The 57,671-nt window shown below is 33.9% G+C and carries 48 protein-coding genes (1 of these 48 only partly in view); 20 read left to right on the forward strand and 28 right to left on the reverse strand.

Going from position 1 to position 57,671, the window contains the following annotated elements:
* Nucleotides 1-572 precede the first annotated feature (572 nt).
* The 4 genes from thrS to rplT all read left to right on the forward strand — a co-directional run bounded on the left by thrS (nucleotide 573) and on the right by rplT (nucleotide 3,828).
* Nucleotides 573-2,513, forward strand: coding sequence for a threonine--tRNA ligase (thrS, locus tag JOOMADRAFT_RS10075; RefSeq protein ID WP_008613017.1), 1,941 nt, complete (start codon nucleotides 573-575; stop codon nucleotides 2,511-2,513).
* A gap of 70 nt (nucleotides 2,514-2,583) precedes the next feature.
* On the forward strand, nucleotides 2,584-3,096 hold the full coding sequence (gene infC / locus JOOMADRAFT_RS10080) for a translation initiation factor IF-3 (RefSeq protein ID WP_245547707.1): 513 nt from the start codon (nucleotides 2,584-2,586) through the stop codon (nucleotides 3,094-3,096).
* Between the two features lie 71 nt (nucleotides 3,097-3,167).
* Complete coding sequence (gene rpmI, locus JOOMADRAFT_RS10085) at nucleotides 3,168-3,365, forward strand: 50S ribosomal protein L35 (protein WP_008613022.1); 198 nt, start codon at nucleotides 3,168-3,170, stop codon at nucleotides 3,363-3,365.
* Between the two features lie 118 nt (nucleotides 3,366-3,483).
* A complete protein-coding gene (gene rplT, locus JOOMADRAFT_RS10090; protein WP_008613024.1) occupies nucleotides 3,484-3,828 on the forward strand; it encodes a 50S ribosomal protein L20 in 345 nt (114 codons plus the stop codon).
* Nucleotides 3,829-3,976: 148 nt separating this feature from the next.
* On the opposite strand, the gene JOOMADRAFT_RS10095 is transcribed toward rplT, so the two are convergent.
* Nucleotides 3,977-5,086, reverse strand: a complete 1,110-nt coding sequence (locus JOOMADRAFT_RS10095; RefSeq protein ID WP_008613026.1) for a hypothetical protein — start codon at nucleotides 5,084-5,086, stop codon at nucleotides 3,977-3,979.
* Between the two features lie 164 nt (nucleotides 5,087-5,250).
* On the opposite strand from JOOMADRAFT_RS10095, the gene JOOMADRAFT_RS10100 reads away from it, so the two are divergent.
* A complete protein-coding gene (locus JOOMADRAFT_RS10100; RefSeq protein WP_008613028.1) occupies nucleotides 5,251-6,084 on the forward strand; it encodes a Cof-type HAD-IIB family hydrolase in 834 nt (277 codons plus the stop codon).
* Between the two features lie 73 nt (nucleotides 6,085-6,157).
* On the opposite strand, the gene JOOMADRAFT_RS10105 is transcribed toward JOOMADRAFT_RS10100, so the two are convergent.
* The 4 genes from JOOMADRAFT_RS10105 to JOOMADRAFT_RS10120 all read right to left on the reverse strand — a co-directional run bounded on the left by JOOMADRAFT_RS10105 (nucleotide 6,158) and on the right by JOOMADRAFT_RS10120 (nucleotide 10,589).
* Nucleotides 6,158-6,580 carry a secondary thiamine-phosphate synthase enzyme YjbQ gene (locus tag JOOMADRAFT_RS10105; protein WP_008613029.1) on the reverse strand — a complete coding sequence of 141 codons (423 nt, stop codon included), beginning with the start codon at nucleotides 6,578-6,580 and terminating at the stop codon, nucleotides 6,158-6,160.
* An 11-nt stretch (nucleotides 6,581-6,591) separates the two neighbouring features.
* Nucleotides 6,592-7,902, reverse strand: a complete 1,311-nt coding sequence (locus JOOMADRAFT_RS10110; RefSeq protein WP_008613031.1) for a hypothetical protein — start codon at nucleotides 7,900-7,902, stop codon at nucleotides 6,592-6,594.
* Between the two features lie 284 nt (nucleotides 7,903-8,186).
* The gene (purD, locus tag JOOMADRAFT_RS10115) at nucleotides 8,187-9,458 is read right to left on the reverse strand and encodes a phosphoribosylamine--glycine ligase (RefSeq protein ID WP_008613032.1); all 1,272 of its coding nucleotides are present in this window, start codon (nucleotides 9,456-9,458) and stop codon (nucleotides 8,187-8,189) included.
* Nucleotides 9,459-10,157: 699 nt separating this feature from the next.
* The gene (locus JOOMADRAFT_RS10120) at nucleotides 10,158-10,589 is read right to left on the reverse strand and encodes a helix-turn-helix domain-containing protein (RefSeq protein ID WP_008613033.1); all 432 of its coding nucleotides are present in this window, start codon (nucleotides 10,587-10,589) and stop codon (nucleotides 10,158-10,160) included.
* An 822-nt stretch (nucleotides 10,590-11,411) separates the two neighbouring features.
* Here JOOMADRAFT_RS10120 and JOOMADRAFT_RS10125 point away from each other — a divergent pair.
* The 3 genes from JOOMADRAFT_RS10125 to JOOMADRAFT_RS19690 all read left to right on the forward strand — a co-directional run bounded on the left by JOOMADRAFT_RS10125 (nucleotide 11,412) and on the right by JOOMADRAFT_RS19690 (nucleotide 18,472).
* Nucleotides 11,412-14,444 carry a SusC/RagA family TonB-linked outer membrane protein gene (locus tag JOOMADRAFT_RS10125; protein WP_008613034.1) on the forward strand — a complete coding sequence of 1,011 codons (3,033 nt, stop codon included), beginning with the start codon at nucleotides 11,412-11,414 and terminating at the stop codon, nucleotides 14,442-14,444.
* A 12-nt stretch (nucleotides 14,445-14,456) separates the two neighbouring features.
* Entirely contained in the window at nucleotides 14,457-15,869 is a 1,413-nt protein-coding gene (locus JOOMADRAFT_RS10130) for a RagB/SusD family nutrient uptake outer membrane protein (protein ID WP_008613035.1), read from the forward strand.
* 122 nt (nucleotides 15,870-15,991) lie between these two features.
* Nucleotides 15,992-18,472: an alpha/beta hydrolase family protein gene (locus JOOMADRAFT_RS19690; protein ID WP_157136672.1), complete on the forward strand. Its 2,481-nt coding sequence runs from the start codon at nucleotides 15,992-15,994 to the stop codon at nucleotides 18,470-18,472.
* Nucleotides 18,473-18,531: 59 nt separating this feature from the next.
* Here the strand turns inward: JOOMADRAFT_RS19690 and JOOMADRAFT_RS10140 are convergent, their stop codons facing one another.
* The 5 genes from JOOMADRAFT_RS10140 to JOOMADRAFT_RS10160 form a co-directional block, all read right to left on the reverse strand.
* Entirely contained in the window at nucleotides 18,532-18,816 is a 285-nt protein-coding gene (locus tag JOOMADRAFT_RS10140; protein ID WP_008613048.1) for a DUF6520 family protein, read from the reverse strand.
* 59 nt (nucleotides 18,817-18,875) lie between these two features.
* Complete coding sequence (locus tag JOOMADRAFT_RS20165; protein ID WP_008613049.1) at nucleotides 18,876-20,387, reverse strand: DoxX family protein; 1,512 nt, start codon at nucleotides 20,385-20,387, stop codon at nucleotides 18,876-18,878.
* A gap of 160 nt (nucleotides 20,388-20,547) precedes the next feature.
* The gene (locus JOOMADRAFT_RS10150) at nucleotides 20,548-21,156 is read right to left on the reverse strand and encodes a response regulator (protein WP_040879672.1); all 609 of its coding nucleotides are present in this window, start codon (nucleotides 21,154-21,156) and stop codon (nucleotides 20,548-20,550) included.
* Between the two features lie 804 nt (nucleotides 21,157-21,960).
* A complete protein-coding gene (locus tag JOOMADRAFT_RS10155) occupies nucleotides 21,961-22,953 on the reverse strand; it encodes a UDP-glucuronic acid decarboxylase family protein (RefSeq protein ID WP_008613051.1) in 993 nt (330 codons plus the stop codon).
* A 269-nt stretch (nucleotides 22,954-23,222) separates the two neighbouring features.
* Nucleotides 23,223-26,696, reverse strand: a complete 3,474-nt coding sequence (locus tag JOOMADRAFT_RS10160; protein ID WP_008613052.1) for a methylmalonyl-CoA mutase family protein — start codon at nucleotides 26,694-26,696, stop codon at nucleotides 23,223-23,225.
* 313 nt (nucleotides 26,697-27,009) lie between these two features.
* On the opposite strand from JOOMADRAFT_RS10160, the gene purU reads away from it, so the two are divergent.
* Nucleotides 27,010-27,864: a formyltetrahydrofolate deformylase gene (purU, locus tag JOOMADRAFT_RS10165; protein WP_008613053.1), complete on the forward strand. Its 855-nt coding sequence runs from the start codon at nucleotides 27,010-27,012 to the stop codon at nucleotides 27,862-27,864.
* Nucleotides 27,865-28,197: 333 nt separating this feature from the next.
* Here the strand turns inward: purU and JOOMADRAFT_RS10170 are convergent, their stop codons facing one another.
* The 3 genes from JOOMADRAFT_RS10170 to prfA form a co-directional block, all read right to left on the reverse strand.
* Nucleotides 28,198-28,983, reverse strand: coding sequence for an ABC transporter substrate-binding protein (locus JOOMADRAFT_RS10170; RefSeq protein ID WP_008613054.1), 786 nt, complete (start codon nucleotides 28,981-28,983; stop codon nucleotides 28,198-28,200).
* 9 nt (nucleotides 28,984-28,992) lie between these two features.
* Entirely contained in the window at nucleotides 28,993-29,802 is an 810-nt protein-coding gene (gene pyrF, locus JOOMADRAFT_RS10175) for an orotidine-5'-phosphate decarboxylase (RefSeq protein WP_008613056.1), read from the reverse strand.
* A 99-nt stretch (nucleotides 29,803-29,901) separates the two neighbouring features.
* Entirely contained in the window at nucleotides 29,902-30,978 is a 1,077-nt protein-coding gene (gene prfA, locus JOOMADRAFT_RS10180) for a peptide chain release factor 1 (protein WP_008613058.1), read from the reverse strand.
* A 458-nt stretch (nucleotides 30,979-31,436) separates the two neighbouring features.
* On the opposite strand from prfA, the gene JOOMADRAFT_RS10190 reads away from it, so the two are divergent.
* Entirely contained in the window at nucleotides 31,437-32,087 is a 651-nt protein-coding gene (locus JOOMADRAFT_RS10190) for an ATP-binding cassette domain-containing protein (RefSeq protein ID WP_008613059.1), read from the forward strand.
* Between the two features lie 335 nt (nucleotides 32,088-32,422).
* Here the strand turns inward: JOOMADRAFT_RS10190 and JOOMADRAFT_RS10195 are convergent, their stop codons facing one another.
* The 3 genes from JOOMADRAFT_RS10195 to JOOMADRAFT_RS10205 all read right to left on the reverse strand — a co-directional run bounded on the left by JOOMADRAFT_RS10195 (nucleotide 32,423) and on the right by JOOMADRAFT_RS10205 (nucleotide 39,001).
* Nucleotides 32,423-34,975, reverse strand: a complete 2,553-nt coding sequence (locus JOOMADRAFT_RS10195) for an adenosylcobalamin-dependent ribonucleoside-diphosphate reductase (protein ID WP_008613061.1) — start codon at nucleotides 34,973-34,975, stop codon at nucleotides 32,423-32,425.
* A gap of 489 nt (nucleotides 34,976-35,464) precedes the next feature.
* Nucleotides 35,465-36,643: an AIR synthase related protein gene (locus JOOMADRAFT_RS10200; protein WP_008613063.1), complete on the reverse strand. Its 1,179-nt coding sequence runs from the start codon at nucleotides 36,641-36,643 to the stop codon at nucleotides 35,465-35,467.
* Between the two features lie 171 nt (nucleotides 36,644-36,814).
* Nucleotides 36,815-39,001 carry a glutamine synthetase III family protein gene (locus JOOMADRAFT_RS10205; protein WP_008613065.1) on the reverse strand — a complete coding sequence of 729 codons (2,187 nt, stop codon included), beginning with the start codon at nucleotides 38,999-39,001 and terminating at the stop codon, nucleotides 36,815-36,817.
* Between the two features lie 283 nt (nucleotides 39,002-39,284).
* Here JOOMADRAFT_RS10205 and JOOMADRAFT_RS10210 point away from each other — a divergent pair, with 283 nt between their 5' ends.
* Nucleotides 39,285-40,298, forward strand: a complete 1,014-nt coding sequence (locus JOOMADRAFT_RS10210; protein WP_008613066.1) for a glutamine synthetase beta-grasp domain-containing protein — start codon at nucleotides 39,285-39,287, stop codon at nucleotides 40,296-40,298.
* Between the two features lie 183 nt (nucleotides 40,299-40,481).
* Here JOOMADRAFT_RS10210 and JOOMADRAFT_RS10215 read toward each other — a convergent pair whose 3' ends face one another.
* A complete protein-coding gene (locus tag JOOMADRAFT_RS10215) occupies nucleotides 40,482-41,417 on the reverse strand; it encodes a calcium/sodium antiporter (protein ID WP_008613068.1) in 936 nt (311 codons plus the stop codon).
* Between the two features lie 194 nt (nucleotides 41,418-41,611).
* Between JOOMADRAFT_RS10215 and JOOMADRAFT_RS10220 the strand changes: the two genes are divergently transcribed.
* The 3 genes from JOOMADRAFT_RS10220 to JOOMADRAFT_RS10230 all read left to right on the forward strand — a co-directional run bounded on the left by JOOMADRAFT_RS10220 (nucleotide 41,612) and on the right by JOOMADRAFT_RS10230 (nucleotide 44,189).
* Nucleotides 41,612-41,971, forward strand: a complete 360-nt coding sequence (locus tag JOOMADRAFT_RS10220; RefSeq protein WP_008613075.1) for a BlaI/MecI/CopY family transcriptional regulator — start codon at nucleotides 41,612-41,614, stop codon at nucleotides 41,969-41,971.
* The gene (locus JOOMADRAFT_RS10225) at nucleotides 41,971-43,806 is read left to right on the forward strand and encodes a M56 family metallopeptidase (protein WP_008613076.1); all 1,836 of its coding nucleotides are present in this window, start codon (nucleotides 41,971-41,973) and stop codon (nucleotides 43,804-43,806) included. The genes JOOMADRAFT_RS10220 and JOOMADRAFT_RS10225 overlap by 1 nt, the downstream gene beginning before the upstream one ends.
* A gap of 230 nt (nucleotides 43,807-44,036) precedes the next feature.
* The gene (locus JOOMADRAFT_RS10230) at nucleotides 44,037-44,189 is read left to right on the forward strand and encodes a hypothetical protein (protein WP_040880028.1); all 153 of its coding nucleotides are present in this window, start codon (nucleotides 44,037-44,039) and stop codon (nucleotides 44,187-44,189) included.
* Here the strand turns inward: JOOMADRAFT_RS10230 and JOOMADRAFT_RS10235 are convergent.
* A complete protein-coding gene (locus JOOMADRAFT_RS10235; protein ID WP_008613078.1) occupies nucleotides 44,186-44,698 on the reverse strand; it encodes an adenine phosphoribosyltransferase in 513 nt (170 codons plus the stop codon). The two genes, JOOMADRAFT_RS10230 and JOOMADRAFT_RS10235, sit on opposite strands and share 4 nt — an antisense overlap.
* 151 nt (nucleotides 44,699-44,849) lie before the next feature.
* Here JOOMADRAFT_RS10235 and JOOMADRAFT_RS10240 point away from each other — a divergent pair, with 151 nt between their 5' ends.
* The 6 genes from JOOMADRAFT_RS10240 to JOOMADRAFT_RS10265 all read left to right on the forward strand — a co-directional run bounded on the left by JOOMADRAFT_RS10240 (nucleotide 44,850) and on the right by JOOMADRAFT_RS10265 (nucleotide 51,279).
* Nucleotides 44,850-47,615 carry a T9SS type B sorting domain-containing protein gene (locus tag JOOMADRAFT_RS10240; protein WP_008613079.1) on the forward strand — a complete coding sequence of 922 codons (2,766 nt, stop codon included), beginning with the start codon at nucleotides 44,850-44,852 and terminating at the stop codon, nucleotides 47,613-47,615.
* 185 nt (nucleotides 47,616-47,800) lie between these two features.
* On the forward strand, nucleotides 47,801-48,490 hold the full coding sequence (aqpZ, locus tag JOOMADRAFT_RS10245) for an aquaporin Z (protein WP_008613081.1): 690 nt from the start codon (nucleotides 47,801-47,803) through the stop codon (nucleotides 48,488-48,490).
* Nucleotides 48,491-48,721: 231 nt separating this feature from the next.
* A complete protein-coding gene (locus JOOMADRAFT_RS10250; protein WP_008613082.1) occupies nucleotides 48,722-49,450 on the forward strand; it encodes a DUF2092 domain-containing protein in 729 nt (242 codons plus the stop codon).
* A 33-nt stretch (nucleotides 49,451-49,483) separates the two neighbouring features.
* Nucleotides 49,484-50,464, forward strand: a complete 981-nt coding sequence (locus JOOMADRAFT_RS10255; protein ID WP_008613084.1) for a DUF6515 family protein — start codon at nucleotides 49,484-49,486, stop codon at nucleotides 50,462-50,464.
* Nucleotides 50,465-50,532: 68 nt separating this feature from the next.
* The gene (locus tag JOOMADRAFT_RS10260; RefSeq protein ID WP_008613086.1) at nucleotides 50,533-50,859 is read left to right on the forward strand and encodes a DMT family transporter; all 327 of its coding nucleotides are present in this window, start codon (nucleotides 50,533-50,535) and stop codon (nucleotides 50,857-50,859) included.
* Between the two features lie 42 nt (nucleotides 50,860-50,901).
* Entirely contained in the window at nucleotides 50,902-51,279 is a 378-nt protein-coding gene (locus JOOMADRAFT_RS10265) for a Dabb family protein (RefSeq protein WP_008613087.1), read from the forward strand.
* 70 nt (nucleotides 51,280-51,349) lie between these two features.
* On the opposite strand, the gene rimO is transcribed toward JOOMADRAFT_RS10265, so the two are convergent.
* The 10 genes from rimO to JOOMADRAFT_RS10310 form a co-directional block, all read right to left on the reverse strand.
* Nucleotides 51,350-52,654, reverse strand: coding sequence for a 30S ribosomal protein S12 methylthiotransferase RimO (rimO, locus tag JOOMADRAFT_RS10270; protein ID WP_008613089.1), 1,305 nt, complete (start codon nucleotides 52,652-52,654; stop codon nucleotides 51,350-51,352).
* 154 nt (nucleotides 52,655-52,808) lie between these two features.
* On the reverse strand, nucleotides 52,809-53,084 hold the full coding sequence (locus tag JOOMADRAFT_RS10275; RefSeq protein ID WP_008613091.1) for a hypothetical protein: 276 nt from the start codon (nucleotides 53,082-53,084) through the stop codon (nucleotides 52,809-52,811).
* Between the two features lie 6 nt (nucleotides 53,085-53,090).
* Complete coding sequence (ftsY, locus tag JOOMADRAFT_RS10280; protein WP_008613092.1) at nucleotides 53,091-54,047, reverse strand: signal recognition particle-docking protein FtsY; 957 nt, start codon at nucleotides 54,045-54,047, stop codon at nucleotides 53,091-53,093.
* Between the two features lie 126 nt (nucleotides 54,048-54,173).
* The gene (locus JOOMADRAFT_RS19900; RefSeq protein WP_008613094.1) at nucleotides 54,174-54,326 is read right to left on the reverse strand and encodes a DUF4295 domain-containing protein; all 153 of its coding nucleotides are present in this window, start codon (nucleotides 54,324-54,326) and stop codon (nucleotides 54,174-54,176) included.
* A 6-nt stretch (nucleotides 54,327-54,332) separates the two neighbouring features.
* Nucleotides 54,333-54,515 (reverse strand): 50S ribosomal protein L33, encoded by a 183-nt coding sequence (gene rpmG, locus JOOMADRAFT_RS10285; RefSeq protein WP_008613096.1) that lies wholly within the window; start codon nucleotides 54,513-54,515, stop codon nucleotides 54,333-54,335.
* Nucleotides 54,516-54,542: 27 nt separating this feature from the next.
* A complete protein-coding gene (rpmB, locus tag JOOMADRAFT_RS10290) occupies nucleotides 54,543-54,779 on the reverse strand; it encodes a 50S ribosomal protein L28 (protein WP_008613098.1) in 237 nt (78 codons plus the stop codon).
* Nucleotides 54,780-54,854: 75 nt separating this feature from the next.
* Nucleotides 54,855-56,102: a competence/damage-inducible protein A gene (locus JOOMADRAFT_RS10295; RefSeq protein WP_008613100.1), complete on the reverse strand. Its 1,248-nt coding sequence runs from the start codon at nucleotides 56,100-56,102 to the stop codon at nucleotides 54,855-54,857.
* 2 nt (nucleotides 56,103-56,104) lie between these two features.
* On the reverse strand, nucleotides 56,105-56,440 hold the full coding sequence (locus JOOMADRAFT_RS10300; protein WP_008613102.1) for an Hpt domain-containing protein: 336 nt from the start codon (nucleotides 56,438-56,440) through the stop codon (nucleotides 56,105-56,107).
* Nucleotides 56,441-56,489: 49 nt separating this feature from the next.
* Nucleotides 56,490-57,101 carry a fumarylacetoacetate hydrolase family protein gene (locus tag JOOMADRAFT_RS10305; RefSeq protein ID WP_008613104.1) on the reverse strand — a complete coding sequence of 204 codons (612 nt, stop codon included), beginning with the start codon at nucleotides 57,099-57,101 and terminating at the stop codon, nucleotides 56,490-56,492.
* 11 nt (nucleotides 57,102-57,112) lie between these two features.
* Nucleotides 57,113-57,671, reverse strand: partial view of a 3'-5' exonuclease gene (locus JOOMADRAFT_RS10310; RefSeq protein WP_008613106.1) — the 3' portion only. Its footprint extends 221 nt past the window's final position; the window shows 559 of its 780 coding nt (coding positions 222-780); its start codon lies off the right edge, out of view; its stop codon occupies nucleotides 57,113-57,115.

Below are 57,671 nucleotides of genomic sequence, written 5' to 3' on the forward strand. Positions count from 1 at the left end.
GGTGCAAATATAGAAACTTATTTAACCATTATCCAAACCTTTTTTTAAGTATTTTTAAAACTATTTCTTAACCGCCTTAGAACTCGTAGGTTAAGCAGTAAAAAAAGTACTTTGTATTTAGTATTAAGTACAAAGAGTTGATTGCTATTCAGTAGGCAGTCTTCTGTTTGCAGTAAGTTTATGGTTAATGGTTAATGGTTAATGGTTAATGGCAAACTACAAATTCTATAAAGAATGCAAAATCTATATGCTCTTCTCTTTATTCTTGTCTCCTTTTCTACTTCAAACTTCCGACTCCTGACTTCGGTCTTCGGACTTCTTTCAATAAGCAGTTAGTTTGCAGTTAATGGTTAATGGTTAATGGTTAATGGCAAACTACAAATTCAATAAAGAATACAAAATCTATATGCTCTTGTCTTTATTCTTGCCTCTCCCCTTATACTTCCGGCTTCGGTCTTCGGACTTCTGACTTCTTCAATCTTTCAATTATTAAAAAATAAACATACTTATATATAGTGTTGTATGCGTGAAGACTTCGACTTATCTTTGCAAACTGAAAAACAACATATATAATGATTAAGATTACTTTACCCGATGGATCGGTTAAGGAGTTTGAAAAAAACACAACTCCAATGGATGTTGCCAAAAGCATTAGCGAAGGCCTAGCCCGCAATGTTATTTCGGCTAATTTTAATGGTACAAAAGTTGAAACGGTTACCCCTTTAACCACCGATGGGAGTCTTATATTATATACATGGAATGATGACGAAGGGAAACAGTCTTTTTGGCATTCTACTTCTCATATTATGGCGCAGGCGCTTGAGGAACTTTATCCTGGAGTAAAACTTACTATTGGACCTTCTATAGATAACGGGTTTTATTACGATGTTGATTTAGGGGAGCAAAGTATTTCCGAAAAAGATTTTCCTACTATTGAAGCTAAAATGCTTGAAATAGCTCGTGGAAAACACGATTATAAAATGCGTGCTGTTACTAAAACAGAGGCTTTAGACTTTTATAAAAAGCAAGGAAATGAATTTAAGGTTGAACTAATAGAAAACCTTGAAGACGGAACCATTACTTTTTGCGACCATGATACGTTTACCGATTTATGTCGTGGTGGCCATATCCCAAATACTGGAATAGTAAAGGCTGTAAAATTATTGTCGGTTGCTGGAGCTTATTGGAGAGGTGATGAAAACAAACCACAACTTACACGTATCTATGGGATCTCGTTTCCGAAGCAAAAAGAACTAAAAGAATATTTAGAACTTTTAGAAGAAGCAAAAAAGAGAGATCATAGAAAGCTTGGGAAGGAGCTTGAGCTATTTACTTTTTCGCAAAAAGTAGGGCAAGGATTGCCATTATGGCTTCCTAAAGGTGCTGCACTAAGGGAACGCTTAGAGAACTTTTTGAAAAAAGCACAAAAGAAAGCTGGATACGAACAAGTAGTTTCTCCACATATTGGACAGAAAGAATTATATGTTACTTCTGGCCATTATGCTAAATATGGAGAAGACAGCTTCCAGCCTATTCGAACTCCTAAAATGGATGAAGAGTTTTTGTTGAAACCTATGAACTGTCCGCATCATTGCGAAATATATAATAGTAGACCTTGGAGCTATAAAGAACTACCAAAGCGTTATGCAGAATTTGGTACCGTATATAGATATGAACAAAGTGGAGAACTACATGGTTTAACTCGCGTTCGTGGTTTTACTCAAGATGATGCGCATATATTTTGTACACCAGACCAATTAGACGAAGAGTTCAAGAAGGTAATCGATTTAGTACTTTATGTATTTGGTTCTTTAGGATTTGAAAACTTTACTGCACAAGTATCTTTACGCGATCCAGATAATCCAGAAAAATATATTGGTAGCGATGAGAATTGGGAAAAAGCGGAAACTGCTATTATTAATGCCGCTAATGAAAAAGAGCTTAATTATGTAATAGAAACTGGAGAAGCTGCCTTTTATGGTCCGAAGTTAGATTTTATGGTGAAAGATGCTTTAGGTAGAAGCTGGCAACTAGGAACTATACAAGTAGATTATAATTTACCAGAGCGTTTTGACCTTAATTACAAAGGAAGTGATGACAAATTACACAGACCTGTAATGATACATCGAGCGCCTTTTGGAAGTTTGGAACGTTTTATTGCAATTTTATTAGAGCACACAGCAGGGAACTTCCCTCTGTGGCTAATGCCTGAGCAGGCTATTATATTGTCTATCAGTGAGAAATATGAAAAATATGCCGAAAAAGTTTTAAATTTATTGGAAAATGCCGAAATTCGCGCCCTTGTAGATAATAGAAACGAAACAATTGGCAAGAAAATACGAGATGCAGAAATGCAAAAAACTCCGTATATGCTAATTATAGGCGAGCAAGAAGAGAAAGACGGTACGGTTTCTGTAAGGAAACATGGTGAGGGCGACATAGGTACTATAACAATAAATGAGTTCTCAGATTTGATAAATTCAGAAATCAATCGTACATTAAAGAAGTTTTAAAATAAAGTTTAATTAAAAATTATAAGCCATAGCAATTAAAAGATTTAACAGAAACGCTCAAAGAAGAGAGATTAAAAATCCGCACAGAACCAATAGAGAGATTCGTGTACCAGAAGTAAGATTGGTAGGCGATAATATTGAAATGGGTGTATATCCAACCAAAGATGCTTTAGTAAAAGCTGAGGAATTAGGTTTGGATCTTGTTGAGATTTCACCAAATGCCAAGCCTCCTGTTTGTAAAATAATGGACTATAAAAAGTTCTTATACGAGCAAAAAAAGAGAGAAAAGGTAATGAAGGCGAAAGCCTCTAAAGTGGTTGTAAAAGAAATTCGTTTTGGTCCGAATACAGACGACCATGATTACGATTTCAAAAAGAAACACGCAGAGAAATTCTTAAAAGAAGGAGCCAAATTAAAGGCTTATGTATTCTTTAAAGGACGTTCTATTGTTTATAAGGATAAAGGAGAAATTTTGTTGCTTAAGTTAGCATCAGAATTAGAAGATATTGGAAAAGTAGAACAAATGCCTAAATTGGAAGGGAAACGTATGACTATGTTCATTGCTCCTAAGAAAACCAAATAAGGTAAAAGTTTTATACTTTCCAAAGGAATAAAAAAAATAATAAGCGGAACAATTAAATAAATATTAGGATTATGCCTAAAATGAAAACTAAATCCAGTGCTAAGAAGCGTTTTAAGCTTACAGGTACAGGTAAAATTAAAAGAAAGCACGCTTTTAAAAGTCACATCTTAACAAAGAAGTCTAAAAAGCGTAAGCTTGCATTAACTCATTCTGGTTTAGTAGATAAAGCAGATGAGAATAATATCAAAGAACAATTACGTTTAAAGTAAATTGTTCTTTCGGTTCAATTAAAATTGTTTAACCCTGGAGTTAGGCTTTTAAAAGAATTCTGAATTCTGAATTTATGTTCTGAATTATAGAATCGCCTGCTACAAAAAATTAAAAATTATGCCAAGATCAGTAAATTCAGTAGCTTCAAGAGCACGAAGAAAAAAAGTGTTGAAGCAAGCAAAAGGCTACTACGGTAGACGTAAAAACGTTTGGACGGTTGCCAAGAATGCGGTTGAGAAAGCAATGTCTTACTCATACAGAGACCGTAGAAATAAGAAAAGAACTTTCCGCGCTTTGTGGATTACTCGTATTAATGCGGGTGCTAGATTACACGGAATGTCTTATTCTCAGTTTATGGGGAAAGTAAAAGCTAACGATATCGAACTTAACCGTAAGGTTTTAGCCGATTTAGCTATGAACCACCCAGAGGCTTTCAAAGCAATTGTTGAAAAAGTAAAGTAAACGTTTAACAACATATTTTTCCGCTTATTATAAAAAATCCAGTCTTTGAAAAGACTGGATTTTTTTATGTTTAATTTTCTTCAACAAGGCATTTATAAAATTCCTTTAAACTAATGCTGTTCTGAGTTCATACTTAAGCAAGCATACATTACTCTACAATAGTTGGCAACTCAGCTACAAAAGCATTATGAACTGCTTCTGGGCTTAAAATATGTCCCTTTTTTTGAGCACTCTGCGCAAGTAAGTATCCACGGTGAGCGGCATCCATTCTTTGTAAAGGAGTACCATGATGACCATCTGCTTCAAAACCACAATCTCCGATGTTAAAAAATAAGTCAAAAAACGCTTCTACACGCTTCCAATTGTATGTAGCTCCTCTTTTATGTGTCATAAAATAAGCAGCAAAGAAATCGGCTTCTAATTCTGTTGAACGGGTAGCCTCTGGTATATTTCCTGCTTCTGTTGGATAGCCCCAAGTATTATTAAATTGGATTTGGTGCCCCCACTCGTGTGCTAAAATTCCAGTCCATACTATATCAGCATCTATTCCTGCCTTTTCCATAACAGAAACTATTCCGTCACTAATAACAATAATATCTCCTTGTCCTTTACCAAAGAAGTTATCAATATTGATTGCAAAACCATCAAAAGAAACATAAGGATTTTCTATTAAAAAAGTACTTTCTTCATTAATAGCAGAAATCTCAGCAATTAACGCATCTATATCTGCGGTAGGTCCATATAGAAAAGGAAGTGTTTCTCTCAGCAAACTTTCATTTTCAAAATTACTGTTATGCTGCCCTTTTACTGCTACCTCATTAGGCATATCCCAAAATTTCTCATGTTCTCTTACTCGTTTTTTCATCAAGTTTGTATACCTCCCATTCTCTCCAAAATATTGAGGACTTGTATCTACCAATGACATATAAAAATTAATATCGCTATAAATACTATAGAATTCCGCTCCTAATTGATCTAGATTTTCTGCTATAGTTTCATTAATTGCCGCATCAAAATCTGTTGTACTACACTCAGAGGGCGCAACTGCACGAGATAAATCGTCATAGAATGCAAAATCATTTACGCTCAAATCTAAATTTACACTCCTATCTTGTATTAATTCAGAATACTTATTGGCTGAAGAAGTTGTAGCATACACGGCATTTAATTCGTCTTCAACATAAGTTTCTTCTTTTGAGCATGATACAAGAATTACATTTACTAAAATAATACTTGCTAAAAATTGGATTTTTTTCATAATAGCTGGTTTTAGATTATAATCCTATGAATATAGAGAAAACACCTTTGTAAAGCAATTTTTACCGATGAAATACATGTTTGCAGAGAAAATATAATTCCTAACAAACTATTAACTTACAGTTGGACAAGAAACCCTATTTTTGCATCTTATAATTATAGCATATGGATTTATCTAAAGTAAGATTAGTAGTAACAGACATGGATGGAACTCTTTTAAATAGCAAAGGGGAGGTTAGCAACACCTTTTTTGACTTATTTAAAAAATTTAAAGAAAACGACATCCATTTTGTTGCCGCAAGCGGAAGACAATATAATAGCATTACTAATAAATTAAATTCTATTGTTGACGATATTACTATTATTGCTGAAAATGGAGGAATTGCAAAACAAGGTACCGAAGAATTATTGGTTACCAATTTACCCGAAGAAAGTACCAATGAAATTATTGAGCTTTTAAGAGGAATTGAAGATGTATTTGTTGTTTTATGCGGAAAGAAATCGTCTTATATTGAAACCAAAGATGCTACTTTTACAAAATTATTTAACGAATATTACGCTGCTTATGAAGTAGTAGATGATTTAACAAAAGTTAGCAAAGATGATTTTGTAAAGATTGCAGTATATCATTTTGAAAGTTCTGAAGATCATATTTACCCATCTGTAAAACATTTGGAAAACAATTTACAAGTAAAAGTATCTGGGAAAAACTGGTTAGATTTATCCCATCCAAATGCAAATAAAGGATATGCATTAAAAATGCTTCAAGATAGATTAGGAATTTCAAAGGCAGAAACGATGGTTTTTGGAGATTACAACAACGACCTTGAGATGTTGGCACTTGCTGATTTTAGTTTTTCTATGGAAAACGCACATCCAAATGTAACAAAGGCTGCCAATTATCAAACAAAAAGTAATGATGAGAATGGTGTTGAGTATATTTTAGATAAGTTAATTGTTGCCAAACAAAAAATTCAAAATCAACTACCTAAGGGCTAGCCTCATGAGGTATTCAAAAAAAAACAATTCATTTCAACGCAAAACGTCGGTCAATTGAACCCTCTATGAGGGATTAATTTCCGAAAGCAGTAATGACCACAGATCTTGAGCCGCCAAAATCTCGATGTTCGCATAAATAAATTCCTTGCCAAATACCGAGATTTAAGCGTCCATTAGAAATAGGAATTTGTACAGAAGCTCCCATTAAAGATGCTTTTATATGTGCTGGCATATCATCGGCACCCTCATAAGTATGGATATAATAAGGTGCATTTTCTGGCACCATTTTATTAATATGACTTTCAAAATCTGTCCGTACGGAAGGATCGGCATTTTCATTTATAGTTAAACTAGCAGACGTATGTTTTATAAACACCTGTAATTGTCCGATATTAACTTTTTTTATGTCTGGAATTGCCTGTAAAACCTCATCAGTAATAATATGAAAACCTCTTTTTCTAGCTTTCAATTTTATTTCAGTTTGTAAAAAAATCATGAAGTAGATAATTATGTTTTTTGCTTTTTCTTTTTTGCTGCTGGAAACAAAACATTGTTTAAAATAAGTCGGTAACCAGGAGAGTTGGGATGTAATTCCAATTCCGTCTTAGGGTCTCCTACTCTATGTTGATAATCTTCTGGATCATGACCTCCATAGAAAGTAAAAAAGCCTTTTCCTTTTATTCCATGAATGTATCGAGCCTCTCCATTTACCTTATTTTCTGCTAAAGTTAAAACTGTAGAACGGATTGTATTTGGGTCATAAGCAGTAGTTTGCCCCATAAAACCTTTTACCAGCGCGGTATGATTTTGACAAAGCATGGTAGGAATAGGATCCCATTTTGCTGAAAACTCCATCAATGTAAAATAGTCTGTTTCCTTCTGAACAGTTTTTCTTTTTGCGGTCATATCAATTGATGAAAACTCGTATTCCAAAGGATTTCTTTCCAAGATAAAATCTCGAAAAGCAAAGGTTTTAGAAAAATCGAGATGCGATTGATAATTTGGTGCGGAAGGGTCGCCATCAAACATAGGTTCACAAATATCGGTATCTGAAGCTGCCAAAGCAATATCAAAACTATCGGTAGCAGAACACATTGCAAACATAAAGCCCCCCCCAATAACATAATCGCTTATACTGGTAGCTACCGCCAATTTTTCTTTAGAAACTTTTTCATAACCTAGCTTAGCAGCCAAGGCTTCAGCTTCTTTTTTGTCGTTAATATACCAAGGTGTAGCGCGGTAAGCACCATAAAATTTCCCAAACTGTCCAGTAAAATCTTCATGGTGTAAATGCAACCAATCATACAGCAAAAGCTCCCCTTCAAGTACCTCAGTGTCATAAACAACATCATAAGGAATTTCTGCATAGGTAAGTACCATTGTTACGGCATCATCCCATGGCTGACTCCCTTTTGGGGAATATACTGCAATTTTAGGGGCTTTTTCTAAAATAACCGCCTCTTGGTTTTTAGAGGGACTACTAATTTCATCTAAAATTTGCGCTGTTTTAGCATCAGAAAGAACTTCAAAAGAAACCCCTCGAATTTGACATTCTTTTCTTATTTCTTCTGAATCCTTTAGTAAAAAAGAACCTCCACGATAATTTAGTAGCCAATTTACTTTTTCATTTTTTGCCAATACCCAATAGGTTATTCCGTAGGCTTTTAAATGATTTTCTTGAGTTTCTACATCCATTGGGATTAGAATATAGGACGCAAAGGAAAATTGTATAGTAAATAGCAACAAAAAAAAGAGCACCCATTTCTGAATGGAATACTCTTTTTTGGTTTTATATATTTTAAATTTAGGTAATACCATTAAATCTTTCAGTTTCATATAAACATTCTGTAATGTCTAGACAAAGATACAAGACCACTTCGCTGTAAGAAAAAAAAGGAAAGACTATATTGTAATTACCATAAAATCTTTAGCTCATAGAGAACCACTTTTTAAATTATGCTTTCCGTTTCTATTTTTTATATAACAGAGGGATTCCTAAAAATGTCTTATAATCCTTAAAATTAGTATACTTTTCAGTATTTATACTCATTTTTATCGGACTATAATGATAAACATTACCATATTCTAACTGAAAAATACAATTATAAATCGAAACCTAAGTCTTTTCTGTAGTTCATTTTATCGAAAGCTATTTTCTCCATGCTTTTGTAAGAAGTTTTCAAGGCTTCTTTAAAATCATTTCCGAAAGAAGTTACAGCCAACACACGCCCACCAGACGAAACAACCTCATCATCCTTCAACTGAGTTCCTGCATGAAAAACTATTGAATCTTCAACATTTTCAAAACCTGTAATTACTTTTCCTTTTTCGTATGCTTCAGGATATCCACCAGAAACTGCTACAATTGTAGTTGCAGTTCTATCGTCTAAATCTAACTTAATAGTATTTAAAGTTCCATTTGCTGTAGCTTGTAGAAGCTCCACCATATCATTCTTTACACGAGGTAAAACCACCTCGGTTTCTGGATCCCCCATACGTACATTATACTCAATAACATAGGGTTCCTCCCCTACTTTTATGAGTCCGATAAATACAAAACCTTTGTACGGTATTTCGTCTTTTTGAAAACCTTCAATAGTAGGTTTTACAATACGGTCTTCTATCTTTTGCATAAAGGTAGCATCTGCAAACGGCACTGGTGAGATTGCTCCCATTCCACCCGTGTTTAAACCAGTATCTCCTTCCCCTATACGCTTATAATCTTTTGCTGTAGGAAGTGTTATATAATTCTTACCGTCTGTTAAAACAAAAACACTAAGCTCTATCCCGCTTAAAAATTCTTCAATAACCACTTTAGCACTAGCATTTCCGAATTTAGCATCTACCAACATGCTTTTAAGTTCTGCTTTTGCTTCTTCTATATCGTCTAAAATTAAAACCCCTTTCCCAGCGGCTAATCCATCTGCTTTTAAAACATACGGCGGATTTAAAGTTTCTAAGAAAGCATATCCTGCTTCTAAACTCTCGGAAGTAAAACTTTGATAAGCTGCAGTAGGTACATTATGGCGCGCCATAAATTCTTTAGCAAACTCTTTGCTTCCTTCTAGAATAGCTCCTTTTTTTTCTGGGCCTATTACAGGAATATTTTTTAATTCATCATCTTTCAAGAAAAAGTCATGAACCCCTTGTACTAATGGATCTTCTGGGCCTACTACTACCATTTCAATATTCTCCGCCAGCACTAATTTTTTAATAGCGGGAAAATCGGTTACCGAAATTTCCACATTGGTAGCTATTTTAGCGGTTCCAGCATTACCTGGAGCCACAAAAAGATTAGTTAGTTTTTTGCTTTGCGCAATTTTCCATGCGAATGTATGTTCTCTACCGCCAGAACCGAGTATAAGGATGTTCATTTTTACTGAATTTAATAGTCTTTGTATTAAAGTTCCAAAGGTACATTCAGTAGAGGCAAAAACATAATTTATGAATGAAAAGTTTATTTGTTTTTTACAAAAGCTAAAACGCTACGTTCTTTGTTCTTTAGCTTCTTCTATGGTTGTACTTTTACTTTTTAACAATAACTTCCTAAATAACTCTTGCTATTCATCTTTTTTATCGATAAAAAACGTTCAAACTACAACTTAAGAATGCTAAAAATAGGATAGTCCATGAAATATTGAAACCCAAATTACGGAAACCCATAATAACTTATAACAAAAAAGTCAATTCTAATAATTGACTTGCTTTTAAGATCACTTCTTTTTCAAATTATCTTCGATCCCTTCAAATAGCTCACTGACCTTAATTTCAGGCTGTTCAGTCCATAGCTTGGTAACATATACATTCGGACTAATCTGCCGATAAAAATGGATTCGCCTGCCTTTCCGCTATTTAATCGTTTTATATATTCTCTAATATCTTTTCTGCCATTTTAGAATTTAATAAAAAATATTTAATGAGGCTTTTTCTTCCTTGTAGGAAGAAAACTTTTGTACTGTTACAAATAAGTTTTTTTAAAAGAATTAAACAAAAACTTCCTAAAGGTAATATTTTTTAACTCCTAAACTCCTATCATTATTTTATGCGCGAGTGTATTAAGTCAAATAGACAAACTAATGCTTTGATATTATCCTCAAAAACTTATTTTTTTCATTTGACGCAGTGTATTCGGAAATTTCTTTATCGCTCATAGCCTTTATGGAAATAATCTTCATATTTTTAACAGGCTTTCCGTTTTCGTCCTTTTCTTTCCTTTTATTTATTTTTAATAGTTTCAATCTGATTTTCACAAGGTCATTAGTGACTATTTCTTCAGGTAATAACTCTAAATAAGATTTTATTTCAAGAGCTTTAGCCACTCTTGCAAACATTCTCATATTGAGTTTTTGTGGTTGTTTAGGGTTTTCTATATTCCCAAAAAAACTTTCCGAAACACCAACCTTCGCAGATAGGTCTTCTTGAGTTAAATCCTCTAAAATTCTTTTTTCTCTTAATTTTCGAATTACTTTAAAATCAAATTCGGAAATAATGATTTCAATAACCATACCTTGTTAAATTGGCATGTAAGGAATGAAATATTATAATTTTTATCACATACCTATAAGAGTGTAATAATAATTTACTATATTTGTTTATATAACATATATTTGCAATTCTTCAAATAGAAAAATATTAGAAGCAATTGCTTTGAGTCTCGACTAGAAAACTGGTAATTTTTATGCAACGAGATAATAAGCAGAATGCTCACGGCCGCGGACGTGGGCTCTCTTATTGTTGCGTGGTATACCAGTACCTCTAGTCGATAAGTTGAGCTCTACGTCCTTTTTTATACAGTAGTCTTTTCAACTTTTCTTAGCATTGGTTTCTTCATTTTAATTGGATTGTTGCAATTAGATAAAAAATAGGATGAAGCACCAACCAAAAAACTTGATTATCAAGGCGCAGTATAATGTTGCGTTTACGGTGTATTTTATCCTATTTCCTAAAAAACCAAAATGTCCAATTTAGGACATTATTGTTATGGGAGTGACGATATAATTTAGGCTCAGTAGTCGCTTGCCAAAACTTATTATCAATAATAAGTGGCTAAGCGATGCGGATGCCTCGGTACTTCAATACTTTTTTCTCTCATAATTAACGACTACACATGATCATGGCATCCGGCCATGTAACGAAACGATGGTTTAGACCTTAAGGCTGTTCTTACCATAGAACCTGTCTTACCAATAATTTTATTATGGGTAATGGCTATAGGCATATCTATGCGTAAGGGTAAGCGTGAATTTCAAAAAGACCCCTTAGAAATATAGAGAAGATAAAGGGTCTATTCTAACAAAACCGAAGTTTTATTATAACAACTCAAAATTATGCAAAAAAGATATATTATAAGAGATAAGTGTATCCTATTATTTACCCTGCTTATCTTTTCTATTGGAACGTATTCCTTGTTTGGGAATGTCAGGGGTGTTAATTTTTTTGATTTAGCTGCTTATCAACATCGGATTAAGGGAGTGGTTACTGATTCGGACGGAACTCCGGTTCAGGGAGCTTCGGTTCGTTTAAAAGGCACTTCAACCGGAACTTTCACAAACAATGAGGGTGTCTTTTATCTGGAGGCCACTCCTACCGATGTTTTGATATTAAGCTATATCGGATTTAAGAAACTAGAGGTTATAGTGGGAAGCTCGGAGGAACTTTCCCTTGTATTAGAGGAAGATGTGACTGATCTTGGAGCGGTGACGGTCAATGCAGGATATTATTCTGTAAAGGAGCGAGAGCGCACTGGAAGTATTTCAAGCATCTCTGCTGCTGATATTGAAGAGCAACCCGTTACCAATGTTCTTGCTACTATGCAAGGACGAATGCCGGGAGTGTATATCACACAAGACTCGGGGGTACCTGGTAGTGGTTTTCAAATTCAGATAAGGGGGCAAAATAGCTTGCGATCGGATGGGAATATGCCTTTGTATATTGTGGATGGTGTTCCTTTTACAACCCAGTCTATGGAGAGTTTCTATACCGGAGAGGCAGTACCTGGAATTATTAACCCTTTAAATAATATCGACCCTACGTCCATAGCAAGTATCGAGGTGTTAAAAGATGCCGATGCTACGGCTATTTATGGCTCACGTGGAGCGAATGGGGTGGTATTAATTACAACAAAAAAAGGAGTTGCTGGTAAAACCCGGTTTCAGATAGGATACACCTATGGATTGGGAAGGGTTGCTAATTTCATGGACCTTATGGATACCAATACCTATCTGGAGATGAGACGGGAAGCTTATGCCAATGATGGTATAATAACATATCCTGCCAATGCTTACGATGTAAATGGAACATGGGATCAAAACCGTTATACGGACTGGCAAGAAGTATTAATAGGGGGAACCTCTGATATTATAGATGCGACAGGTTCCGTGTCAGGGGGGAGTGAGCACACTCAATTTTTAGTGAATGGGAATTACCATAAGGAAACCACTGTATATCCAGGAGATTATGCGTATAATAAGTTTGGACTTAACAGTAGTATCAATCACAGTACCCGTGATGAAAAGTTTAAGGTACATTTAACTGCTGGTTATACAATTCAAAATAACAACTTACCGGGGTTGTCATTTATGACAGACATCTACCAATTAGCTCCTAATGCTCCGGCATTGTATCAGGAGGATGGGACTCTGAATTGGGAAAATAGTAGTTGGGAGAATCCATATAGTGTATTTGAAACCTCCTATGAATCAAAAACGAATAGCCTTATATCAAATCTGTTACTTTCTTATGAACCTATTGATGGGTTGGAGTTTAAAACCAGTTTGGGTTATACTAATAATCAGTTTTTTGATCAAATGCTTCGCCCATCTACTGTATATGATCCAGCATATGAAATTACCAGTGAGTTTTCGAATGCCTACAAAAATCAGGTACATTTTAATTCTTGGATTGTCGAACCACAAGTATCTTATAAAAAAGAATTTTCGGCATTTAAAACGCAGTTATTAGTTGGAGGGACATTTCAAAAACAAGTTTCTTCACAATTAGTGCATAGTACTAGTGGGTATGCCAGTAACAGCCTATTAGGAAATATGACTGCTGCTTCGTTTATTAATATTGCCACGGATGATCAGACTAAATATAAATACAATGCCATATTTGGACGATTGAATACTTCCCTTTTTAATCGTTATTTTATAAACATAACAGGGAGACGAGATGGATCTTCTCGTTTTGGTCCTGGTCGCCAATTTGCCAATTTTGGTGCAATAGGTATTGCATGGTTGTTTTCAGAGGAATCCTGGTTAGAAAACTTAAATTTTTTAAGTTATGGAAAATTAAGAGCGAGCTATGGGACAACAGGAAATGATCAGATAGGTGATTATCAGTATTTGGATACGTATACCATTAGCGGAAATAGTTACAATGGAATAGCCGTTATGGAACCCTCAAGGCTTTTTAATCCTTCTTTTAGCTGGGAAGAAAACAAAAAGTTAGAGGTAGCCATGGAAACAGGATTTATAAAAGATCGACTCTTTTTAACGGTTGCTTATTTTAAGAACCGTTCTTCGAATCAGTTGGTAGGAATACCACTTCCGGGAACAACAGGTTTTTCTTCTATTCAGGCTAATTTAAATGCTACTATAGAAAATAAAGGATGGGAGTTTACATTACGTTCCGAACAATTTAAAAACGAAGATTTTTCATGGAGTACTACATTTAATCTAAGTGTTAACCGTAACCGACTGGTCTCTTTTCCAGGATTAGAAACCTCCACCTATAGCAATAGCTATGTTATAGGAGAACCTTTAAATATCAGTAAGGTATATCAGTATGAGGGCTTGGACTCTCAAACGGGACTGTATCAATTTAAAGATTTTAACGACGATGATTTATTAACACGTGAAAATGATCGGGAAGCTATCATACGATTTGATCCTGACTTTTTTGGTGGAATCCAAAATAGTATTCGTTATAAAGGATTATCCGTAGACTTTCTTTTTCAATTTGTTAAACAAGATCGTTATACCGGTGAACATTCAATGGGAATGGCTGGAAGAATGGGGAATCAATTAAACCTATTACAGGATCGTTGGAAGCAACCAGGAGACATCGCAACCTTTCAGCCCTATTCTTCAGGGGCTAATTCTGAACTTAGATCAAGGTATTTGAATTATTCCCAAAGTAATGCTGTATTGGATGATGCCTCCTTTATTAGACTTAAGAACATAGCTATTTCTTATCAATTACCGAGGAATATCTTGCATGGGGTTACTTGCAGTATTGTTTTAAAGGGACAAAATCTATTGACTTTTACAGATTATGAGGGATTAGATCCAGAAGCTAATTTCACAAATAGTTTACCACCATTACAAGCACTCACCACAGGGATACAACTCCATTTTTAAATTAATAAAATCATGAAAAAATATATAACAACAGTTTTAAAAAATAAAAAAACAAATGGGAATCTTTGGTTTCGAAGCCTGCTAATATTTGTATGCTGCAGTACATTTTTGCTGTCTTGTTCAGATTTTGTGGAGGTAGAACTTCCTTCATCGCAACTCAATGCTGATGATATCTTTACCGATATTTCTTCTGCTAATGCAGCCATGGCTTCCATATATGCTGAAATGCGTGATGGTAGTATGGTAAGTGATTTAAGTTATCAGATGGGGAATTATGCAGATGAATTGGATTATTACGGTAGTATGGCTTCTGACACCGAGGATTTTAATAAAAATACGGTAATTTCTTCCAATGGTACCATCAAAAGCTGGTGGAATACTGCCTATAATTTAATTTATAGTGCAAACTCAATTCTAGAACGTGTTGAGAATTCAAAACAACTTTCTACAAGTGATTGCAATCAGTTAAAAGGGGAAGCTTTATTTGTAAGAGCATACCTTCATTTTTACTTGGCGCAACTTTATGGAGCAGTCCCTTATGTAACGACCACTAATTATTCAGAGAATGCTAAGGTGGTTAAAATTCCTGTTGATCAGTTGTATTTAAATGTACTGGAGGATTTAAAAGTAGCTGAAGGCTTATTAGGTTTGGAATATGTAAATCCAAATCGTACCCGTCCAAATAGAGGCGTAGTTAAAGCACTTATGGCAAGAATATATTTATATACAGATCAATGGGAGGCTGCTGCTCAGGCAGCTTCGTATTGCATAAACAATACAGGTACATATACATGGAACACAAATTTAAATACCTTGTTTTTAAAAGATAATACTACAACTATTTGGCAATGGTCTCCTGAATTTGAAGGACAAAACACCAATGAAGGGCAAGCTTTTATATTCTTTTCAGTACCTCCGGGAAACGTAGCCTTGAATCCTGAGCTTGTAGCCAGTTTTGAAGCTAATGATTTGAGATTGGATGGTTGGATTAAGGGATTATCGGATGGGGAAACTACTTGGTATTATGCATATAAATATAAAGAGCAAGGTGGGACGGATGTCTCAAGAGAGTATAGTGTCATTTTTCGATTGGCTGAACAATATTTGATAAGGAGCGAAGCACGTGTACAAAACGGCGACATAGAGGGAGGGGTGTCTGACCTAAATAAAATAAGAAATCGCGCAGGACTTTCCGAAGTTGGTGTTACTGATAAAGCTACCTTATTGAAACTTATCTTAGAGGAACGTAGGCATGAATACTTTACAGAATTAGGACATCGCTTTTTTGATTTAAAGCGTATAGAACAGCTGGATACTGTTTTAGGAGTTAAACCAGGTTGGAATACAACAGACAGAATATTACCATTACCAGAGGATGAACTCTTGATAAATCCAAATTTAGAACCGCAAAATAAAGGATATTGATGAGAAGACTAAATATAAAATCGATCAATTTCTTTCATCATAATTGCAACCTTTTATGGGGTTTAGTATGGATAGGACTTCTTTGTGTTATGCCTTTATGTGCACAAAGTAATCGTAAAACCATGACCCCAAAAGATTATGATAAATGGTATCGTTTTAACTCTTTAGGATTTGCTTCAGAGGGGAAATGGGTATTATTTAAAAAGTCTTATACAGATCAACCAGATTCATTATTTGTAAAAGAAATAATGGGAGATAGGCTTTACGCAATTGAAGATTGCGGTCAGTTAGCTTATGTTGGAAATAAGATAGTTATTGGACATTGTGCGAATGGGAGGTATCAAATACTACATCTGGCATCGGGAAGAATGGAAAAAATGAATGCAGATAAAGTAGAAGTAAGTTTAAATGAGGATTACCTTATGATGTATCATAAACAAAAGAAGGAACTGATTATTAGAAATCTTTCAAATGGTAAAAACGCATTTTTTTTTAATGTTTATGACTATTCCCATAATCCAAAATCCAATGCCATTGCAATTATGAGCCGTGAATCTACAGAGAATCAACTAACCTTGATATTTTTAAACAAAACGCTTAAAGAGGTTGTCTTATTGGAGAATTCTTCTCGCAAAGTTGTCGAACTCACATGGAATGCAGCGGGAGATGGTGTGGCCTTTTCGATGGCTTCTAGTGAATCAGAAGGAGAATATGGAGATGCAGGGGAGCTATGCTTCTATAAGATAACTAAGGAAAAGATGATGCGTATAGATTTGAACAATTGGGGTGGTTTTCCAAGTGATAAGAAGTTGGTAAGCACATGGGTTTTGCCGCTAAGGATTACCCCAGATGACAATAGGATATTATTTGCTTTTAAACGCAAACAACCTGTCGAAATGAAGGAGCTTCCAGAGGTCTGGAAAGCCGGTGATCCATATATCTATAAAGGGATGACTTATAGGATGCATTGGCAAAATACAGCCAAGTTAGGGATATGGGATTTAAAAACCAATCGTTTTATTAAGGTTACTGATACACTTTATCCTCAGTCGCTTATTAATAAAGATGCATCTTTAGCCTTGCTGTACAATCCGGCAACTTATCAACCTCAATCCATGTCGAAGCCACCCATTGACCTTTATATAGCAGATTTGAAAAAGGAGAGGAAAACATTGTTTTTAAAACGTCAGCTGCATGAAACATCAAAAGTTTCCTTTAGCCCCTCTGGACGTTATATTCAATACTTCAGAGAAAAGGGGTGGTGGCTTTACGATTCTAAAACAGATGTTCATGTTAATTTATGTAAGAAATTTGAAAATACTCAATTAATTGATTATGATGAATTAACTCCGTTATTATGGAGCAAAGATGAAGATGCTTTATTTATGCAGGGAAGTTACGATTTGTGGGAAGTTCCTATTGGAAATGGAGAGGTGAAGTCTTTAACGAATGGGAGGAAAAAGGGAGTTCATTATCATGTACTTACCAAGCCTACTGTTTACCAAAAACGACCTCAATCATTATATTTTAATCGACAAACTCAATCGTTGATATTCTCTGTAAAAAAAGGGGATAGTATGGGTTATGCGATATTAAGACCGCAAAAAAAACTACAAGATATAAGTCTTAGTGAAAATTATGTTCGTGATCCATTTCTATCTGAAGATGAACGATACTTTAGTTTTAGAATGGAGCGTAACGACCAGCCCTCTAAATTAATGATTTATGACCTGAGTTCAGATCGTTTACAAACATTGTTTCAGAGCAATCCTCATTATAAGAATTATAAACAAGGGCGCTCCAAAAAGATTTTTTATCGCAATAAGGATGGTGTCTTACTCTCAGGAATTCTTCGTTTTCCGACGGACTATAAGAAGGATTCACTATATCCCATGATTGTACGTGTTTATGAAAAACAGGGATATAAGCGTTTTCAATATGTAAATCCTACCATGTACAATGGCTCAGGATTTAATAGTAAAAATTATGTTAACAATGGTTATTTTGTATTTCTACCAGATATTTCTTATACCATAGGGGAACCTGGCTTTTCAGCAGCAGATTGTATTATATCAGGTACCAAAGCTGCATTGAAGGAAGCTTCTATTGATCCTGATAGAATTGGGTTGATAGGACACTCATATGGAGGGTTTGAAACGTTGTTTACCATAACTCAAACTGATTTTTTTGCTACTGCTATTGCCAGTGCTGGTGTAACCGATATGGTACGGGGGTATTTAGGTCTTCAGGATCGGATTCTACTTAGTTATGATATGTATGAACATTTTCAACACCGCATGGGAGTTTCTTTATTTGAGGATTACCAAGGATATTTGGATAACTCTCCTATATATCATGCCACCAAAATTCATACACCTTTTTTATTGTGGTCGGGTAAAGAGGATTATCATGTGAATTACCATCAGAGTATATCCTTTCATTTGGCCATGAAAAGGCTAGGAAAACCAAACAGTTTACTTTTATACCCTCAAGAAGGGCACGTCCTAGGGCGTCCTGAAAGTCAAAAAGATATTACTATAAAGACCGAGCAATGGTTTGCATATTATTTGAAAGATGGGATAAAATACGATTGGATGCCGTAAGTGATGAATTAAAGTAAATAGGGTGGCTCATTTTAGAGCCACCCTATTTTTTTTAGAATCTATGGTTGTTCAGGTCTATAAAGTTGAACAGTACATTGATTCCCCTCTTCTAAAAATAGTGGGGTACCATCTTCTTCATAATTGACTGTACAAATATAATCTGTTTCTACAGTTGAACAATCATCTGCTTGTTGGCATGATGTTCCTGCGGGATTTAATTTAATATGCCCCTGAACAATTGCTGCGTCTTTAGCCTTTAAACTCATTGCATGTGTTGAAAAGGCTCCGATGGTTGCTATGGCAAAAATAAAAGCCGGCAACCATTTTCTTGAAATTGTTTTCATATTTTTTGTATTTAAAGTTATGATCTACTCTTTTTTACAGGTTTTCGATCTTACCCCTGTCATCGCGATATATTTGTATGTGTATCTCCATGAAGCATATTTTTAAGGTCATATTGGACTAATTTATTCCCGATAAAACCATAAAAAATAGATTCCTTTATGAAAAAATGTCTTAGGGGTTTCCCTTGTTCTTTATAGATGTAAAAACTGGTTTGATAATTTCCATTTAAGATGTTGTATACATCTATTGTTTGAGTTTGCTTCCATGTCTTTTCTGCCTCATATCTTCCTTTGATTTGAGAACGTATATATAAAAAGCCATTATAAGTATAGCTTGCAGGATTAACCATCATGGAGGCAATCAATTTTAGTTGTTGAGGATTCGATGTGGAGTCTATAATTAAGTTGGGCTTAGAAATGGTGTCAATTGTATGAGCTGTTATAATGTTGTTAAGTTTCTCACTCATTACCAAAAATTTATTTTTATAGAAATAAGTATAAGATACGTGATTAGTAAGACCATCGTATGCAATACTACCATCGGCATTAAATATTTCGTCAGACTCATTATTCAAAAGGTGCGGTACAATTTGATAGGGTAGTGAATCCTTTATATAGAGGTAGCCAAGGTCACTTTTCTGGGATTGAGGATTCAAGGTTTTAAATAGTAATGTGTTATCATTAGTTAGTTGGTAATTTGAAAAGTTGATATTACCTTGGTATTGCGAGTCTACTTCCCAATTCGTTGTAGTTCCTTTTAATATCATAGAAATTTGACCATCTATTAAAAAGAAATAAGGAGGCTGGACTCTGACTTGAGCTGCAATGGATGGTAAATTATTATTACTGATTTGAATCTTAATGGTTTTCACAGTAGCTGTTTGTAGGTTTATTCGTTTTACAATGAGTGGACTACTATAATTTCCCAGATAAATATGTTGCTTACTTGAACCAGCAAAATAAAAAGCATCTCCGTTTAAATTTATATTAGCAATCTTTGGAATATTATATGAGTATCGACGAATAAAAGGATTTTCTTCGTATATAATTCGCTCTGAGGTTAGAAATAACATGGTGACCGTACCAACACTTAGAAGTGAGATTACGGAAGCTATTACATAAAAAGCATACTTGTTCTTGCTTTTAGAATCTCTTTTTTTGTGAAAATGAATGGCTAAAAGAGCAAATAAGGTAAATACTATATTAAAAATAAGGTGCGCCTTCCATCCCATTTTTTCCAGCACACCACCACAGGAACAGGGGATATTAGAAGCGTGGTTTAAAATGATATAAATATAGGTGCTAAACATGACCATTAAGGCTAATGATGCCAACAGACCTATATAACGTGTGTTTTTATATAGAAGTAGAAGAGCCGTTAAAATTTCAGATATAGGAACAATCCACACTAGCCAACCGGCATAGGCACTCAGCATCGGTGCTTGTCCAATTTGAATACGGAAATTTTCAAAATCCAACAGTTTAGTGAGTGCTGCATATACAAAAAGGAGTATAAACAGATAACTGATGATCTCCGTAATTAAACCTGTATGTTTTTGATACCATTTCATATCATTTGTATTTATTTGGTATTAAATGCTATAAATCTGCGCACTAATGGCTCTGCCAAATAAAGGTAAATGATTATAAAAGTGGACTTTGGTGGATTTACCTTATTTTTTTACGGTATTTCCGCATTTAACATTTTATTTAAAGGGAAAACTAGTCTTTTTAGATAAAACCTTCTTCTTTAGCCCTTTTAATAAGCTCTGAGCTTTTTTCTACACCAAAGAGATCCTTAAGACGTCGTTTCCTCTTTTCTAAAGCAGATAAGGATAGTGTCATTTTTTTAGTGATCATTTTCATGGTATAAAAGCGTGAGAGCAGGTATAGCAACAGATGATTCTCTTCATCCAGCAGGTAAGTGTTAGCTCCTTGTTCGGTCAGGTATCCTACGACTGTCCTGCTGTAATATGGGGTGTTGTCTATAAGACGGTATAGGGCTGTGGTCATCTCCTTATAACACATCTCTTTTTTAATTACAAAACCCATAGGATGAAGGTTCTTGAACATGTAACGGATATGGAAATGGTCTGTATAACTCGAAAAGATTACTACCCCAATCCTAGGGGGACGTTCATGTAACTTCTTCACCAAAGTATTCCTTGACAACCCCTCCCAATCCGTAGCGGGGAATATAAAAACATCCAGAAAAACCAAATCAATGGAACCGTCATCCATAAAGCTGAGAGCTTGCCCCAGAGTATAGGCCTTGCTTATCTGGAATTGAATCTCTTTTTCCCTTTTAACTTCACGGATTACTCTTTCAAATGTTTCCATTACATGCCAAGGAACATTAATATATAATATGTGGTAACTCTTTCTCATATCCCACCTTTCTATTGACTTTATATTTTATAGAATAGTAAAATTTAAAATTAATAAGTCCGAACGCAGCCCAGGTAGCCGTTATGGATAAAAAAAGTATACATTTAGTCTACTTTGAAAGACTCCGTTTATACCTTCAGTGATCTTCATATTTACTTCTTTCCATTTTGAGGCATTTCAGTATGACAGAAACCGTTTCCCTTGTAAAGTGCGGTCTGGGGCTCAAAAAGGGGCATATCAATGACCTATCCATACCACTCTTTTATACATGTACCCTTTGATCCAGTGGTTCTCTAAAGCGTTATTCATAGCATCAAAATTTAACATATGGTATGTTATATTTTTATAGGTCGGGGGCATAATGCCCATTCCCTGTTCTTGGGCTAATGAAAAAATCGTAAAGGGTGCATTCCATATATCAAATGGAACAATTCCAGATAGCTAATATGTTTAATTTTCATCAAATACTAAATGTCAAAATCTGGCTATTTTTTATAAAAATCTGGAATTTTGACCGTACCCCATTATTTAAAGTTGCATCAGATCCGTTTGGATATCTGCACTTCACTGGATTTCAATGATAAAATTAAGGAGGTAAACATGTCTGTAAGGGATTAAAATGTATCTGAGAGGGATTATTTTAATCAAATTCATGAAAAATTCATGGCTTTTTGGTATCATACCAAAATGTATAAAATATTGGCTGCAAATACTTACCTGAATCTTTAAAAGCATTAATTTTTTATAGGAATGAAATTACCCTTTTGTGTGACTCCTAAAGTCGCGATGTTCTTTTTTATAAAGTTCTGCTTCAGGCAAATTTTTAAAATAATCATAGGTAATTTTCATCCCTTCTGTTCTTGAAGTTTTTGGCTCCCATTCTAATACTTCTCTTGCTTTGGTAATATCTGGTCGCCGTTGTAGTGGATCGTCTGTAGGTAAAGGCTTATATACTATTTTTTGATCTGTTCCTGTAAGTTTTATAATTTCTTCAGCAAAATCTTTAATAGAAATTTCAGTAGGGTTTCCAATATTTACTGGCTCGTGATAAGTACTCATTAAAAGTTTATAAATTCCTTCTATTTGGTCGTTCACAAAACAGAAAGAGCGTGTCTGACTTCCATCTCCAAAAACGGTTAAATCTTCTCCTCTCAATGCTTGTCCTATAAAAGCTGGAATTACGCGTCCGTCATTAAGACGCATTCTTGGTCCATAAGTGTTAAAAATACGGGCAATACGCGTATCCACTCCATGAAAACGATGATATGCCATTGTGATTGATTCCATAAAGCGTTTTGCCTCATCATAAACACCACGAGGTCCTACGGGACTCACATTTCCGTAATATTCTTCTGTTTGGGGGTGCACCAATGGATCTCCATACACTTCGGAAGTCGATGCTACCAGAATTCTAGCTTCTTTATCCTTGGCTAATCCTAATAAATTATGTGTTCCTAGAGCTCCTACTTTTAATGTTTGAATTGGAATTTTTAAATAGTCAATGGGGCTAGCAGGAGAAGCAAAATGTAAAATAAAATCTAAAGTTCCAGAAATATCAACATATTTAGTTATATCATGATGGATAAACTCAAAATACTCACTGCTTCTTAAATGTTCTATATTTTTTAAATCGCCAGTAATTAAATTATCCATTCCAATAACATACATGCCTTCGGCAAGAAACCGATCGCAAAGATGAGATCCTAAGAAACCTGCTGCTCCAGTAATTAAAATTCGCTTCTTTTCCAATTCTATTATTTTGCAGACGAAGATACTTAAAAAATTGTTTCTTTTTAATTGGGGTTTCTTGATATATAGCCCCTCTTTAAAGAAAAGAAATTGTCTAAAAGTATCTATAGTATAATCTATACGTCATCCTGAGCTTGTTGAAGGATTATTTTGATTATATGTTGTTTAAAAACTTCAACAAGCTCCTTTAGACAAGTACAGATTGCTTTTTAGAGAGCCTCTTTTCCTAGCTTAAATCTTATAATTCTATACTTGTAATGTATATCAGTTTACATATTTCTTCTATACTGCCCTCCTACTTCAAACAATGCTTGTGTTATTTGTCCTAATGAACACACTTTAGTTGCTTCCATCAAAGCTTCAAATACATTTTTATTCTGAATAGCCGCTGCTTGTATTTTAGCAATCGCATCTTTTGATTCTTCACTATAAATGCTATGAAGCTTTTCTAAAGTAGCTATTTGTAATTGTTTTTCCGTCTCTGTTGCACGGATTACTTCCGAAGGAATTACTGTAGGAGAACCTTTACTACTTAAAAAAGTATTCACTCCAATAATTGGGTATTCTCCTGTATGCTTCAAGGTTTCATAATACAAGCTTTCTTCTTGAATTTTTGACCTTTGGTACATGGTTTCCATTGCTCCTAATACGCCTCCACGTTCTGTAATTCTGTCAAATTCTTTTAACACAGCTTCTTCCACCAAATCGGTTAATTCTTCTATAATAAAGCTCCCTTGAATAGGATTTTCATTTTTTGCTAAGCCTAATTCTTTATTGATAATAAGCTGAATTGCCATTGCACGGCGCACAGAATCTTCTGTAGGTGTGGTTATTGCCTCATCGTATGCATTGGTATGTAATGAATTACAATTGTCGTAAATAGCGTACAGTGCTTGAAGCGTTGTTCGGATATCATTGAAATCGATTTCCTGCGCATGTAAAGACCTACCTGAAGTTTGGATATGGTATTTTAACATCTGTGAACGTGCATCGGCACCATACTTTTCTTTTAATGCTTTTGACCAAATTTTACGAGCTACTCTTCCAATTACGGCATATTCTGGGTCAACTCCATTGGAGAAGAAGAAAGATAAATTAGGCCCAAACTTATTAATATCCATTCCTCTACTCAAATAATACTCCACATAGGTAAATCCGTTTGCTAAAGTAAATGCTAATTGGGTAATAGGATTAGCGCCAGCTTCCGCAATATGGTAACCAGAAATTGATACGGAATAAAAGTTACGAACATTGTTTTCTATAAAGTATTCTTGCACATCTCCCATTAATCGCAATGCAAATTCGGTAGAGAAAATACAGGTATTTTGCGCTTGATCTTCTTTTAAAATATCGGCTTGAACCGTTCCACGAACATGTGCTATAGTTTTTTCTTTAATTTCTTGATACACATGTTTTGGAAGCACCATATCTCCAGTAACCCCTAAAAGCATGAGTCCGAGTCCGTCGTTTCCTTCTGGCAATCCTACTTCATCTGCGCCTTCATTACGAGAAAAACTCTGATATTTTGGGGGTTCACTATTTTTTTGCTGATAAATTGCCTTGATTTTCGCTTTAACCTCTTTTTCTAAACCATTTTCTTTGATATAGATTTCACACTGCTGATCTATGGCTGCATTCATAAAAAAGCCTAATAACATCGGCGCAGGTCCGTTAATAGTCATACTTACCGAAGTCATAGCATCTGCTAAATTAAAGCCAGAATACAATTTTTTGGCATCGTCTAAGCAGCAAATGGAAACGCCTGCATTCCCTATTTTTCCGTATATATCTGGACGATGGTCGGGATCGTTCCCATATAAGGTAACAGAATCAAAAGCAGTGGACAAACGTTTTGCAGGCATTCCTAAACTTACGTAATGGAAACGTCTATTGGTTCGTTCTGGTCCTCCTTCTCCAGCAAACATCCGTGTAGGATCTTCCCCTGTACGTTTGAAAGGGTATAAACCTGAAGAATACGGAAATTCCCCCGGCACATTTTCTTGTAAAACCCAACGTAAAATATCGCCCCAAGCTTGGTATTTTGGCAATGCTACTTTTGGAATTTGCGTGTGAGATAACGACTCGGTATGCGTTTGCATACTAATTTCTTTGTTTCTAACTTTAAAAGTATATAATGGTGCTTTGTACTTGGCAACCTTATCTTTCCAACTTAAAATTGTCTCCCAATGATGAGGGTCTAAATTAAGCTTTACCCTATCAAATTCGCCTACCAAAAGTTTAACAAATTCGGATTGCTTATTATCTTCCGAAGAAATTTCAACTCCATGCTTCGATAAGCTCAAATTTGTATTGGTTACGCTACATAAGGTTTGATAAATGCCATATAGCTTTTGAGCCACTTCTACCTGCTCATCCACTTTCTTGTCGTAAGCGCGATTATTCTCAGCAATTTCCGATAAATACCTAGTTCTATTTGGAGGAATTACAAATACTTTTTCACTCATTTCTGAAGAAATCTCAAAACTCGATTTTAAACGAGCGTCAGTTTTTTCTTCAATCTTTTTCATTATTTCTTTGTAAAGTGTATTCATACCGGGGTCGTTAAACTGCGCGGCTATGGTACCAAATACAGGAATATCATCTGCTTTAGCTTCCCACATTCCATGATTGCGCTGGTATTGTTTCTTTACATCTCTGAGTGCATCTAGCGCCCCACGTTTATCAAATTTATTGATGGCCACCAAATCGGCAAAATCGAGCATATCAATTTTTTCTAACTGCGTGGCTGCACCAAATTCTGGAGTCATTACATATAAGGATACATCCGAATGATCTAGAATTTCGGTATCGCTTTGTCCTATTCCAGATGTCTCCAATATGATTAAATCGTATTCAGCAGCTTTTAAAACCTCTACAGCTTCAGCAACATGTCTCGACAGCGCTAGATTTGATTGCCTCGTTGCCAAGCTACGCATATATACTCGTGGATTATTAATGGCATTCATCCGAATACGATCTCCTAACAAAGCGCCTCCAGTTTTTCTTTTGGAGGGATCTACAGAAATAATTCCAATTTTTTTATCATCAAAATCGTTTAAAAATCTACGTACCACCTCATCTACCAAACTACTTTTCCCAGCACCACCAGTACCTGTAATTCCTAAGACAGGGATAGCCCCTCCTGACCTCCCCGAAGGAGAGGAATTCTTCATTTTTTCAAATTCTTTAAGAAATATATCGTGGTTATTTTCAGCTAGTGTAATAAGTCTTGCTATAGTATTGATATTTTTTTCCTTTAATGCTTCTTCTATTCCCTTCCCCTCGGGAAGGGTTAGGGATGGGTTTGCATAATCAGAATTTTCCACCAAATGATCTATCATTCCTTGTAATCCTAATTCCCTTCCATCATCTGGAGAATAAATCTTAGATACACCATAATCCATTAATTCTTTTATTTCCTCCGGAAGAATAACACCACCGCCACCACCAAAAATCTTGATATGCGAAGCACCACGCTCTTGAAGCAAATCGTGCATATATTTAAAATACTCATTATGTCCTCCTTGATAAGAAGTCAACGCTATAGCATTTGCATCTTCTTGGATAGCAGTATTTACCACTTCCTCAACACTTCTGTCGTGTCCTAAATGGATTACTTCCACTCCAGTTGCTTGGATAATACGGCGCATAATATTTATGGTAGCATCATGACCGTCAAAGAGGGAAGCTGCAGTTACAATTCTTATTTTATTCTTAGGTATATATGAGTTTGATTGCTTCATTTGTAATAAGATGTGTTTTATACGTACGCAATTTACAGAATTTGCATAAAAAAGGGGCTTATTTTAAGAATAAGTTAATCCTATTTTCTTACGTTGTTATTCTACTCAAACTTAAGGAAAATCCTAAAGTCTTTTTATAACATTTTTCAACAATAAGTAACTATAAAACTTAAGAAACCATATGCATAATAATCTAAAAGCTATTATTTTTGAAAGAAAAAGATACTCAGTGCATTACGTCTGAATATTACAAATAATAAATTAACCAAACACCTGGTAGCACGTCCATTTTTGGAAAGCTATTTTTAAAAATATGGCAAAAATAACAATACTCATTCACTGTAAAGATACATCGGGAATTATAGCATCGGTAACCAACTTTATCCATAAAAACCATGGAAATATTGTCTATATCGACCAACATGTAGATAGACAGAACACTACTTTTTTTATGCGATGCGAAAGCGTATTCAACCCAAAAACCTTTCATTACGAAAATTTTAAATCGGTTTTCCAAGAGTTGATTGCAGAAAAATATGAAATGGAATGGCAGGCATATACAGATGACTACAAACCTAAAATGGCAATTTTTGTCTCGAAATACGATCATTGTTTGTACGATATTTTAGGTCGCTATAATGCTGGCGAACTCAATGTTGAAATTCCATTTATTATTAGCAACCATCCCGATTTAAAGCATATAGCCGAGAGTTTTAAAATCCCTTTTTACCATGTTCCAGTAACAAAAAATACTAAAGAAATTGCCGAGCAACAGCAATTAAAACTATTAGAAGAACACGGAATTGATTTTATAGTATTGGCAAGGTATATGCAAATAGTATCAGAAAAACTTATTGAACGTTATCAAAATAAAATTATCAATATTCACCACTCCTTCTTACCTGCTTTTGTAGGTGCAAAACCTTACCATTCCGCCTATAAACGCGGGGTTAAAATTATAGGAGCTACTAGCCATTATGTAACCGAGGAATTAGATGCAGGCCCTATTATAGAACAAGATGTTGCACGTGTTACACATGCCCATTCTATAGACGATTTAGTTATGAAAGGGAGAGATTTGGAAAAAATAGTTTTGGCACGGGGAATTAAACTTCATATCGATAGAAAAACGATGGTTTTTAATAACAAAACAATCATTTTTAGCTGATTCTCAAAGCAGACTCTTCTAGCGCAACAATTCTAAACAAAATTACCTTCAACTTAATATTTTGGTAATTTCTAGTTAACACTATTTCCTTTCTGTTTATGCAACTTTGTACCATCAAAATGAGTTTCATACTTGAATAGTTTGAGTTAGCAGTTAGTTAGTTTAGAAAGGCCGATTTTTCCGAATCGGTTTTTTTATGCTTTAAAGTTATTTCCCATTATCCAATAAAATGTTTTCAAACACTGAAAAGCATCCTAATATTAAGGGTTAAAAGACATTTTTGAAATATTTTCTCTTTTTTCTTACAGCGAAGCGGTCTTATATCTTTGTCTATTATATTTTTTTATACAAACTCTCAAAGTACTTAAATGCATTTTGGAGTCGAGAGCCATACCATGAAAAGTATTCGCCATCCACTAAAATAATTTTTACAGAAGGAAGCTCTCGTTGAATTTCATCAATATGTTTTTGCTTAAACGGAAAAGGCTCAGATGACAATAATATGTAATCTAAATCTTCCATCATTTTTAATTCTGAAAGCAATACTTCTGGATAGCGAGCTTTCTCTCCAAATGCATTTATAAACCTATTCTCTTTCAGCAAAAAATCAATAAAAGTATTATTACCAGCCACCATCCATGGTTTTCTCCAAATAAAATAAGCCACTTTTTTTTCTGAAGCATCCTTAACAAAAGCTTTAAAACTTTTCCATTCGCTCGTAATGGTTGTAATTAAATTTTCTGCGGAATTTTCTGCGGAAAATAATTCTCCATATTGTTTAATAAGTGCTAAACTGTCTTGGAGCGTGTAAATATCTGAAACATGAACTGTTGAAATCTTCTCTAAAGTCGACACTATTTCCTTAGTATTTTCTTCTTTATTACAAAGAATAACATCTGGCTTAAGCGATTGTATAAGTTCGTATTTTACATCTTTTGTTCCTCCAACAACCGTTTTATTCACAAGGGCTCGTTTGGGATGCACGCAAAATTTTGTAACTCCAATAATACGTTCTTCCAAACCCAAATCGTATAACAATTCGGTTTGCGAAGGCACTAAAGATATAATTCTTTGTGGAGTACTTTTTAGATTAATATGTCGCCCTAATTGATCTTTCAAATTACAGCTTTATAAAAAAGAAGCCATTTGTTGCTGCATTTCTAACGCTTTTTCTTTTGCTTTGTCTGCAAAATCTTCTCCATTAGAAGCATATATAATTCCTCGAGAAGAGTTTATTAACAAGCCAATATTTTCTGTCATCCCATATTTACAAACATCTTCCAGACTTCCTCCTTGAGCTCCTACTCCAGGAACAAGTAAAAAACTTTCAGGAACAATTTGTCGAATTTCTTTTAAATATTCCGCTTTTGTAGCGCCCACTACATACATTAAATTTTCTGAGTTTTTGTAAGATTTAGAGGTCTCCAATACTTTTTGATATAAAGGAACTTCTCCTACTTTTAATGTCTGAAAATCAAATGCTCCTTCATTAGAAGTAAGTGCTAAAAGAATGGTATGCTTATCTTTAAAAGCTAAGAACGGCTCTACAGAATCCTTCCCCATATAAGGCGCTATGGTAACAGAATCAAACTCCATATCTTCAAAAAAAGCTTTTGCATACATGGTAGAAGTATTCCCAATATCTCCTCGTTTTGCATCGGCAATGGTAAACAATTCTGGGTAATTCTCATTGATATAATTAATTGTCTTTTTCAAAGCTTCCCATCCTTTAATTCCAAAAGCTTCGTAAAATGCAATATTAGGTTTATAAGCCACAGCCAAATGGTGGGTAGCATCAATAATAGCTTTATTAAACTCAAAAATAGGATCTGTTTCCTTCAATAAATGATTCGGTATTTTTTTGATATCAACATCTAAGCCGATACATAAAAATGATTTTTTAGTTCTTATTTGTTGAATTAATTGTTCTGTTTGCATTTGTTTTATTTCTGATATAAAAAATGCCAAACTTCGACAAGCTCAGCATGACATTCTTCATTTAAAATTTATCATTTAAAATTCAAAATAACATCCAATTTACATTGTTTCACTAGCTTCTTTAAGCTTCTCTGTATTTTCTGTCATTTTAAGTTCTTCCACAATTTTCTGAATATCGCCATTCATAATATTCGATAAATCGTAAAGGTTTAATCCAATTCTATGATCTGTTACACGCCCCTGCGGATAATTATAAGTTCTAATTTTAGCACTTCTATCTCCACTTGAAACCATACTCTTACGTCTTGCAGAATCCTCCTCTTGCTTTTTAGCCAATTCACGCTCATACAAACGTGAACGAAGTACTTTTATAGCCTTTTCTAAGTTTTTATGTTGCGATTTTTCATCCTGACAACGCACTTCTATCCCTGTAGGTAAATGCTGTAATTGGATAGCAGAATATGTGGTGTTAACCGACTGCCCTCCAGGCCCTGTAGAAGTTGTTCTGATAATTTTTACATCTCCCATATCAAGCTCTACATCAAACTCTTCAGCTTCTGGCAACACCATTACTGTAGCCGCAGACGTATGCACACGACCTTGGGTTTCTGTTTGAGGTACCCGTTGCACACGGTGTACCCCCGATTCAAATTTTAAAGTTCCGTAGACATTCTCTCCATTAACCTCAAAAATAATTTCTTTATAGCCTCCAGAAGTTCCTTCATTAAAATCTACCACATTAACTTTCCATCCTCTGCTTTCGCAGTATTTAGTGTACATTCTATGTAGGTCTCCTGCAAAAATACTAGCTTCATCTCCTCCAGTACCTGCACGAATTTCCATCATTACATTCTTAGAATCTTCTGGGTCTTTAGGTATTAATAAAAACTTGATTTCGTCTTCTAATGGCCCAAGTTTCTCTTTAGCTTCTTCCAACTGCATTTTAGCCATTTCGACCATTTCAGCATCACTTCCATCAGCAATTATCTCTTCGGCTTCTTCAATATTACTTGTAACCTCTACATACTCATCTCGCTTTTGTACAAGTTCATTGAGTTCTTTATACTCTTTATTTAATTGTACATAACGCTTTTGATCGGCAATTACATCTGGTTGGATGATTAAATCCGATACTTCATCAAAACGTTGTCTTACAATATTTAATTTATCTAACATAATTATTCTCTAATTCGAAATGCAAATTTACGATTATTTTTGTTGTTTTTATAGTTAGATGTTATTCAGTTAAAATTTCCTTTATTATAAGCATTTATCTATAAAAAATAATACTTTTACTCTCATTGAGAGATTTATAATGACTAAAATCATCCCTGTTCTAAATTTATTCGTGTGAAATCCCTATTCTTAATTTTCAACTTTTATAAAAGCTACCTTCTAATTTCTGTTTTTATACAGTTTGTTTTACTATTTATAAAATTTCCCATTCCTGCTATTTTATTTACAAAAACCCTTTTCTTTAGTGCTTTATTTTTTACTACAGCCAAAATTGGGAATGACAATAAATTTACATTTTATCAAAATCTTTCTGTTTCCATCCCAAAATTATTTGTCGGAGTTTTATTTACAGATTTCGTTGTAAGCATTGTTATGTATTCTTTTTTAAACCCACTATTTTGAAATTAGAAATTGATAATATCGAGCTTTCTTATGCTGATAAAAAAATATTGGCTGGTATTTATTTTAAGAATGATATAGGAAAAGTAACAGGAGTATTAGGAAGAAATGGCTGCGGAAAAAGTAGTCTTTTAAAAATCATCTTCGGAAGTCTGCAACCAAAATATAAACTTCTTCGCTTAGATGAAAAGCCCCTATTAAAAGCATTCTATAAAACAGGTTTAGTTAAATATTTACCACAACACCAAATGCTTCCTAACAACATAAAATTAAAGGATGCCTTTTTTCTGATGAGTGTAAATTGGAACGATTTTGTAAAAGTTTTTCCGAGTTTTGAAACTCATAAAACTGCAAAGCCAAAAGAAGTATCTGGAGGAGAATTACGAGTTATAGAGACCTATCTTATATTAAAATCGGAAGCAAAATTTGTACTTTTAGACGAGCCCTTTTCTCATATTGCTCCACTCTATATTGAAAAAATTATAGAAATTATTGATGAAGAAAAAGATCAAAAAGGAATTATTATTACAGATCATTTATATGAACATGTAATAGATATATGTGATGATTTATACCTCTTAAGAAACGGACATACAAAGCAGGTTTCTTCTCGGCAAGATTTAGTAAACGAACATTATTTGGTAAGTTAGTTCTTCAAGAAAATACGCCTTTTGAAGTTCTTCAGAATGACCCCTTCGACAAGCTCAGGGTGACAAACTCACGGTGACATCCTCATGATGAAAAGCTCCACAGCAAAAAGATCAGGGCGACAAGCTCAGGGTGACATCATCATGATGAAAGTAAAAAGCTTTGGGTGAAGAATTCAAGAAAAAAAACCTCAGAGCTTACTTTTTCAAGTAAATTCTGAGGTTTTTTATATAGCATTTGTATACCTTTAAAATATTTAAATTTTCTGCGTAAGCCCTACGCCCTACCGAAAATTCAGGAAAAGCTTTTGAGTATTCAAATATTAATTATTTAGCAATTATCCACATTTAGAAGATCCACAATCTTTACAAGTTAAGCAACCTTCTTGGTATACCAAATTATCTCCTTCACAGTTGCTGCATTTCTGCCCTTTTGCCGCTGTTCCATCCTGAACATATCGCTTTAAAGCTCTTGCCACACCATTTTTCCATGTGTTAATCGACTCAGAATCTAATTGTAAACTGTTAATTAAATTCACTACTCTTTCAATCTCCATTCCATGTCGAAGTGTACTCGAAATTAGTTTAGCATAGTTCCAGAATTCAGGATTGAATTTATGAGACAACCCTTCAATAGTAGTTTTATACCCTCTCTTGTTTTTATATTGAAAATCATAACGAGAGGTTCCATCTTCATTTCTATTCTTAATAATTACCCCATCTTCAACCCAACGCGGAATTAAAATTCCGTCTTCATCGTCTGCTAATCCTGTAAAAATCTCATAAGGCTCTCCGTCAATCAAACCAATAAAGGCAATCCATTTTTCCTTACTATTTTGAAAACGCACCACATCGGCTTCTAAAACCTGAGGTCGTTTTGTGGTTAATACTTTCTTTTCTGTAGTTTCTTCTTCTTTCTTTTCTTCATTAGAAATTAAAACCCCACTACGAGAACCATCTCTATACACGGTAACACCTTTACATCCTACCTTCCATGCTTCTAAATACAATTGTCCTACTAATTCTTCTGTGGCATCATTTGGCAAGTTTATGGTTACACTTATTGAGTGGTCTATCCATTTTTGCACAGCTCCTTGCAATTGTACTTTACTCAACCAATCTACATCATTAGAAGTAGCTTTATAGTAAGGCGACTTTTGGATGAGCTCATCAATTTCTTCCTGACTATAATTTTTTGAAGTATCAATTCCGTTTATTTGCATCCACTCTTTAAATCGGTGGTGAAAAACAACATATTCTTCCCATGAATCTCCTACTTCATCAATAAAATCTACACGTACATTTTTATCATTTGGATTTACTTTTCTTCTTCTTTTATATACTGGTAAAAATACAGGCTCAATTCCAGAAGTAGTTTGCGTCATTAAACTTGTAGTTCCAGTAGGAGCAATAGTTAATAGCGCAATGTTTCTTCTCCCGTACTCCAACATTTCGTAATACAGCTTATCATCTGCTTCTTTTAGACGAAGTATAAAAGGATTATCTTTCTCACGGTCGGCATCAAAAATACTAAAAGCTCCACGTTCTTTAGCCATTTCAACCGAAGCTCGGTATGCTGCCAAAGCTATTGTTTTATGTACATTTACTGAAAACTCATTAGCTTCTTCAGTTCCATATCTATAACCTAGCGCTGCCAACATATCTCCTTCCGCAGTGATTCCAACTCCAGTTCTTCTTCCTTCATATGCTTTTTTACGGATATTAAGCCAAAGGTTTTTCTCAACCAATTTTACATCATCTCCTTCTGGATCTGCATCTATTTTAGCTAAAATATTATCAATCTTTTCTAATTCAAGGTCGATAATATCGTCCATAATACGTTGTGCTAAACCAACATGCTTTTTGAATAAATCAAAATTAAAACTCGCTTTGTCTGTAAACGGATTTTCAACATACGAATAAAGGTTGATTGCCAACAATCTACAAGAATCGTACGGACATAACGGAATTTCACCACATGGATTTGTAGAAACTGTTTTATATCCTAAATCGGCATAACAATCTGGAACAGATTCTCTAGAAATAGTGTCCCAAAATAGAATTCCTGGTTCGGCAGACTTCCATGCGTTGTGCACAATTTTATCCCACAATTTAGAGGCTTCAATCTCCTTTTCTACTTTAGGAGTCTGACTATGAATAGGGTACTTTTGTGTGTAATTTAATTTCCCATCAACCGCTTTCATAAAATCGTCATCAATACGCACCGATACATTTGCTCCAGTAACTTTTCCTTGTTCCATTTTTGCATCAATAAAATCTTCAGCATCTGGATGGTTTATAGAAACAGAAAGCATCAAGGCTCCACGACGCCCATCTTGCGCCACCTCACGAGTAGAGTTAGAATAACGCTCCATAAACGGTACAATTCCGGTAGATGTTAATGCCGAATTTTTTACTTCCGATCCTTTTGGACGGATGTGAGATAAATCGTGACCCACACCTCCACGACGTTTCATTAGTTGCACTTGCTCTTGGTCAATCTTCATGACTCCACCATAGGAATCAGAATTTCCATCATTACCAATTACAAAACAATTTGATAATGACCCTACTTGGTATGGGTTTCCAATTCCTGCCATCGGACTTCCTTGAGGTACTATATATTTAAAGTCTTTTATCAAATCGAACACCTCTTCTTCTGTCATTGAATTAACATACTTTTCCTCTATTCTTGCAATTTCTTTTGCAATTCTACGATGCATATCGTTTGGAGTAGCCTCATAAATATTCCCTTGAGAATCTTTAAGCGCATATTTATTTACCCAAACCGTTGCTGCTAAATCGTCTCCTTTAAAATATTCTAAAGAGGCTTTTATAGCTTCTTCCTGTGTATATATTTTTTTCAAATTAGAAGTCTCTATTTTTTGCATTTTTATAATGATTTTGTGTGGATACTTAAACTGTATAGGGGAATGTTCAACAACTTACAAAACATCTAAGCTGTCAACACCACAAAACTAATTAAAATTAAAACACGAATTAAAATTATTTTAAAAAAGTTTACAAGAAAAAACACTTAAACACCTAATTATTAATATTTTATAATTTTACTAACAATGAAAAGTTTACAACTTTTTTAATTGTAAGGAAATTTAATTTATTAAAAATCAATATTTTATTCGATTAAAACCTTATGATTATCTCAAAGAAAATGCTAGTTTTTTGGATAAAAAACTATGAATTAGATACCTATTTTAACAAAAGTATATAGGCTTATTCTTACTTTTATTTTCAACAAAAATTAAATCAACTACATCGGGGTAGCCCATAGGATTTCCAAACGAAACAATCTTATTTCGGCGCAGAGTTCTTCAACTCCGGACAGGCTCTAGGGAATAAAACCCTTTATGAGGGATTAATTAATATTCAAAAGTACCGTATGTACTTTTTATGGTAAGTTTTTTAGTTTCTGAAGCTTCTACTCTACCTATTATCTGTGCCTCTACATTGAAAGATTTAGAAATAGCTATTATATCTTGCGCAATACTTTCGTCTACATACAACTCCATTCTATGTCCACAATTAAAAACTTGATACATTTCCTTCCAAGAAGTTTTAGACTGCTCTTGAATTAATTTAAAAAGAGGTGGCACATCAAACATAGTGTCTTTTACAACGTGTACATTATCTACAAAATGAAGTATTTTAGTCTGCGCTCCTCCACTACAGTGAACCATTCCATTAATTTTTTCTGAAGAATAGGTATTTAATATTTTCTGAATTATTGGCGCATAGGTTCTTGTTGGAGATAGCACTAATTTTCCTGCATCTATTGGAGAATTCTCTACTTTATCTGTCAACTTTACTTTTCCAGAATACACTAATTCAGAAGGAACAGCATGATCAAAACTCTCAGGAAATTTTTCAGCCAAATACTTATCAAAAACATCATGGCGAGCAGATGTGAGTCCGTTACTCCCCATTCCACCATTATATTCGGTTTCATAGGTAGCCTGACCAAAAGATGCTAAACCTACAATTACATTTCCAGGTTTAATATTTGCGTTATCAATTACATCGCTACGTTTCATCCGTGCTGTTACGGTAGAATCTACAATAATAGTACGTACTAAATCTCCTACATCGGCAGTTTCACCTCCAGTAGAATGAATTTCAACACCAAATTTTTTCAATTCAGCAATTAGCTCTTCGGTTCCATTTATGATAGCAGAAATAACTTCTCCAGGAATTAAATTTTTATTTCTCCCGATAGTTGAAGAAAGCATAATGTTTTGAGTAGCTCCAACACAAAGAAGGTCGTCTATATTCATAATCAACGCATCTTGAGCAATTCCTTTCCAAACGGAAACATCTCCAGTTTCCTTCCAATACATATATGCTAAAGAGGATTTTGTACCTGCCCCATCGGCATGCATAATAATACAATGGTCGTTACTTCCCGTAAGATAATCGGGTACGATTTTACAAAAGGCCTGTGGAAATAATCCTTTATCTACATTTTTTATAGCGTTATGAACATCTTCTTTAGATGCTGAAACACCTCTTTGTGCATACCTTTTGCTAATCTCTGAACTCATGTATCAATATTTTGTGCAAAAATAGCCTATTAATAAAAAGCACACAAACAAAAGTTGTATGTTCTAGCCTGTAAAATTTCTAAGCTGTTAATATTGTTGAATTGCTAAACTGTGAAAATTTTCAAATTAGCAGTTTTGCGTTTTCACAGTTTAGCCCTTTTAAAAACTCCTTTATCTTGTAAATAACAACTCTCTATACTTTGTTAACGGCCAGATATTATCTTCCACCAACAATTCTAATTTATCACAATGGTAGCGTATTTGTTCAAAATAAGGCAATACTTTATTACAATATGCTTCCGCTTTTAACTGTGCTTTTTCTAACTTATTAGCGCTTTTACGCTCCTCAATCATAAATTTAACTTTAGAATTTATTTCTGAAATATGATTAGAAATTTCTTCAATTAAATCTATTTGCTCTGGAGCTAATTTTTTAAAATCGCTTCCAAAGACCTCTTTTAATCCTTTTACATTCTGAATTAATGTATTTTGATATTTAATAGCGGTTGGAATAACATGATTTCTAGCGATATCTCCTAAAACACGACCTTCAATTTGCACTTTATGCGCATACTCTTCTAATTCAATTTCTTGACGCGCTATTATTTCTACAGAATTCATCACCCCCATTTCTTCATATAAATCGATTGCTTTTTTAGAAACCACTGCTTTTAGTGCCTGTGGGGTATTTTTATTATTACTAAGTCCACGCTTCTCAGCTTCCTTTTCCCAAGCCTCGCTATAACCATCTCCTTCAAATCTAATTTTCTTAGAAGCTTTGATATATTCTCTCAATACATTAAAAATAGCCTCATCCTTCTTCAATCCTTTTTTATCAATCAAACCATCAACCTCTTTTTTAAACTCTTTTAACTGTTTTGCTACAATTGTATTTAAAACCGTCATTGGTTTAGCGCAATTAGATTTTGAACCAACCGCTCTAAATTCAAATTTATTTCCTGTAAAAGCAAAAGAAGAAGTCCGGTTTCTATCGGTATTATCTAAAAGAATTTCAGGAATTTTTCCAACTACATTCAGTTTTAAATCTGTTTTTTCTTGAGGTGATAACTTCCCTTTAGAAACATCTTCCAATTCATCTAAAACCTTTGTTAACTGAGAACCAATAAATACTGAAATAATTGCTGGCGGTGCTTCTCCTGCTCCCAAACGATGATCGTTTGTAGCTGAAGCCACCGAAGCTCTAATAAGCTCTTCGTTATCATGAACTGCTTTTATTGTATTAATAAAAAATGTAAGAAACTGAAGATTTTTTGTAGGTGTAGTCCCTGGACTTAATAGGTTTATTCCATTATTTGTTGCCAACGACCAGTTGTTATGTTTTCCAGAACCATTAACTCCCACGAAAGGTTTTTCATGAAAAAGCACTTTAAAATTATGCTTATCGGCAGTTTTATCCATTAAATCCATTATAAGAGAATTATGATCTACCGCTAAATTAGCTTCTTCAAAAAGTGGCGCTAATTCAAACTGATTTGGTGCTACTTCATTATGACGTGTTTTTACTGGAATTCCCAATTTAACACAATCGTTTTCCAATTCTCTCATAAAATTAAGCACTCTATCTGGAATTGAACCAAAGTAATGATCGTCTAATTGCTGACCTTTAGCTGGCGAATGCCCCAAAAGCGTTCTTCCTGCCAAAACAATATCTGGTCTTGAATATGCTAATGCCTTATCTATTAAGAAATACTCTTGCTCCCAACCTAAAGTTGCATTTACCTTAGAAACACTTTTATCAAAATAGCGAGCAACCTCTGTAGCGGCATTATCTACCGCTTGTAAAGCTCTTAAAAGTGGCGCTTTATTATCTAAAGCCTCCCCAGTGTAGGAAACAAAAACAGTAGGAATACATAATGTTGTACCATAAACAAAAGCTGGAGAAGTTGGATCCCAAGCTGTATAACCACGAGCTTCAAAAGTATTTCTAATTCCACCATGCGGAAAACTAGAAGCATCTGGCTCTTGCTGCACTAATTGATCGCCTCCAAATTTTTCTACCGCCTGAGAACTATTTATAGGCTCAAAAAAAGAATCATGTTTTTCTGCAGTAGCTCCAGTAAGTGGCTGAAACCAATGTGTATAATGAGTTGCTCCTTTAGTAATTGCCCAATTTTTCATTGCCGATGCAATCTCATCTGCCAACTTCCTATCAATTTTCAAGCCGCCTTCTATAGCAGAAATTACATTATTGTACGCCTCCTTAGACATAACTTGACGCATTACCATTTCATTAAAAACATTGGTTCCAAATATTTCAGAACGTTTACTAGTTACTTCAACTGGTAAAGGTTTGCGTTCAAAAGTTTTATTAATTGCCTTAAATCTAATTGTTGACATATTGCTTCGTTATAAAAAAGTTGATTTTAAATTCTAAATGTTTGATAAATAACAAAAGTGCTATTTAAGCTTTTTATTCGATACCTTTAAGTAAATAAAATATTAAATTATTATTAACAAATTTCAGGATATTTATATAAAAAAGAAAATACCCCCTACAAAAATAGGGTATTAATAAAAATAGCAAACTTTTTTCAAAAATACCCCTTTAATTTTCGGGACAAGAAACAAAATACCATATTTTTGTCTACGAGTAAAGTTCAATTAAAAATTATTATAAGAAATGAGCAAGGCTAAACTTGAGTACATTTGGTTAGATGGATATTTTCCAACCCAAAACATGAGAAGTAAAACTAAAGTTGAAGATAATTTCAGCGGTAAACTAGAAGATTGTCCAATTTGGTCATTCGATGGTTCTTCTACAAAACAAGCAGAAGGAGGTTCTTCTGACTGTTTATTAAAGCCTGTTTCTATTTTCCCAGATCCAGCAAGAAGAAATGGATACTTGGTAATGGCAGAGGTTCTAAATGCCGATGGTACGCCACATGAAACCAACTCGAGAGCTACAATTGATGATGAAAATGATGAAGATTTCTGGTTTGGTTTCGAACAAGAGTACTTTATTATGGATGCTAAAACACAACTTCCATTAGGATTCCCTGTTGGAGGTTACCCTGGTCCACAAGGATTATATTACTGTTCGGTTGGTGGTTTAAACACTCACGGAAGAGAAGTTGTTGAAAGACACGCAGATTTATGTATCGACGCAGGATTAAACTTTGAAGGAATTAACCAAGAGGTTGCATGCGGACAGTGGGAATACCAAATTTTCGCCAAAGGAGGTAAAAGAGCTGGAGACGAAATCTGGATTTCTCGTTATTTATTAGATAGATTATGTGAAGAATATGGTTACTATATTGAATACCATCCAAAACCAGTTAAAGGAGATTGGAATGGTTCTGGTATGCACGCTAACTTCTCTAATACATTATTGAGAACTTGTGGTTCTAAAGATGTTTACGATAAAGTTTGTGAAGCTTTTAGACCAGTAACTAAAGAACATATTGCTGTTTATGGTGAGTTTAACGACGAGCGTTTAACTGGAAAACATGAAACTGCTTCTATTACCGATTTTAGTTATGGGGTTTCTGATAGAGGAGCTTCTATCCGTATTCCAATTATTACAGTAGAAAAAGGATACAAAGGATGGTTAGAAGATAGACGTCCTGCTTCTAATGCAGATCCATACAAAGTTGCTTCAAGAATTATTGAAACAGTGAAAGACGTAAAAGCCTAAACACTTTTAAGATTTAATATATAAAAATGCTGTCTATTTTAGGCAGCATTTTTTTTGTTCTTTTATAGAACACCATAAAAATAGGTCAATAACCACTAGAAGAAAACTAAAAAAACGGTTCGATATAGCCGTTAAAACAGCAAAACTATTACATCCTACAACCTTGTAAATCAGATACTTAATCTAAAGTATAGTCCAGACAAAAATACCGTATAGCCCTAATAAAATTATTCCATCACGCCAACCTAATCGTAATCCTCTTGGCAAAAAAACCAATGGTAGGATAATAAATGAGATTCCTAACATCCAATAAATATCGTTAGTAAGTAAGCCCTTATCGTTAATTATAATTGGTTGAATAATTGAAGTAACTCCAAGAACCGCCAAAATATTGAACATATTAGAACCTATTAAGTTTCCTAAAGAGATAGCTTTTTCCTTTTTCATTACTGCTATTATAGAAGCTGCCAATTCGGGCACACTTGTTCCTATAGAAACTACCGTTACCGCTATTACCCTTTTACTTACTCCATAAAATTCGGCCATTCCAACTGCTCCGCTAATTAGTAATTCCGAACCTCCCCATAAGCAGACTCCTCCTAAACCTAAGAGAATCCCTGTTTTTAAAACCGATAAAGGCGCTTCCTCCTTTACCTCCAATTCCTCCACAACTGCAGGTTTTTGAACTTTTAAAAGGTAGATTAAAAAAATTATTAGAAAGAGCACTAGGATAATCCCTTCATAGCGCTGTAGAGAATTGTCAAAAGCTACAAAACCAAATAACACACAAGAAGAAATCATCATTACTGGCCAATCGGTTTTATAAAAGCTTCGTTCCACTTGTATAGGAGATAAAATAATAGTTACGGCCAAAACCAATCCTAAATTTGCCACATTAGAACCAACCACATTTCCCATTGCTAAATCTGGAAAACCATTTAAAGCCGATTTTACACTTACAATTAATTCTGGAGCTGATGTGGCAAATGAAACCACCGTCATTCCGATTACTATTTTAGGAATATTAAGTCGTAAAGAAATACTAACTGCCGACTTTAACAACCAATTTCCTCCTAATATCAATAAGATTAATCCAGAAACAATAAAGAGTAAATTCATATAAAAAATTCTTACAAAGTATTTTGCTAAACAAAGATACTTCTTCCTTTAGCAAAACATAACAGTATTTATAAATTACCAACAACAAAAACAATAAACAACTACAATAATAGTTTATTAACTATTTTTATAGTTGTATAACTAAAATAATAGTTATATATTCGTTTCAACTTAAAAGAAATAAATTTCTACTCATGCAAAAGCTAACAAATAAAGAAGAAGAAATTATGAAGATTTTATGGAAGCTTGACAAAGCTTTTGTAAAAGAAGTTCAAGCAGAAATAAGGGAAGATAAACCCCATTACAACACCCTTTCTACTATTATTAGAAATTTAGAAGAAAAAGGATACGTAGCACATAATGCTTTTGGAAATACACATCAATACTACCCTATTATAAAAAAGGAAGCCTACCGAAAAAGATTTGTATCGACAGCAGTTGAAGATTATTTCAACAACTCCTATAAAAACATTGTTTCGTTTTTTGCTGATGAAAAAAAGATTAGCGTTGCAGAATTAAAAGAAATTATAGAACAAATAGAAAAAAATAACTAATGGAAGTTTTCTTTATACATCTCATTAAATCGTCTGGGATTTTGGTATTATTCTGGGCAGTTTACCACCTATTTTTAAAAAAAGAAACTTTTTTTAATTCAACTAGATGGTTTTTAAATTTTGGATTAATTGCCTCCATCGTTATCCCTTTTATTTATTTTAAAACTATAAATATTATTGAAGTTCCTACAACCACTCCTACTTCTCTACCTACAATAACAAATGAAACAGCACAAGAAATTTCTGTAGCCAGTAAATTACTAACTTATGCTTTCTATGGATATCTATTAGGAATATTATTTTTTAGCACTAAGCTATTAATTCAATTAGCTTCATTATATCGGTTTATAAAAAAAGGAACTCTCAAGAAAGGTAATTTTAACTATGTGCTAACAAACGAAAATATGAGTCCGTTTTCATTCTTCAACTATATAGTTTACAATCCAAACATATATAAAGAGAAGGAATTAGAAGCCATTCTAACCCATGAGCAAATTCATGCAAAGCAGCACCATTCTATTGATGTTATTTTTCTTCATATATACACCATTGTATTCTGGATAAACCCAATTGCTTGGTTGTATAAAAAGGAACACACTCAAAACTTAGAGTATATAACAGATCTACATACTTCTAATAAACTCAATACCCAAAAAGAATATCAATATTTACTATTGAAGCAATTAAACGGAATGCAATATTCCATCATCAATCCATTTTATAATTCATTAATCAAAAAACGAATCGTTATGTTACAAAAACAAAAATCACACAAAAAGAACCTTTGGAAGTACAGTTTAATCCTCCCGTTATTAGCTGGTTTTATGATGCTTTTTAGCTTTAAAACAGTTACTAAGTTTAATCATTTAAATGAAAACACTACCAATCAATACGTAATTACAAAACAAACAACAGATAATGAGCTTGAAGAATTAAAAAATAAAGTCCAAAAACAGGGCAATAAATTAATCTATAGTAATCTTAAACGTAATTCGTCTGGATTAATAAAAAATATTAAGATTAAGTATATTGTAGGAAGCATAAAAGCAGGACCAACGGAATTCAGTAAAGAAGAAGGGATTGGTAATTTATATTTCGGAACAAACAACAACACTGTTTATTTAGATATTGAAAAGTCCACAGACAATAACCTACTAACAGAACAGCCCAAAAGCAAACAATTAAATGATCCTATGTATGTGGTAGACGGTAAAATAATGCCGAAAGATTTTGATGTAAAGTCAATTGACCCAGAAAGTATTTATAGCATGAATGTTATAAAAGGAGAGAGTGCTATTGAAAAATACGGTGAAAAAGGTAGAAATGGAGTTGTAGAAATATTCTTAAAAGTTAGTGACCAAATAAACTTAAACAGTAGTGATAGTAAAAATAGTTTTAAAATATCTTCAACTACAATAGATCAAAAAGAAAAGCCACTTTATGTTTTAGATGGCAAAATTCTCCATGAAGATTTTGATATAAATACGATTGATCCTTCCACAATTAATCATATTAATGTACTCAAAGATGCTAAAGCTACTAAAAAATATGGAGATGAAGGTAAAAATGGAGTAATTGAGATTGTTTTGGAAACTAATACTAGTGAAGCAAAGAATAAAAGTACTTCAATTCAATTTAAAAAAATTGACCCCAATCAATTAATTATCCTTGATGGAAAAGAAATAAGTCATGAAGAATACTCCAAAATAGATCGAGAAGAAATTAGAGCTTTTATCATTCTTAAAGATGGAGATGCCGTTGAAAAATATGGTGAAAAAGGTAAAAATGGAGTAATAATAATTCAAACTAAAGGAAGTTCAAAAAATAGTTTTTAAATTTAATACATCGTATAGCTTATATTAGCTCATTGCATTTATAGAAAAGCAATGAGCTATTTTTTTGAGTAAGGATTCTAACGGCTAGTTTTCGGTATACTTTTACTGATTTTTTATCAAAAAAAATAAAGAAAAACTTGATTACGGAGCAAAATCCGCCACAAGAGATAAACGACTATACTCCCGATAATTATCTCTATATTTTTTACCTTTACAAGAAAAATAACTATATGAAAAAGAAATTTTTTAAACTGTTAGCAAGAATAAATAAGTTAATCCTCCCTTCTTTTACAAAAAAAGAACTGGATTTGGCAAAAGCGAGTAAATTCCAATTAGCTATTATTGGCTGGCGTGCCTATGTTACCAAAAATGCTTTGGACTAATAAGTTATAACCGCTTTTACTTCATGATTTTTCAATTTTTCTCTTCCAGAGAGGAAAGATAATTCCATTAAAAAATTACACTGCACCACTTCTCCACCTAGTTTTTCCACTAATTTACATACCGCTTCGGCAGTTCCACCAGTTGCTAAAACATCGTCATGGATTAGAACTTTATCTCCTTTTTTTATAGCATCGGTATGGATTTCTAACTTATCTTCTCCATATTCTAAAGCATATATTTGTGAAGTAGTTTCTGCTGGCAACTTATTTGGTTTTCTAACTGGCACAAAACCACATGTTAGCTTTTGAGCCAATAATGTCCCGAAGAAAAAGCCCCTACTTTCAATTCCAACTACAACATCTATTTTTTTACCCTCTATTTTTTTATACAACTCATCCACCGCCAAATGGGTTGCTTTAGTACTCAATAACAGTGGTGTAATGTCTTTAAACAAAATCCCTTGCTTTGGAAAGTCTTGTATATCACGAATGTAATCTGAGAGCTGCATAGGTTGTGCTTTTTTTAATTTTAGCTAATAATACAATAAAAATAACTTAATCTTAAAATTAAAATATTCTGTCGTAAAATTATTTCGTATAACTACTGTTTATTCTTACTTTTAGCCAAATCTAAGCTACTAATTCACAGATATCTAAAATTTGAAAGTTCTAAAATTCTTCATACTTACTTTAGGATTGCTCTTAAGCAATCAATTATTAGCGCAAAAAGAGTCCGCTTATTGGTATTTTGGCGAAAGAGCAGGTTTAAATTTTAACACAGAACCTCCCACTCCTTTAACAAATGGACAATTAAACTCTAGAGAAGGATGCGCTGCTATTTCTGACACTAATGGAAGTTTACTTTTTTATACAGATGGAATATCTGTTTGGGACAGAAACCATACTGAGATGCCTAATGGTTATGCTCTTTTAGGAGATAAATCGAGTACACAATCTGCTATTATTATACCTAATCCTGTTAGAAGAGGTTTATATTATATTTTTACGGTTGATGAGCCTGGCAAACTTCAAGCTGACGCTGGCGATACAATTGAAGGAATTAACTATTCAGAAGTAGATATGACATTAAATGGAGGTTATGGAGATGTTATTACTGGTAAAAAGAATATTCATTTAATAACTTATGATACTAACGATGCTATACAAAGGGAATTTAAAGCTTCAGAAAAAATAACTGCTGTTACTAATAACGATGGGACTGCCATTTGGGTAATTACTCAATTTGTAAATAAGTTTTACGCTTTTAAAGTTGATGCAAACGGAGTGAATAGCAATCCTGTAATCTCTACAGTACAACAAACTGTTAACCCAAGATTATATCCTGATGGTGCTAGCAAAGGAGCTAATCCTACGGCTATAGGTTACCTAAAAGTATCTCCTAACGGAAAAAAGTTAGCAATTGCTCACACTTCTACCAATTTAGGCAACCCGCGAACTGGGCTAAGAAAAAATGGAAAAGTATTATTATACAACTTTGATAATGCTTCAGGTATGGTAAGCAATCAAGAAACTTTATTAGATAATGAGTACCCATACGGAGTTGAGTTTTCTCCAAACTCTAAGGTCTTGTATATTACTTCCTCTATTTTTAATTCTAATGATCTATTTGAAAGGGGCTTACTTTACCAATACAATTTGGAAAGTAACAATATAGCAAATAGTAAAACAATAATAGATAATTCATCTACAATAACTGGAGCATTACAATTAGCCCTAAATGGAAAAATATACAGAACATCTTATCAATTAAACGATAAAAGAACAAAACTCTCTGTAATTAATACCCCAAATCAATTAGGAACTACGTGTGATTATAAACCCGATTATACAGATTTAAATGGCCGGGTAACTGGACAAGGATTGCCAGCTTTTATCCAATCTATTTTCTACTATTCTTTTGATTATGAAAATACCTGTTTAGGAGATACTACTGAATTTACAATTACTTCTGAAGACCCATATACAAGTGTAGAATGGGATTTTGGAGATGGCTCAAATACTAGTACAGTCGAAAACCCAACTCATCAATATACCAACCCTGGCACCTATACGGTATCTCTCCAATTATATACAAATGGAGTAGCATACGACCCACTTATTAAACAGGTTACTATTTCTGAAGCTCCAAATGTATATAGCGGAACATTCCCTTTTACGCAATGCGACTCTTTTGATAATAATCCAAATGACGGTATTGCTACATTTAATTTAAATAATACAATTCCAGACATTACCTTAAACACTACACAATTTGTGAATGCTAATTTCTATTTAAGTGCCACAGATGCTGATGCTGATGTAGATAATACAGATTATATCGATCCTATTTATAGGAATATTACCATGAACCAAATTGTATATGCTAAAGTATACGGAACAAACCCAGAATGTTATGAAATAGTCCCCATTGAATTGCAAACAAATGCTGCAACTCCAATAACAGCTCCAGATCAATATGGTTGTGATTATGAGAATGATGGTATCGCTATTTTTGATATCTCATCTATAAGGTCAAATATTGTAAGTAATATTGGACAGTCAGGAGTTATTGTTACCTTACACGAGCATCCTCAAGATGCTGCTATTGGAATCAATCCAATTCCTGACAATTATGAGTCTTCTAATACAACAGTATACATTAGAGCTGTTGATGGAAATTCATGCTATGGTGGTGGGTCGATTGAGCTGATTACTAAACCATTCCCTCTTATTGAAGATAAAGAAAGTATAGCTTGCGCACAAAACTTCCCTGTCATTATCAGCTCTGGCATAAGTACTACATACGCCTCACAATACAATTACCTTTGGAATACTGGAGAAACAACAAATATTATAAGCGCTAACGCTCCAGGTGTCTACCAATTAACAGTTACCGACCCAATAGTAGGCTGTAGTCAATCTATAAATGTAACGGTAAATGAAGTTGAAGTCCCAGTAATTGAGGAAATTAAAATTGATGATAAAAATATTGAGGTTATAGTAAATTCTAATAATGGAGAGGTCGAATACGCTGTAGATAATGAGTTTAGCAATTATCAAGAATCCAATTCTTTTGCAAATTTACCTCCAGGTGAACATACGCTATATGTTAAAGACACATATAATTGTACAACGGTTTCTCAAGATTTTGCTATAATTGGTTTCCCTAAATTCTTCACTCCTAATAATGATACTATAAATGATTCTTGGAATTTGAGTGGCTTAAATCCATCTCTTTATAACCAAGCTTCTTATGTTTCAATTTATAACAGGTACGGTAAATTAATATGTGCTTTTGATCCTTTAAAATCAATAGGATGGGATGGAAAGTATAATGGAAAACTATTACCTCCAGATGATTACTGGTATTATTTTAAACTTCCCGATGGGAAAGAATACAAAGGTCACTTTACTCTAAAATTATAATTTTCTTACAATAGTTTACAATTTTATCTTTCATGTTTTGTAATAAAAAAACAATTATCATTTAGATTTTTTTATTACATTTATAGAATAATAATTACGTATAACATACGTTTTACCCCACAAACATACATACTTTTCCCACCACCAAGCTTACATTTTTTATTATTAACAAATTTCGATAAAAAATGAAAAAACTAATTGCAGAATTTATTGGTACCCTTTGGCTGGTACTTGGTGGTTGTGGTAGCGCCGTGCTTGCTGCTGGATACCCAGAACTAGGAATTGGATTTGCAGGCGTTGCTTTAGCCTTTGGTTTAACAGTCCTCACCATGGCTTATGCTATTGGGCATATTTCTGGTTGCCATTTAAACCCAGCTGTTTCAATCGGTTTATGGGTTGGTGGACGTTTTGACGGTAAAGACCTTTTACCATACATCATCGCTCAAGTTCTTGGAGGTATCGCTGGAGCAGGTATCTTATATTTAATTGCTACTGGTAAAGACGGGGCTTCTATAGGGAGTTTTGCTGCCAATGGTTATGGAGCACACTCTCCAGATGGTTATAATTTAACAGCTGCACTGGTTACAGAAATTGTGATGACATTTATGTTTTTAATTATCATCTTAGGAGTTACCCACAAAAATGCTTCTAGTGGATTTGCTGGAATAGCTATTGGATTAGGCTTAACTTTAATTCATCTTATTAGTATTCCCGTTACCAATACTTCTGTTAACCCTGCTCGTAGTACAAGTCAGGCTCTATTTGTTGGAGATTGGGCTATGGGACAACTTTGGTTGTTTTGGGTTGCACCTATTATTGGTGCTGCAATTGCTGGTATTGTTTACAAAATTATAGCTCCAAACACCGAAGAATAACATTCAAAAAATAATACTATATGAAGTCCCTCTTTTTAAAATTGGGACTTTTTTTTATTAGTTTAATGTAGTATCTTAGTACTTTACACACTATTCCTCCTTATTACTACAAATTATATTTTCTATTTATTTATATAAATGAGACCGTTTTACAATAGGTTTTATTCATCTTATTAATTAAATAAATTAGATGCCTAACATGTCTTTTAAAAAAGTAATAAAGATAAACACATGAAAAAAATTGTAATAGCATTATGCTTTTTGTGCGGAATTTCAAGCTTTGCACAAAATAATCAATCGGTAATAGATTCTGCTGCCATTAATATTATTGACAACATGGGGGCATACATAGGCTCCATAGATGCCTGCACCCTTACTCTTGAACGTTCCACAGACTATGATGGCTATTATGGATTAGAAAAACACTTTTATACGGATAATATTAGTATGATTGGTCCAAATAAAATGCTAGTGCAAACAAGAGGCACACAACATAATAAAGACTATTACTACAACGGAACAAAGTTTGTTTACTATTCTGTAGATGAAAACAATTATTCTGTCTTAGATGCCCCAGATAATATTATTAAACTCATTGATGGGTTTCATAAAAAATTTGATATCCGTTTTCCAGCTGCCGATATATTCTACCCCAGCTTAACAGATGATATGATTGAAAATTTTAGTAATATAATTTATATGGGGAATGATTATATAGACAATGTGTTGTGCTATCATGTGCTAGCTTCAAATAATAAATTGAATGTTCAATTATGGATTGAAAATGATGAAGACCCACTCCCAAAAAAAATGGTAATAATTCATAAAGATGGCAACCACAACCAATACGAAGTAACCTTTAAAGATTGGGTTATCAATCCTGAAATTGATGATACTATTTTTAATTTCTATCCGCCAGAAAATTCTAGAAACATAGATATTATGGCTAAAGCTGAATAATTCATTCTTTATACAACACTAAAGTTAAAACACATGAAAATTCAAATAAAACATATAAATTATAGCAAAATAGCTTTCTTTGCTTTATTGCTAATCTTCCCAATAACAATAGAAGCTCAACGCTTTGGTCATGCCGCAAGTATGAGTCGCCCACACACTGCATCTCGCCCTTCGGCAGGGAGACAACCTATTAACGGTGGGTTTCATAAACAACCTAGTAGAAACATCCCTAGTACCAGACCCGCTACTAGACCTAGTAGACCAACAACTACGTCTCGCCCATCTACCAGACCTTCAACTGGCAACAGCTCTAGATCTACGGTAAACAGGCCTAACAACAACAATTCAAGACCTAATCATAATGGAAACTTATCAAATTCAAATGTTGTTAACAGACCGCATAATAACAATAATAATAATGTAAACATCAATGTAAATCGTAATAATAACGTTCACATTAACAACCGTCATACAGTAGTAAGACCAAATCCTAGACCTTATTACAGGCCACCATATTCCTACGGAGGTTTTCATTATTATGCATACCACCCATATTATTACCATCCATTTACCCCTTTTTACTGGGGACCTATTTGGCATCCATGGGGATTTTTCGTAGCCTCATTAGCAACAACTGCTATTATTATTTCTGTTGAAAATGAACAATATCACTATGATCAAGGGAATTACTATGTTAAAGAAAAAGATGGTTATACTGTTGTACAAGCCCCGGTAGGTGCTACTATAAAAGTTCTTCCAGATGGTTATGAAACTGTAAGTACTGGAGATAGCACAAACAATTATTATTACGGTGGGGCTTATTACGAAAAAGATAGTGATGGTTATACTGTTGTTCCTCCAACTGCTGGAACAGTAGTAGAAAACTTACCAGAAGGCGCAGAAGAAGTAAGAATTGGAGATCAAACCTATGTAAAATATGGAGAAACTTACTATCAACCTGTAAAAATTGATGGTAAGAATCAATACGAAGTTGCAGAAGTTAAAGAAGAATAGTCTTAATAATTTCTTTATTTTTATTGCCTCGTGGATAGTATATCACGAGGCAATATTTTTTTAATATTATGAATTGGATACTCTTAATTATAGCAGGACTTTTTGAGGTTGGATTTGCTACATGCTTAGGAAAGGCAAAAAATAGTACTGGGAATGAAGCTAGCTATTGGTATCTCGGGTTTTTAGTGTGCCTAACAATTAGCATGCTTTTATTAATGAAGGCTACCCAAACACTCCCCATAGGAACAGCCTACGCCGTTTGGACAGGAATTGGAGCGGTAGGAACCGTATTAGCTGGGGTTTTTCTTTTCAATGAACCTGTTGATTTCTGGCGCTTATTCTTTATTTCAACTCTAATTATTTCTTTAGTAGGTTTAAAATTTGTTTCGCATTAAATCCCATTTTTGTAACTTCGGAAAAAAGAAAATTTATCCAAAATGAAAAAACTATTTTTACTACTTACTTTCCTAACAACACTTGCTATAACAAGTTGCAATTCCTCATCAAATAAAGATATGATTACACATACTGTGTTCTTTAAATTGAAGCATCCAAAAGGATCTGAAGCTGAAAAGATTTTTATCGAAAAAGCAGTAGCACTTAAATCCATTCCAACCGTTTTAAATATGACAAGCGTTAAGGAAATTGGTAAAAAGAACGATTTTGAATGGGGCTTAACTATGCAATTTAAAAGTCAAGCAGATTATGACACCTATAGCAATCATCCAGACCATGTAGCATTTGTAGAAAATGTATGGAAAAAAGAGGTTGTAGATTTTATGGAGATTGATTATGTAGTTAACATAATAAAATAAACTAAAACAAACTCATAAAAAAGGAGGCTACATTTTTAAAAATGTAGCCTCCTTTTTTATATTTTTAAAATTACACTGCTGGCTTACCATACAAGTCAAAATCTCCCGCTTCTTCTACCAAAATATCAACATATTCCCCAGTTTTTAAATAATACTGAGACGCATCTATTAACACCTCATTATCTACATCTGGAGAATCAAACTCCGTACGTCCTACAAAATAATTCCCTTCTTTTCTATCAATTACACATCGGAAAGTTTTCCCTACTTTCTCTTGGTTTAACTCCCATGAGATTTGCGATTGGATATCCATTATTTCTGAAGCTCTTTGTTGCTTTACCTCTTCAGGAACGTCATCTTCTAAATTATACGCATGCGTATTCTCTTCATGACTGTAAGTAAAGCAGCCTAAACGCTCAAAACGCATTTCGCTAACCCATTGTTTTAAAGTCTGAAAATCTTCTTCTGTCTCTCCAGGATACCCAACAATTAATGTTGTTCTTATAGCCATTTCTGGAACAGCGGCTCTAAAATCTTGAAGCAACTTTGTTGTTTTCTCCTTTGTAGTTCCTCGTCGCATCGACTTTAAAATAGGATCGGCAATATGTTGTAAAGGAATATCTATGTAATTACAAATCTTAGGTTCGTTTTTCATTACTTCCAAAACATCCATTGGAAATCCTGTAGGAAACGCATAATGTAAACGAATCCATTCAATCCCTTCTACTTTAACCAACTCCTTTAACAAGTCTGCTAAAGCTCTTTTTTTATATAAATCTAAACCATAGTAAGTTAAATCTTGCGCTATTAGCACTAACTCCTTAACCCCATTGGCAGCTAAATTGTTGGCTTCTTTGACCAAATTTTCAATCGGAGTACTTATATGTTTTCCTCTCATTAAAGGAATAGCACAAAAACTACAAGGACGGTCGCAACCTTCAGCAATTTTTAAATAAGCATAATTTTTAGGAGTTGTAGTCATACGTTCCCCAATAAGCTCATGCTTATAATCTGCTCCAAGTGCTTTTAACAGACTTGGCAATTCTGTAGTACCAAAATACTGATCTACATCTGGAATTTCTTTTTCTAAATCTGGCTTGTAACGCTCACTCAAACACCCTGTAACAAACACTTTATCTACTTCTCCTTCCTGTTTTTTTTCTAAGTACTCAAGGATTGTATTTACACTTTCCTCTTTTGCATTATTTATAAATCCACAGGTATTTATCACTACAATATTCCCTTCCTCTTCATGAACAACCTCTTTTCCTCCTGCCTTAAGTTGCCCCATAAGTACTTCACTATCATATACATTTTTAGAGCATCCTAAAGTCACAACATTAATCTTATTCTTCTTCAATGATTTTGTTCTCATAACAACCGATTTCTTATTTAAATTGAAAGATTTTCTTTAATAGATACATCATCTAAAAACAAAAAATCCATCATAAAATGCTTATTTTAAAACAGTGGGCAAAATTACAACTTGGAAGTGTATAAAACGAAGATAATTCGAGTTAATATTAATTTTAACCTAAAACTTCTTGTAAATACGGGATTAAAGTAGGCTCATAATAGCGTAATGCAGAAAGAAGAACTACACAAACCACCAAATAATACCAATTATACTTTTCAGTTTTCATAATCCAAAAACCTATAAAAGCGATAATAGCTAAAAAGATTCCTACAATTAAATTTGGAAAAAGCCACATCCCATTTATAATAGCATAACATTTAACTGCAGCATAAAACATACAGTAATAAGCTATTATTTTGGTAACGGTTACAAGCGTTCTATTTGGCATTAAATTTTATTGCTTAAAAAATGAATCGACAAATTCATACTTATTAAAAACTTGTAAGTCTTCAATACCTTCTCCTACACCAATATATTTTACAGGAATTTTAAATTCATCGGAGATTCCAATAACAACGCCACCTTTTGCAGTACCATCTAATTTGGTTACTGCCAGAGAAGTAACTTCGGTTGCTTTTGTAAACTGTTTGGCTTGCTCAAAGGCATTTTGTCCTGTAGAGCCATCTAAAACCAAGAGAACATCATGAGGAGCATCTCCAACCACTTTCTGCATAACGCGCTTAACTTTTGTAAGCTCGTTCATTAAATTTATTTTATTATGAAGTCTTCCTGCTGTATCGATAATTACAACATCTGCATCTTGATTTACGGCAGATTTTAAGGTATCAAAAGCTACAGAAGCAGGATCGCTCCCCATTTGTTGCTTTACAATAGGCACCTCTACTCTATCTGCCCAAACTTGCAATTGGTCTATAGCGGCAGCTCTAAAAGTATCGGCAGCTCCTAAAACCACCTTTTTTCCTTGCTTTTTAAATTGATACGCTAATTTCCCTATCGTTGTGGTTTTTCCTACGCCATTTACCCCTACTACCATCAACACATAAGGTTTTTTATTTGCAGGAATAACAAATTCTTTTTCTTCTCCCGAATTAGTTTCCGATAATAATCCAGCTATTTCTTCTCTCAGAATAAGATTCAACTCTTCTGTACCAAGATATTTATCTTTAGAAACACGAGCTTCAATACGCTCAATAACTTTAAGTGTAGTATTAACTCCTACATCACTTGTAACCAAAACCTCCTCAAGATTATCTAGCACTTCGTCATCTACTTTTGACTTCCCTGCTACTGCTTTTCCTAACTTGGAAAGAAAACTTGATTTAGATTTCTCTAGGCCTTTGTCTAAAGTTTCCTTCTTTTCTGATGAAAATATTTTCTTAAAAAAACTCATTTTACAACGTATACGTTAGTTGACGGACTATAACCAACCCTTTTGGTTATGAACTCCAAAGATATAAAAACAAAAGGCTACTTTCTATACGAAAGTAGCCTTAATATATAATAAGTTGTGAACTTCTTATTTTGAATTTAACCAGTCATTAACTGCTTCTGGAGTCATTACAGCTTCTACAAAAGTGTAAGCGCCAGTTTTCGGAGACTTAACCATTTTAATTGCTTTGGTTAATCTTTTTGAACTTGTCTGTAAGGATGCTACTGTCTTCTTTGCCATGGCTTATTATTTTATTTCTTTATGAACAGTCATTTTCTTAAGAATAGGATTAAATTTTTTAATCTCTAATCTATCTGGTGTATTCTTTTTATTTTTCGTAGTAATGTAACGAGATGTTCCTGGTTGCCCAGAAGTTTTATGCTCGGTACATTCTAAAATAACCTGTATTCTATTACCTTTCTTTGCCATCTTTATATCTTTTTAACGGATTATTAATTACTTAATAAACCCTTTTTCTTTAGCTTCTTTTAAAACCGCAGTAATACCTTTCTTGTTAATAGTTTTTAACGCAGATGTAGATATTTTAAGCGTAACCCAACGATCCTCTTCAGGAAGGAAGAAACGTTTTTTGATAAGATTCGCATCAAATTTACGCTTGGTTTTGTTCATTGCGTGAGAAACATTATTTCCCACCATCGCTTTCTTTCCAGTAAGTTCACAAACTCTTGACATTCTTCTAAAACTTTATGTTATTTAAAAACAGGGTGCAAATTAACGAATTTTTCACTTGTAAGACAAGTAAATATGCTATTTTTTTAAAATTTCTTTGCAAAGAATTTCAAAAGCCTTGTTAACTGCCTTATTTATTACCTTCTCCCGATGATTCCCAAAATTAAATTCTTCTGAAATCACTCCTTTTGGAGTAGCAATTGCTATAAAAACTGTTCCTACTTCTGCATTAGAATCGCCTTTTGTAGGCCCTGCATTTCCTGTAGTGGCAATTGCATAGGTAGATTTAAAAAGTTTTTGCGCACTCAATGCCATTGCCTCAGCAACTTGCTTACTTACAACAGAATGGCGTTCTACCAAAGCTTTATCCACATGCAAAACATCTATCTTTGCTTGCGTGGCATAACTTACTACACTCCCCTTAAAATAAGCGGAAGAACCAGGGATTGCTGTAAAAGTTTCTGCTATTTTTCCTCCTGTACAACTTTCGGCTGTAGCAACGGTTTCATTATTTTGTTTCAGTAATTTCCCTGCTACTATTTCCAATACACTATCCTCCTCCATTCCGAAGAAAATATCATTTATCAACGGATTTAATTTTTCAATTTGGCTCTTTACTTCAGAATCTAAAATATCTTTATCCGTTCCTTTGGCTGTAAGTCGTAATCTTACCTTTCCTAAATTCGGCAAATAAGCCAATCTTATAAATGGAGGGAGATTATCTTCCCAGGCCTCTATTCGTTCTGCTAAAGCACTTTCTCCTAACCCATAAGTAATTATAGTTTTATGTAAAATATAGGGGCGCTCATATTTTTCTTGGATATTCGGAATTACAGCTCCCGTAATCAACGCTTCCATTTCATAAGGCACTCCAGGTAGAGATATAAAGGTTTTACTCCCCTTTTCCAACCACATTCCAGGCGCAGTTCCAAAGTTATTTTTTAGCACTCTTGCTTTAGAAGGAACTAAGGCTTGCTTTCTATTTAAATCGGAAATTGGGGTAGAGATATATTTTTTAAACAAATGCTCCACATGCGCTAACACAGTAGCATCTTCTACCAACTCATCATCAAAATATTCGCAAATGGTATGTTTTGTAATATCATCTTTTGTAGGTCCTAATCCGCCAGTAATTATAATAATATCCGCTCTTTCTTCCGCTTCTTTTAAAGCCTCTAGAATATGCTTTTTATCATCTTGAATAGAGGTGATTTGATATACAGAAACTCCAATAAGATTTAATTGCTTAGCTATAAAAGCTGAATTGGTATCTATAATCTGACCTATGAGAATCTCATCGCCAATTGTAATTATCTCTGCAAACATGACTATCTTAAATACGCTTTGAACTCAGAAAATGCATTTTGTAATTCTGATTCCGCTTCTTTTAAAAGACTGTTTATTGCATCAATATCTTTATCTCCTCGCGCATGCCCTTCCATTGCCAACATATGCTCTCTCACAGTTTCAATTCCTAATAAATCTGCATTAGGCTTTATTTTGTGCGCAAATTGGTAAATTAAGTCAAACTCTTTATTACTTACAGATTTTTGCAATTTTGCTAGGTCTTCGGGGGTTTCCAACAAAAAAGTCTCTATCACGGAGGCATTAAACTCATTGTCTCCACCAGATAGTTCGTTTAGTTTGTCTAAGCTGTATTTCATTAGTTATTATTGTTTCTTTATATAGATATCAAAGCGAATTAATTATACATTATTTCACTTTTATTGAAAACATTTTTTGTTGGTTTAAAAAGCCTTCTAACTTATCATTTGATGCAACTTTTCCTACTCCAGCAGGAGTTCCAGTAAAAATAATATCTCCAATTTTAAGTGTAAAATACGTGGAAATATACGAAATTAACTCATCTACTTTCCATAACATTAAAGAAGTATTTGCATTTTGAGCTACTTCTTCGTTCTTTATTAAGCTAAAATCAATATTATTAATAGAAGGTAGTTTCGTTTTATCAATCCATTTTCCAATTACAGAAGCGCCATCAAAACCTTTTGCCTTTTCCCAAGGCAATCCTTTTTCTTTCAATTTAGCTTGTACATCGCGAGCTGTAAAATCTATCCCCAAGCCTACTTCCTCGTAATATTTATGTGCAAATTTCTGCTCGATAAACTTTCCTACCTTGTTAATTTTCACCAACACTTCTACCTCATAATGTACATCATCTGAAAAATCTGGAATATAAAAATCATGACCATTTTTCAATACAGAGCTATCCGGTTTTATAAAAATTACTGGATCTGTTGGTTTTTCATTCTTCAACTCTTCAATATGGTCGGTATAATTTCTACCAATACAAATAATCTTCATTCTTAAGACTACTAATTTAATTTATTATTTAGCTTACGCAATTTTATAGCTGTGAGTACTTTTTTGGTATACAAAGGAAAATCTGCATTTAGGAGCCAGCCAAAATAACCTGGTTCTTGTTCCATAACATCTTCCACTCTTTTACCTTTATGCTTCCCAAAAGAAAAAGCCTCTTCTCCATCTTCATTAAAGATAATAAATCCAGCAAAATCTGCGGTTTGTTTCCTAGTAGTAAACTCACTTAAAAACTTCATATTATTCTCTAAATCATCTTTATAACGATCCAATTGCGATTTTAGAACCTCATAGGTTGCATTGGTATCTGCTTCTGCTGTATGCGCATCTTCTAAACTCTTACCACAGTAAAATTTATAGGCAGCAGATAGGGTACGTTGTTCCATTTTATGAAAAATAGTTTGCACATCTACCGCAACCCGACTTCCCATATCAAAATCGATATCCGAACGTAATAATTCTTCTGCCAATACAGGAATATCAAATCTATTAGAATTATAACCCGCCAAATCGCTATCCTTAATCATATTATAAATAGTTTTAGATAACTCTTTA

The organism is Galbibacter orientalis DSM 19592, assembly GCF_000260115.1.
GTDB lineage: Bacteria > Bacteroidota > Bacteroidia > Flavobacteriales > Flavobacteriaceae > Galbibacter > Galbibacter orientalis.

Bases quoted from the DNA above. Each gene is read 5' to 3' on its own strand.
- JOOMADRAFT_RS10195 (WP_008613061.1), bottom strand. From the start codon at position 34,975: ATGCAAAAAATAGAGACTTCTAATTTGAAAAAAATATATACACAGGAA.
- JOOMADRAFT_RS10125 (WP_008613034.1), top strand. From the start codon at position 11,412: ATGCAAAAAAGATATATTATAAGAGATAAGTGTATCCTATTATTTACC.
- JOOMADRAFT_RS10150 (WP_040879672.1), bottom strand. From the start codon at position 21,156: ATGGAAACATTTGAAAGAGTAATCCGTGAAGTTAAAAGGGAAAAAGAG.
- JOOMADRAFT_RS10220 (WP_008613075.1), top strand. From the start codon at position 41,612: ATGCAAAAGCTAACAAATAAAGAAGAAGAAATTATGAAGATTTTATGG.
- purD (WP_008613032.1), bottom strand. From the start codon at position 9,458: ATGAACATCCTTATACTCGGTTCTGGCGGTAGAGAACATACATTCGCA.
- rpmG (WP_008613096.1), bottom strand. From the start codon at position 54,515: ATGGCAAAGAAAGGTAATAGAATACAGGTTATTTTAGAATGTACCGAG.
- JOOMADRAFT_RS10265 (WP_008613087.1), top strand. From the start codon at position 50,902: ATGAAAAAACTATTTTTACTACTTACTTTCCTAACAACACTTGCTATA.
- JOOMADRAFT_RS10300 (WP_008613102.1), bottom strand. From the start codon at position 56,440: ATGAAATACAGCTTAGACAAACTAAACGAACTATCTGGTGGAGACAAT.
- rpmB (WP_008613098.1), bottom strand. From the start codon at position 54,779: ATGTCAAGAGTTTGTGAACTTACTGGAAAGAAAGCGATGGTGGGAAAT.
- rpmI (WP_008613022.1), top strand. From the start codon at position 3,168: ATGCCTAAAATGAAAACTAAATCCAGTGCTAAGAAGCGTTTTAAGCTT.
- JOOMADRAFT_RS10210 (WP_008613066.1), top strand. From the start codon at position 39,285: ATGAGCAAGGCTAAACTTGAGTACATTTGGTTAGATGGATATTTTCCA.
- JOOMADRAFT_RS10095 (WP_008613026.1), bottom strand. From the start codon at position 5,086: ATGAAAAAAATCCAATTTTTAGCAAGTATTATTTTAGTAAATGTAATT.
- JOOMADRAFT_RS10160 (WP_008613052.1), bottom strand. From the start codon at position 26,696: ATGAAGCAATCAAACTCATATATACCTAAGAATAAAATAAGAATTGTA.
- JOOMADRAFT_RS19900 (WP_008613094.1), bottom strand. From the start codon at position 54,326: ATGGCAAAGAAGACAGTAGCATCCTTACAGACAAGTTCAAAAAGATTA.
- purU (WP_008613053.1), top strand. From the start codon at position 27,010: ATGGCAAAAATAACAATACTCATTCACTGTAAAGATACATCGGGAATT.
- JOOMADRAFT_RS10110 (WP_008613031.1), bottom strand. From the start codon at position 7,902: ATGGTATTACCTAAATTTAAAATATATAAAACCAAAAAAGAGTATTCC.
- JOOMADRAFT_RS10105 (WP_008613029.1), bottom strand. From the start codon at position 6,580: ATGATTTTTTTACAAACTGAAATAAAATTGAAAGCTAGAAAAAGAGGT.
- JOOMADRAFT_RS10200 (WP_008613063.1), bottom strand. From the start codon at position 36,643: ATGAGTTCAGAGATTAGCAAAAGGTATGCACAAAGAGGTGTTTCAGCA.
- JOOMADRAFT_RS19690 (WP_157136672.1), top strand. From the start codon at position 15,992: ATGACCCCAAAAGATTATGATAAATGGTATCGTTTTAACTCTTTAGGA.
- JOOMADRAFT_RS10140 (WP_008613048.1), bottom strand. From the start codon at position 18,816: ATGAAAACAATTTCAAGAAAATGGTTGCCGGCTTTTATTTTTGCCATA.
- JOOMADRAFT_RS10230 (WP_040880028.1), top strand. From the start codon at position 44,037: ATGAAAAAGAAATTTTTTAAACTGTTAGCAAGAATAAATAAGTTAATC.
- JOOMADRAFT_RS10235 (WP_008613078.1), bottom strand. From the start codon at position 44,698: ATGCAGCTCTCAGATTACATTCGTGATATACAAGACTTTCCAAAGCAA.
- JOOMADRAFT_RS10305 (WP_008613104.1), bottom strand. From the start codon at position 57,101: ATGAAGATTATTTGTATTGGTAGAAATTATACCGACCATATTGAAGAG.
- rimO (WP_008613089.1), bottom strand. From the start codon at position 52,654: ATGAGAACAAAATCATTGAAGAAGAATAAGATTAATGTTGTGACTTTA.
- JOOMADRAFT_RS20165 (WP_008613049.1), bottom strand. From the start codon at position 20,387: ATGAAATGGTATCAAAAACATACAGGTTTAATTACGGAGATCATCAGT.
- JOOMADRAFT_RS10275 (WP_008613091.1), bottom strand. From the start codon at position 53,084: ATGCCAAATAGAACGCTTGTAACCGTTACCAAAATAATAGCTTATTAC.
- thrS (WP_008613017.1), top strand. From the start codon at position 573: ATGATTAAGATTACTTTACCCGATGGATCGGTTAAGGAGTTTGAAAAA.
- JOOMADRAFT_RS10215 (WP_008613068.1), bottom strand. From the start codon at position 41,417: ATGAATTTACTCTTTATTGTTTCTGGATTAATCTTATTGATATTAGGA.
- ftsY (WP_008613092.1), bottom strand. From the start codon at position 54,047: ATGAGTTTTTTTAAGAAAATATTTTCATCAGAAAAGAAGGAAACTTTA.
- pyrF (WP_008613056.1), bottom strand. From the start codon at position 29,802: ATGCAAACAGAACAATTAATTCAACAAATAAGAACTAAAAAATCATTT.
- JOOMADRAFT_RS10225 (WP_008613076.1), top strand. From the start codon at position 41,971: ATGGAAGTTTTCTTTATACATCTCATTAAATCGTCTGGGATTTTGGTA.
- JOOMADRAFT_RS10100 (WP_008613028.1), top strand. From the start codon at position 5,251: ATGGATTTATCTAAAGTAAGATTAGTAGTAACAGACATGGATGGAACT.
- JOOMADRAFT_RS10255 (WP_008613084.1), top strand. From the start codon at position 49,484: ATGAAAATTCAAATAAAACATATAAATTATAGCAAAATAGCTTTCTTT.
- aqpZ (WP_008613081.1), top strand. From the start codon at position 47,801: ATGAAAAAACTAATTGCAGAATTTATTGGTACCCTTTGGCTGGTACTT.
- JOOMADRAFT_RS10295 (WP_008613100.1), bottom strand. From the start codon at position 56,102: ATGTTTGCAGAGATAATTACAATTGGCGATGAGATTCTCATAGGTCAG.
- JOOMADRAFT_RS10120 (WP_008613033.1), bottom strand. From the start codon at position 10,589: ATGGTTATTGAAATCATTATTTCCGAATTTGATTTTAAAGTAATTCGA.
- prfA (WP_008613058.1), bottom strand. From the start codon at position 30,978: ATGTTAGATAAATTAAATATTGTAAGACAACGTTTTGATGAAGTATCG.
- JOOMADRAFT_RS10250 (WP_008613082.1), top strand. From the start codon at position 48,722: ATGAAAAAAATTGTAATAGCATTATGCTTTTTGTGCGGAATTTCAAGC.
- JOOMADRAFT_RS10130 (WP_008613035.1), top strand. From the start codon at position 14,457: ATGAAAAAATATATAACAACAGTTTTAAAAAATAAAAAAACAAATGGG.
- JOOMADRAFT_RS10205 (WP_008613065.1), bottom strand. From the start codon at position 39,001: ATGTCAACAATTAGATTTAAGGCAATTAATAAAACTTTTGAACGCAAA.
- JOOMADRAFT_RS10260 (WP_008613086.1), top strand. From the start codon at position 50,533: ATGAATTGGATACTCTTAATTATAGCAGGACTTTTTGAGGTTGGATTT.
- rplT (WP_008613024.1), top strand. From the start codon at position 3,484: ATGCCAAGATCAGTAAATTCAGTAGCTTCAAGAGCACGAAGAAAAAAA.